At 44.9% G+C, this 57671-nt stretch carries 52 protein-coding genes, 2 tRNA genes, 2 pseudogenes and 1 riboswitch (2 of these 57 running past the window's edge); of the genes and pseudogenes, 13 read left to right on the forward strand and 43 right to left on the reverse strand.

All coding sequences use genetic code 11. From position 1 onward, the window contains the following. From ACSJJG_RS12430 to rhlE, 7 genes are all read right to left on the reverse strand, one after another. A protein-coding gene (locus tag ACSJJG_RS12430) for an RHS repeat-associated core domain-containing protein (RefSeq protein ID WP_481089555.1) crosses the window boundary here: on the reverse strand, window positions 1-655 show its 5' portion. It extends 482 nt beyond the left edge of the window; only the first 655 of its 1137 coding nucleotides appear in the window; its start codon is at window positions 653-655; its stop codon lies off the left edge, out of view. Next, complete coding sequence (locus ACSJJG_RS12435; RefSeq protein ID WP_481089556.1) at window positions 601-1674, reverse strand: hypothetical protein; 1074 nt, start codon at window positions 1672-1674, stop codon at window positions 601-603. The genes ACSJJG_RS12430 and ACSJJG_RS12435 overlap by 55 nt, the downstream gene beginning before the upstream one ends. Further along, window positions 1671-4616, reverse strand: a complete 2946-nt coding sequence (locus ACSJJG_RS12440; RefSeq protein WP_481089557.1) for an RHS repeat domain-containing protein — start codon at window positions 4614-4616, stop codon at window positions 1671-1673. Before ACSJJG_RS12440 ends, ACSJJG_RS12435 begins: the two co-directional genes overlap by 4 nt. A 305-nt stretch (window positions 4617-4921) precedes the next feature. Next, window positions 4922-5227, reverse strand: a complete 306-nt coding sequence (locus ACSJJG_RS12445; RefSeq protein ID WP_481089558.1) for a hypothetical protein — start codon at window positions 5225-5227, stop codon at window positions 4922-4924. 196 nt (window positions 5228-5423) lie between these two features. Beyond that, on the reverse strand, window positions 5424-5792 hold the full coding sequence (locus tag ACSJJG_RS12450; protein WP_481089559.1) for a hypothetical protein: 369 nt from the start codon (window positions 5790-5792) through the stop codon (window positions 5424-5426). 856 nt (window positions 5793-6648) lie between these two features. Then, window positions 6649-7632 carry a tRNA dihydrouridine(16) synthase DusC gene (dusC, locus tag ACSJJG_RS12455; RefSeq protein WP_481089560.1) on the reverse strand — a complete coding sequence of 328 codons (984 nt, stop codon included), beginning with the start codon at window positions 7630-7632 and terminating at the stop codon, window positions 6649-6651. Between the two features lie 76 nt (window positions 7633-7708). Then, entirely contained in the window at window positions 7709-8983 is a 1275-nt protein-coding gene (gene rhlE / locus ACSJJG_RS12460; protein WP_481089561.1) for an ATP-dependent RNA helicase RhlE, read from the reverse strand. A gap of 371 nt (window positions 8984-9354) precedes the next feature. On the opposite strand from rhlE, the gene ACSJJG_RS12465 reads away from it, so the two are divergent. The 5 genes from ACSJJG_RS12465 to ACSJJG_RS12485 all read left to right on the forward strand — a co-directional run bounded on the left by ACSJJG_RS12465 (window position 9355) and on the right by ACSJJG_RS12485 (window position 15159). Then, window positions 9355-10050 carry a transcriptional regulator gene (locus ACSJJG_RS12465; RefSeq protein ID WP_481089562.1) on the forward strand — a complete coding sequence of 232 codons (696 nt, stop codon included), beginning with the start codon at window positions 9355-9357 and terminating at the stop codon, window positions 10048-10050. A gap of 79 nt (window positions 10051-10129) precedes the next feature. Continuing rightward, a complete protein-coding gene (gene hlyD / locus ACSJJG_RS12470; protein ID WP_481089563.1) occupies window positions 10130-11137 on the forward strand; it encodes a secretion protein HlyD in 1008 nt (335 codons plus the stop codon). Between the two features lie 9 nt (window positions 11138-11146). Beyond that, a complete protein-coding gene (locus ACSJJG_RS12475; RefSeq protein WP_481089564.1) occupies window positions 11147-12883 on the forward strand; it encodes an ATP-binding cassette domain-containing protein in 1737 nt (578 codons plus the stop codon). Further along, on the forward strand, window positions 12880-14040 hold the full coding sequence (locus ACSJJG_RS12480; protein WP_481089565.1) for an ABC transporter permease: 1161 nt from the start codon (window positions 12880-12882) through the stop codon (window positions 14038-14040). Before ACSJJG_RS12475 ends, ACSJJG_RS12480 begins: the two co-directional genes overlap by 4 nt. A gap of 12 nt (window positions 14041-14052) precedes the next feature. Further along, the gene (locus tag ACSJJG_RS12485) at window positions 14053-15159 is read left to right on the forward strand and encodes an ABC transporter permease (protein ID WP_481089566.1); all 1107 of its coding nucleotides are present in this window, start codon (window positions 14053-14055) and stop codon (window positions 15157-15159) included. Window positions 15160-15290: 131 nt separating this feature from the next. On the opposite strand, the gene ACSJJG_RS12490 is transcribed toward ACSJJG_RS12485, so the two are convergent. From ACSJJG_RS12490 to moaA, 5 genes are all read right to left on the reverse strand, one after another. Then, window positions 15291-16001 carry a Bax inhibitor-1/YccA family protein gene (locus ACSJJG_RS12490; protein ID WP_481089567.1) on the reverse strand — a complete coding sequence of 237 codons (711 nt, stop codon included), beginning with the start codon at window positions 15999-16001 and terminating at the stop codon, window positions 15291-15293. Between the two features lie 172 nt (window positions 16002-16173). Next, window positions 16174-16641, reverse strand: coding sequence for a molybdopterin synthase catalytic subunit MoaE (gene moaE / locus ACSJJG_RS12495; protein WP_481089568.1), 468 nt, complete (start codon window positions 16639-16641; stop codon window positions 16174-16176). Between the two features lie 2 nt (window positions 16642-16643). Next, window positions 16644-16889, reverse strand: coding sequence for a molybdopterin synthase sulfur carrier subunit (moaD, locus tag ACSJJG_RS12500; protein WP_481089569.1), 246 nt, complete (start codon window positions 16887-16889; stop codon window positions 16644-16646). Next, entirely contained in the window at window positions 16886-17365 is a 480-nt protein-coding gene (gene moaC, locus ACSJJG_RS12505; RefSeq protein ID WP_481089570.1) for a cyclic pyranopterin monophosphate synthase MoaC, read from the reverse strand. The genes moaD and moaC overlap by 4 nt, the downstream gene beginning before the upstream one ends. A gap of 48 nt (window positions 17366-17413) precedes the next feature. Further along, window positions 17414-18394, reverse strand: a complete 981-nt coding sequence (moaA, locus tag ACSJJG_RS12510) for a GTP 3',8-cyclase MoaA (protein WP_481089571.1) — start codon at window positions 18392-18394, stop codon at window positions 17414-17416. Next, window positions 18384-18540: riboswitch (molybdenum cofactor riboswitch) on the reverse strand. Its footprint overlaps the gene before it by 11 nt. A 224-nt stretch (window positions 18541-18764) precedes the next feature. On the opposite strand from moaA, the gene yvcK reads away from it, so the two are divergent. Further along, entirely contained in the window at window positions 18765-19673 is a 909-nt protein-coding gene (gene yvcK, locus ACSJJG_RS12515) for a uridine diphosphate-N-acetylglucosamine-binding protein YvcK (protein ID WP_481089572.1), read from the forward strand. Window positions 19674-19813: 140 nt separating this feature from the next. Here yvcK and uvrB read toward each other — a convergent pair whose 3' ends face one another. The 5 genes from uvrB to bioB form a co-directional block, all read right to left on the reverse strand. After that, window positions 19814-21841, reverse strand: a complete 2028-nt coding sequence (gene uvrB, locus ACSJJG_RS12520) for an excinuclease ABC subunit UvrB (protein ID WP_481089573.1) — start codon at window positions 21839-21841, stop codon at window positions 19814-19816. A 600-nt stretch (window positions 21842-22441) separates the two neighbouring features. Continuing rightward, on the reverse strand, window positions 22442-23125 hold the full coding sequence (gene bioD / locus ACSJJG_RS12525) for a dethiobiotin synthase (protein ID WP_481089574.1): 684 nt from the start codon (window positions 23123-23125) through the stop codon (window positions 22442-22444). Continuing rightward, entirely contained in the window at window positions 23115-23888 is a 774-nt protein-coding gene (bioC, locus tag ACSJJG_RS12530; protein ID WP_481089575.1) for a malonyl-ACP O-methyltransferase BioC, read from the reverse strand. Before bioC ends, bioD begins: the two co-directional genes overlap by 11 nt. Beyond that, complete coding sequence (bioF, locus tag ACSJJG_RS12535) at window positions 23872-25023, reverse strand: 8-amino-7-oxononanoate synthase (protein WP_481090436.1); 1152 nt, start codon at window positions 25021-25023, stop codon at window positions 23872-23874. Before bioF ends, bioC begins: the two co-directional genes overlap by 17 nt. Further along, window positions 25023-26063 (reverse strand): biotin synthase BioB, encoded by a 1041-nt coding sequence (gene bioB, locus ACSJJG_RS12540; RefSeq protein ID WP_481089576.1) that lies wholly within the window; start codon window positions 26061-26063, stop codon window positions 25023-25025. Before bioB ends, bioF begins: the two co-directional genes overlap by 1 nt. Before the next feature lie 95 nt (window positions 26064-26158). On the opposite strand from bioB, the gene bioA reads away from it, so the two are divergent. Next, a complete protein-coding gene (bioA, locus tag ACSJJG_RS12545) occupies window positions 26159-27427 on the forward strand; it encodes an adenosylmethionine--8-amino-7-oxononanoate transaminase (RefSeq protein ID WP_481089577.1) in 1269 nt (422 codons plus the stop codon). Window positions 27428-27639: 212 nt separating this feature from the next. Further along, window positions 27640-28221 (forward strand): hypothetical protein, encoded by a 582-nt coding sequence (locus ACSJJG_RS12550; RefSeq protein ID WP_481089578.1) that lies wholly within the window; start codon window positions 27640-27642, stop codon window positions 28219-28221. A gap of 88 nt (window positions 28222-28309) precedes the next feature. Here ACSJJG_RS12550 and pgl read toward each other — a convergent pair whose 3' ends face one another. Beyond that, complete coding sequence (gene pgl, locus ACSJJG_RS12555; protein ID WP_481089579.1) at window positions 28310-29296, reverse strand: 6-phosphogluconolactonase; 987 nt, start codon at window positions 29294-29296, stop codon at window positions 28310-28312. A gap of 149 nt (window positions 29297-29445) precedes the next feature. Between pgl and ACSJJG_RS12560 the strand changes: the two genes are divergently transcribed. Further along, window positions 29446-30261: a pyridoxal phosphatase gene (locus ACSJJG_RS12560; protein WP_481089580.1), complete on the forward strand. Its 816-nt coding sequence runs from the start codon at window positions 29446-29448 to the stop codon at window positions 30259-30261. Between the two features lie 62 nt (window positions 30262-30323). Here the strand turns inward: ACSJJG_RS12560 and modC are convergent. The 4 genes and pseudogenes from modC to ACSJJG_RS12580 form a co-directional block, all read right to left on the reverse strand. Continuing rightward, window positions 30324-31389, reverse strand: a pseudogene (gene modC / locus ACSJJG_RS12565) (molybdenum ABC transporter ATP-binding protein ModC). After that, window positions 31383-32075, reverse strand: a complete 693-nt coding sequence (gene modB / locus ACSJJG_RS12570) for a molybdate ABC transporter permease subunit (RefSeq protein ID WP_481089581.1) — start codon at window positions 32073-32075, stop codon at window positions 31383-31385. Before modB ends, modC begins: the two are co-directional and overlap by 7 nt. A 17-nt stretch (window positions 32076-32092) precedes the next feature. After that, window positions 32093-32863 (reverse strand): molybdate ABC transporter substrate-binding protein, encoded by a 771-nt coding sequence (modA, locus tag ACSJJG_RS12575; RefSeq protein ID WP_481089582.1) that lies wholly within the window; start codon window positions 32861-32863, stop codon window positions 32093-32095. Window positions 32864-33083: 220 nt separating this feature from the next. Then, window positions 33084-33218, reverse strand: a complete 135-nt coding sequence (locus ACSJJG_RS12580; protein ID WP_481089583.1) for an AcrZ family multidrug efflux pump-associated protein — start codon at window positions 33216-33218, stop codon at window positions 33084-33086. A gap of 175 nt (window positions 33219-33393) precedes the next feature. On the opposite strand from ACSJJG_RS12580, the gene modE reads away from it, so the two are divergent. The 4 genes from modE (at window position 33394) to gpmA (ending at window position 37816) form a co-directional block, all read left to right on the forward strand. Further along, a complete protein-coding gene (gene modE, locus ACSJJG_RS12585) occupies window positions 33394-34185 on the forward strand; it encodes a molybdenum-dependent transcriptional regulator (protein WP_481089584.1) in 792 nt (263 codons plus the stop codon). A 118-nt stretch (window positions 34186-34303) separates the two neighbouring features. Continuing rightward, window positions 34304-35788 carry a molybdate ABC transporter ATP-binding protein ModF gene (gene modF, locus ACSJJG_RS12590; protein WP_481089585.1) on the forward strand — a complete coding sequence of 495 codons (1485 nt, stop codon included), beginning with the start codon at window positions 34304-34306 and terminating at the stop codon, window positions 35786-35788. Between the two features lie 206 nt (window positions 35789-35994). Continuing rightward, on the forward strand, window positions 35995-36834 hold the full coding sequence (locus ACSJJG_RS12595; protein ID WP_481089586.1) for a CPBP family intramembrane glutamic endopeptidase: 840 nt from the start codon (window positions 35995-35997) through the stop codon (window positions 36832-36834). Window positions 36835-37063: 229 nt separating this feature from the next. After that, on the forward strand, window positions 37064-37816 hold the full coding sequence (gpmA, locus tag ACSJJG_RS12600) for a 2,3-diphosphoglycerate-dependent phosphoglycerate mutase (RefSeq protein WP_481089587.1): 753 nt from the start codon (window positions 37064-37066) through the stop codon (window positions 37814-37816). Window positions 37817-37891: 75 nt separating this feature from the next. Here the strand turns inward: gpmA and aroG are convergent, their stop codons facing one another. The 21 genes and pseudogenes from aroG to sdhA all read right to left on the reverse strand — a co-directional run. Then, window positions 37892-38944, reverse strand: coding sequence for a 3-deoxy-7-phosphoheptulonate synthase AroG (aroG, locus tag ACSJJG_RS12605; protein ID WP_481089588.1), 1053 nt, complete (start codon window positions 38942-38944; stop codon window positions 37892-37894). 248 nt (window positions 38945-39192) lie between these two features. Further along, complete coding sequence (gene pnuC / locus ACSJJG_RS12610; protein WP_481089589.1) at window positions 39193-39912, reverse strand: nicotinamide riboside transporter PnuC; 720 nt, start codon at window positions 39910-39912, stop codon at window positions 39193-39195. 288 nt (window positions 39913-40200) lie between these two features. Beyond that, window positions 40201-40276: transfer RNA gene (locus ACSJJG_RS12615), tRNA-Lys, on the reverse strand. 31 nt (window positions 40277-40307) lie between these two features. Further along, a tRNA-Lys gene (locus tag ACSJJG_RS12620) sits at window positions 40308-40383 on the reverse strand. A 156-nt stretch (window positions 40384-40539) separates the two neighbouring features. After that, a pseudogene (gene cpoB, locus ACSJJG_RS12625) lies at window positions 40540-41315 on the reverse strand (cell division protein CpoB). 9 nt (window positions 41316-41324) lie between these two features. Continuing rightward, window positions 41325-41825, reverse strand: a complete 501-nt coding sequence (pal, locus tag ACSJJG_RS12630) for a peptidoglycan-associated lipoprotein Pal (RefSeq protein ID WP_481089590.1) — start codon at window positions 41823-41825, stop codon at window positions 41325-41327. 42 nt (window positions 41826-41867) lie between these two features. Then, window positions 41868-43154, reverse strand: coding sequence for a Tol-Pal system beta propeller repeat protein TolB (tolB, locus tag ACSJJG_RS12635; RefSeq protein ID WP_481090437.1), 1287 nt, complete (start codon window positions 43152-43154; stop codon window positions 41868-41870). A gap of 189 nt (window positions 43155-43343) precedes the next feature. Continuing rightward, entirely contained in the window at window positions 43344-44351 is a 1008-nt protein-coding gene (gene tolA / locus ACSJJG_RS12640; protein WP_481089591.1) for a cell envelope integrity protein TolA, read from the reverse strand. A gap of 35 nt (window positions 44352-44386) precedes the next feature. Next, window positions 44387-44818 (reverse strand): colicin uptake protein TolR, encoded by a 432-nt coding sequence (gene tolR / locus ACSJJG_RS12645; RefSeq protein ID WP_481089592.1) that lies wholly within the window; start codon window positions 44816-44818, stop codon window positions 44387-44389. Window positions 44819-44842: 24 nt separating this feature from the next. Beyond that, complete coding sequence (tolQ, locus tag ACSJJG_RS12650; RefSeq protein WP_099131152.1) at window positions 44843-45532, reverse strand: Tol-Pal system protein TolQ; 690 nt, start codon at window positions 45530-45532, stop codon at window positions 44843-44845. After that, window positions 45529-45933 (reverse strand): tol-pal system-associated acyl-CoA thioesterase, encoded by a 405-nt coding sequence (gene ybgC / locus ACSJJG_RS12655; RefSeq protein ID WP_481089593.1) that lies wholly within the window; start codon window positions 45931-45933, stop codon window positions 45529-45531. Before ybgC ends, tolQ begins: the two co-directional genes overlap by 4 nt. A 113-nt stretch (window positions 45934-46046) precedes the next feature. Beyond that, window positions 46047-46334 carry a cyd operon protein YbgE gene (gene ybgE, locus ACSJJG_RS12660; RefSeq protein ID WP_481089594.1) on the reverse strand — a complete coding sequence of 96 codons (288 nt, stop codon included), beginning with the start codon at window positions 46332-46334 and terminating at the stop codon, window positions 46047-46049. Then, complete coding sequence (cydX, locus tag ACSJJG_RS12665; protein ID WP_072059785.1) at window positions 46334-46450, reverse strand: cytochrome bd-I oxidase subunit CydX; 117 nt, start codon at window positions 46448-46450, stop codon at window positions 46334-46336. Before cydX ends, ybgE begins: the two co-directional genes overlap by 1 nt. Before the next feature lie 11 nt (window positions 46451-46461). Further along, a complete protein-coding gene (gene cydB, locus ACSJJG_RS12670) occupies window positions 46462-47601 on the reverse strand; it encodes a cytochrome d ubiquinol oxidase subunit II (RefSeq protein ID WP_481089595.1) in 1140 nt (379 codons plus the stop codon). Between the two features lie 14 nt (window positions 47602-47615). Beyond that, complete coding sequence (gene cydA / locus ACSJJG_RS12675) at window positions 47616-49187, reverse strand: cytochrome ubiquinol oxidase subunit I (protein ID WP_481089596.1); 1572 nt, start codon at window positions 49185-49187, stop codon at window positions 47616-47618. Window positions 49188-49830: 643 nt separating this feature from the next. After that, a complete protein-coding gene (gene sucD / locus ACSJJG_RS12680) occupies window positions 49831-50700 on the reverse strand; it encodes a succinate--CoA ligase subunit alpha (RefSeq protein WP_481089597.1) in 870 nt (289 codons plus the stop codon). Further along, window positions 50700-51866 (reverse strand): ADP-forming succinate--CoA ligase subunit beta, encoded by a 1167-nt coding sequence (gene sucC, locus ACSJJG_RS12685; RefSeq protein ID WP_481089598.1) that lies wholly within the window; start codon window positions 51864-51866, stop codon window positions 50700-50702. Before sucC ends, sucD begins: the two co-directional genes overlap by 1 nt. Before the next feature lie 158 nt (window positions 51867-52024). Then, window positions 52025-53236 carry a 2-oxoglutarate dehydrogenase complex dihydrolipoyllysine-residue succinyltransferase gene (gene odhB, locus ACSJJG_RS12690; protein ID WP_481089599.1) on the reverse strand — a complete coding sequence of 404 codons (1212 nt, stop codon included), beginning with the start codon at window positions 53234-53236 and terminating at the stop codon, window positions 52025-52027. 14 nt (window positions 53237-53250) lie between these two features. Beyond that, window positions 53251-56058, reverse strand: a complete 2808-nt coding sequence (gene sucA / locus ACSJJG_RS12695) for a 2-oxoglutarate dehydrogenase E1 component (RefSeq protein ID WP_481089600.1) — start codon at window positions 56056-56058, stop codon at window positions 53251-53253. 335 nt (window positions 56059-56393) lie between these two features. After that, complete coding sequence (locus tag ACSJJG_RS12700) at window positions 56394-57110, reverse strand: succinate dehydrogenase iron-sulfur subunit (protein WP_481089601.1); 717 nt, start codon at window positions 57108-57110, stop codon at window positions 56394-56396. Between the two features lie 37 nt (window positions 57111-57147). Beyond that, window positions 57148-57671, reverse strand: the 3' end of a protein-coding gene (gene sdhA, locus ACSJJG_RS12705) for a succinate dehydrogenase flavoprotein subunit (RefSeq protein WP_481089602.1). It continues 1243 nt past the right edge of the window; only the last 524 of its 1767 coding nucleotides appear in the window; its start codon lies beyond the right edge, outside the window; it ends in the stop codon at window positions 57148-57150.

The raw sequence follows: 57671 nt of genomic DNA on the forward strand, positions 1-57671 counted from the left end.
CTAGCCCAACAGTATAAAAACCACTCCCTGCCGGATTTTCAACTTGACTAATCCTACCTTCCTCTACAGCGCGCCTGAACACGGCTACATAATCATTGCTTGAGCTTACCCCTGCTCCACTTGATGCTACAGGAGGGGTGACCATATTCATTTGCCTTGGCTCTCCTCCACTGCTGAATCTGACACCAAACGCTTCACTAAACTCACCTGATTGTTGACCCAACCGCCCCAGACTGCGGGTAAGGTCGCCCATGACACCGGCCCCCAGACTGAGCGCCCCCAGTCCCAGAGAAACCCAGCCGAGCATGGCCGAGGCCCGGGGGTTGCTGTCTTGTGTGGCCGCACTGGCAATTCCGGTCACATCCGCGATAAGTCCCGCGAGAATAGCGGCATCGCCCGCCAGTGAGGCCCCCCCTGTGGGGATAGCCATCGCCAGACCAATCGCCAGCCCGATGATACCGCCAATAATCCCAAAAATACTGCCCAGGCTGAAATGCCCCGTCGGGTCAATATGATTGATGGGGTCACCGAGGCAGTAGGCATACGGGTTGAGTCCCCCTGCACCAAATGGACTCCAGCTATCAGGGGCATTAAAACGCATCAAAACAGGATGATAAGTCCGGTAACCGTTGCCCAGATGATAGACGCCGCCCACCGGATCACGGCGTTCGCCATTATAAGCCGGAATGTCCGGGTACCTTCCCCTTCGGCCTGCTGCCCGTAAGGGGAATAGCGATAGCGGGTTTCTGTGCCTTCTCCCTGCTGGCCTATCAGCACACTGCCATGACCGTCAGTGCCCAATAAATGCGTATCGGTATTCATGATGACCGCCACAGTTTCTCCTTGTGCCCGTAACAAGCGGGTCACCGCACCGCTTTCGCGCAGAATTTCCGTCACGCGGGTTGCCCCCTGATAATAAAGCTCATGGGTCTTGTCTGTACCGATTTGTTGTAGCACCAGTCGGTTGCCCGCATCATAGGTATAGGAACTGGTCAGGTCACCGGCACTTACATTAACCAGCCGTCCTAGTGCATCATAGGTTAAAGGACGGCCAGCCTCATCCTGTATCAGACGACCGGCCGCGTCATACGCTAAAGTGATCCTGGCCGGATAATCCGGGTGTGTATGGGTGACGGTAAGTAATTGACAGGGATCTGACGGGTTGTAGATAAACGTGGCTGTATCACTGCGACCATCGTCGAGGATGGTGAGACATGTCAGGATATTCCCCAAACGATCGTAGGTAAAACTCTGACGGGACAGGCTAAAACCATAGGCATCACGCGGAGGCTCTAACCCCGTACAGTCATATTCTGTCAGCCAGTTTCGGACGGGATCATAGGTGTAGGTTTCCTGACATAGCAAACCGGCACTTTGTGAACGGGTGGTGCGCGAAGCCACCTGACCCCTGACCGTATAAGTGTGTGCCAAAGTCAGCGTATCCGTTTCCGTCTGGATTTGGCGTGCTGTCTCACGCCCAAAATCATCCCAATCCAGCGTGGTGGTTAAGGTTCTATCACTGTGTTTGTCGTGAACACGCCAGCGCCTGACCCGGCTGGCCGCATCGTAGGTTAATGCCACATTCACATCAGGATCATAAGCCGCCACCGGGCGGCCAGACTTGTCAAAACTGACCTGACAGTTTTTCCCGGTAACATCCTGATAAGCGGTCAACCGGCCCAGGGGGAATAGGTATAGGTCGCGTCGGCCGCCCGTGCCCCCCTATCGTCAAAACGGAAGGTTTCCTGCTGCAAACGACCGGAAGCGGTATATTCCATCCCGTGAGTGGCCTGCTGTACAGCACTGGCGGCTGTCATCATCCCGGTCCGGGGATCGTAGGTAAAATGCTGCTGTATTGCCCCCGCTTCCACCTGCGTCAGGGCATTGCCCAGCAGCCGTTCATAGTGATACCTCACCGTGTGTCCCAACGGATCGGTCATCTCGCTGGGGCTTGGGTGATTCCCCTGATAGGACGAGGAGTAAGTCCGCCCCCGGCTGGTGACTTCAACCTGACGGTGCAGGCTGTCGAAGCGACGGCTCCCCAGCACCTCCCCATTCACTTCAATTTGCGTGACTAAATTGCCTGTCGTGAACGGCGCATAAGATTTTCGGATAACCGTGCCATCACCGTGACTTATCGTCAATAATCGCCCCAATAAATCGTAGGTGTATTCGGTCTTTTGCCCCAACGCGTCAACGGTGGCCCGTAATTGCCCCAGACCATCATAGGAGTAGTGTTGCTGGCTGTATTGTTGACCCTGACTGTCGTAGTGGGTGACCGTGACCGGCTGGTGACGGTTATCATACACCACGGTACTGTGACTAAAATGCAATCCTGCCGCCTGTTGGGTTATCTGCGCCGTGCGGGTCACCGGATCATAATCGTGCTGGATGCTCTCACCCGTATCCTGGATAATCCGGTGTAATTTTCCCCAGTCATCGTATTCAATATGCTGGCTGGAAGAAACCAGCGCTATCTGACCGGAGGCATTGTCAGTACCCTCACTATCGTCAGTACAATCTTCCACAGGCAACCAGTCATACCGGGTTTGAGCGACTACCCGCCCCCAACTGTCCCGTTCAGCGTCAAATTCTAACCGCCAGCCCTGTTCTTCCTGCCCCTTTTCCCATATTTCCTTCTGGCAGGCATGACCCAGCCCGTTAAAGCGGAGACTCACCTGATTGCCCCAGACATCGGTTTTTGTGGTCGTCGCTGCCCCGGCCTCTTCAATGGCATAGGCATAATGTACCGTTTGGGCATAGTCGGTATGCGCATTACTGGTATGCCTTGAGATACGTCCCAGCTCATCATAGTCATAGTGAGCCGTGCATTGCTGCGCATCCACGGTCTGCCATAACTTGCCGCTGACCTGCGACTGGCGACTCTCGGTCGTGAGACTAAGCCGGTCATGGCCGACCCATTGACCGGTTTTCACCAGCGCTTCACCTTGCAGGGTATAGCTGAAAATCTGGTAGCTTGTCCATGCCTTGCCAGCCGCAAGCGCCTCTCCTGACAGGGCATACACCGTCTCGTCGATGCGCTGGATGCGCCCGTGGTCTGGAGAGCGGGTATCATTTACATAGCGGGTCTGTGTTTCATGCAGCAACTGAGGTTTATGCTGCTGTTCGCTATACCAGCCCTGATAGGTGCAGACGACGGCATGAGCGCCAGGTGCGCCGGAAAGGGTCGGCAACACTGCATAGCGATAGACTATCTGATGTGTCGGAACATCTTCATAAATCTCTTCCGGCGAGGCCTTGCCCGGTGTCACGGTCCTGGATTTGACAAAACGCACGAAGCCCTGCGGGGACGCCGGACAGCCCCCTTCTTCTCCCTCAGCCGGATAATAAACCCAGTCCGTGCGGGTACCATCCGGCGCAATTTGTACGGTCGGGTTCCCCGCTTCATCAAACTCCGTCTGGATCACCTCCACGTCAGGGGTATCATTAAAACTGACGCGGGCTGTTTTCGGCAGCTGGAACTGCGGGGGTTGTTTTTCAAACGCACTGCCCACCTGCGCATAATAGTCAGTCTCATGCACCCGCTTGCACCCATTTTGCTCCGTCGTCTCACTGACCAGCAGGTGGTACTGGTTATAGCGGCGGGTGATATAGCGCTGCGTGGTGCCATTGTCCCACTGTTCGGTTGAGCCATACAGGTAATCACTCAGGACCCCGTAGAGATAGTCTTCATCCGCATGCCAGTGCCCCTTCGCGCCGTAACCCAGAAAGTTGGCCGTAGTATATTGATAGGTGCACACAATATCCGGGCCGTAGCCGGGCGACTGTGTATGGTGGGTGACATAGGGTAATGCGGGCAGGGGGGCGCCTTCGGGAAAGCGGTGACCGTCGAGGTGATAATTGACCCGTTCCGTCAACCCCGTCGGGGCGTCCACCTGATTCAAAAACCGGCACTCGATGTCATACCCCATTGCCCAGGTTAATGTTTGGCCGGCCGGCGTGATTTTTTTCACCTCGCTCACATAGTCGTTCTCGAACAGCAACTGGATATCATAGGCTTCCGTCGTGCCGGGCCAGACCGTGAAACGGGTATAACTGCCGTACTCATAGTGTACGGTTAACAAAATCTGTCCGGTGTTATCGGTGACTGTCGTCAGGTACAGGTCAGGGCCGGTATCACTTTCCCAGCCCAGGGTCAGGGAATGTCCCAGGGGGGTAAATATCTGGGTAGGAACTTTGCGGTTATAAGCGCTGTCCGGCCCGGTTAATACTTCAACCATGCCTGATTTATGGATCACCCGATAGACATTCTGGGTGGTGTCCTTTTCAAACCGTACCCCGTCCTGCTTATACTGTTTCAGGTAAACCTTGTCCGTGTATTCATCCACTTTATAATGCTCGCCGGTGGAGAGACTTAATAACCGTTGCTGGCTATCATACTGGGTCAGCCCCAGGGAAAAGCCAATACCCAGGCCAATATCTTCGGTATTAAGTGGGTTATACGACAGCGTTATCGTTTGAGTCGGCCCGAGGTGATTGTTGCCGGTTAACTGGGCCACCAGCATCGCATACGTAAACAGGCCGGTGCGGGGGTCGACACTGCCCATGGCCGCACTTTGAAAGTTGTGGGCATTTGAGAAAAAATCATTCTGCATTTTGGCGCCTCTCTTTCTCTATTTGATGAGAAAACCGCTTTTTGTTATTTATAATTGAATAAGGTGACTTAAAGAGAAATTTACTTCCGATTTGCAATAATTAGTATAAATAAAAAAAATATTCTCATTTTTCACGATGAGGCCAGTCAAATCATTTTCAATGTCGCCACCGCCATTAAAACAATATATTATGATAACAAATAGTGGAATAAAGAATTGTAATCTATCATTTAACTTATCAATAAAATGATTTACATTAATTCATTAATCTAAAGTAAACATCCTCGTTAATTCTGTCAGATTCATTATTCAGTGTCTTTAAGATGAATTTTAAGTTTTTCTTCCATGTCATCATTGCGTGGCTCTACAAAAAATTTGCCTTTATTGCCATATTGGTCATAAAGAGTAATATAGAATTTATTATAATAAGTATCCTGCACTGGAGTCTGATGGTAAATACCGATGTATATTATGGTAAAACAAACGGCATTATGTTTTTGTCTGATCTTTATATTTATATCAGACTTAATAACGAGATCAAACCACTGGGTTTCGCCTATGGAAACTGTCGTTTCTTCTCCCAGGGACCAAAGAAAATGTGCATAATACACAGTAAGAAGTTCATCGATTTCACCATCATGATGATAAAGCTGATGGACAGCATCAATTCATAGTCTAATTTTTTAATATACCTTTCTCCATAATGATCATTTGGTTCCAGTAATACATAGACATTATACTGACCCCAGGAACCCTCTCCAGCGGTCGTTGGATCATGTTCAGTGATAAATTTCTTCTCCGTTATTTTTATTTGGATCTGGAAAACTGATAAAAGATTTCACCTACTGAATTAAACTGGACACATTCATCAAACTCGGCAGTTACTCCAAAGGCTGTCGTGAATTTCTGACCAGTTGGCGTCATAACCGATACAGCGATTTGTTTGACCGTATTTATTGCCGCAGGTGAACAGTATACATAGTAAGTTATCTTACTTAGCGTTGTATCATCATCTTCATTATTTTTTTCATTATTGATCAAAGATGAAATTCTTCTTGGCGTTACAGTAAATTCATTAGGTTGATCTGTATAAGCCCATTGAAAATCGTCTCCTTCGTTTGCATTCCAGGTAAGCTTTTCTTGTGTGTCATAGTCAACCAGCCAGACATGCTGCACAAGCAGATCCCTGGGATTAATATCGTTTTATGGTTACAATTAATTGCTTGAAGATAAATATCGACAGCGACTCTATTTCTTCCGTTAGCAAAGATCTCAGTCTCTCTACTTATCTGAAGTAGTTTTATCTTTAACTCAGATACCTTATCCCAGATTTTATCATCATCACAGTCTTTACCGAATTGATCGTTATCTTTAATATTGTTCATCTGTCTTTCCCCCAAGTTAAGTAAATCATTTGTAAATCATTTTCACAGTCAACATCATGGCTTATGAAAACAAATATCAAATATCGAAATAAAGACCGGCAAGTTATCATTTAACTTATAAATAAACCGCATTGTATTAATTTTTCGAAAAATTAATACATTACTTAGGTATAGCTAATAGCCCCATATGAAAAAACAGGTAAATATACCAGCGCAATACCCTTTATAATATAAATATAGCCTAAACATTCCGACTTTCCAGTGGAAACAAAGAATATTTTTTTATATCTGACTTATCTATATGCATCACCTGATCGCTAAACTATCAATTCAATAAATATATTTTACCATTATAACTATCTATAAATAATAAACATATAAATACATTTAAATAAAAATAAAGATAAATCATAGATGAGTTTATTTTCCATGCATAAAATCAACCATAAAATTAAATCACCTTCATATAATCCTGATATCAATATAAGGATAACTCTCTAATGGAAATTTATTTTGATAAACATCATTCATTATTTATAAAAAAATGAGATGTATTTTATTTATACCCGATAGGTTTTAAATTATAAAAAACACGCATTCCCCCCAGAAATAGAGAAACATTATATCACTGGAGGGGATAAGTATGACTAACAGAAGATGGAGGATTCTTGGATGGCATATCGCAGTAGACATTTATCTACGGCAGAAGAAATAACTTTGGCGATTTCAGCAGATGTTTTTAATGCCCTGATTTGCATAAATAATTCATCCGCTTCATTATATTCTTTGCGCAAATACCCCAACCATTGCTTGATACGGGCAACGTGATACAGCCCTGTATCACCCTGCTTTTCCAGATAAGTATATTTTTGTAGTAGCTTGAGTACGCTACTCCACGGCATCTTTGGTTCGTTATATTTAATGACACGACTCAGGTTTGGCACATGCAGGGCGCCACGACCTGTCATCACGGCATCACATCCAGTCGTCTTGATACACGCCTGAGCACTCTGCCAATCCCAAATTTCACCGTTGGCAATCACAGGAATAGCAAGGCGACGCCGGATCTCGCCTATCGCCTGCCAGTTAATACATTCTGCTTTATAACCATCTTCTTTGGTTCGTCCATGTACAACCAGTTCGGTTGCACCAGCTTGTTGGACGGCATCCGCAATCTCAAACTGACGTGAAGCAGAATCCCAACCCAAACGTACTTTTACCGTTACCGGCAAATGCGCAGGCACGGCTTCGCGCAGGGCTTTCGCTCCCTGATAGATAAGTTCAGGATCTTTCAATAAGCTAGCACCGCCACCACAGCCATTTACCGCCTTCGACGGGCAGCCACAGTTTAAATCTATACCCCATGATCCTAACTCAACCGCCCTGAATGCGTTTTCTGCCAACCATTCTGGATATTGCCCAAGAAGCTGTATTCTGACAGGTGTGCCCGATGGAGTATGACTTCGATGATGCAGCTCAGGGCATAGCCGGTAAAAAGACTTTACCGGCTGTAGGCTGTCTACCACACGCAAGAATTCTGTAATGCAAAGGTCATAATCGTTAACTTCACTCAACAATTCCCTAACCAGAGAATCCAGAACACCTTCCATCGGAGCCAGCAAAACACGCATGGATTACTTCCCCGATGTTACGGCACGTGGTGCTTTGGTTGTGATTCGCTGACGACGTTGACTGCGAGGCTGTTCACTACGTGAATGGCCATGTTTGCCATTTCCATGAGGTATTACTACGAGAACCATTACCACGAGAACTGCTACTACGTGAACTGTTGTTACCACGTGAACTGTTACGTCCGTTTTGGATTGGCTCTGCCTTGATAGAAGGATCTGGCTCATAACCCGAAATAGCAATGCGTGGAATCTCTCGCTTCAATAAACGCTCAATATCCTTCAGGAGCTTATGTTCATCGACGCATACCAGCGATATCGCCTGCCCGGTAGCATCTGCACGCCCGGTACGGCCAATCCGATGGACATAATCTTCAGCAACATTTGGCAACTCATAGTTGACGACATGTGGCAATTGGTCAATATCCAGTCCACGGGCAGCAATATCCGTTGCGACCAACGCGCGGATTTGGCCTGTCTTGAAATCAGCCAACGCACGGGTTCTTGCTCCCTGACTCTTGTTACCGTGGATCGCCGCAGCCGTCACACCATCTTTATTCAATTGTTCCGCCAGCCGGTTTGCACCATGTTTGGTACGCGTAAATACCAACACCTGCTGCCAGTTCTGGCTGCCTATCATGTAAGAGAGCAATTCTCCCTTGCGTTTTTTGTCTACAAAATGGACTGACTGATCAATCTGTTCAGAGGCTGAATTACGCCGTGCGACTTCTACGCTGACTGGCTCTTTCAGCAATTTATTGGCAAGGCTCTTGATTTCATCAGAGAACGTTGCAGAGAAGAGGAGGTTTTGGCGTTTCGCTGGCAGTTTGTTCAACACACGACGAATATCGTGAATAAAGCCCATGTCCAACATGCGATCAGCTTCATCCAAAATCAGAATTTCAACGCGGGAAAGATCCACTGCATTCTGATGCTCCAAATCCAGCAAGCGCCCCGGTGTTGCGACCAGAATATCCACGCCACCACGCAACTTCATCATCTGCGGGTTAATGCTGACACCGCCGAACACAACAAACGAACGTAATCCGAGATATTTGCTGTAATTACGTACATTTTCGCCTACCTGAGCCGCCAACTCTCGAGTCGGAGTTAAAATCAACGCTCTGATCGGACGGCGACCTTTTGCTTGAGCAGGGGATTCGCTCAAAAGTTGCAGGATAGGCAAAGTAAACCCTGCCGTTTTTCCTGTACCTGTCTGGGCACTAGCCAGCAGATCTTTACCGGATAACACAACAGGAATAGCCTGCTGCTGAATAGGGGTAGGTTCCGCGTAGCCTTGTTCTTCAACGGCACGCAAAATATCAGCCTTCAGGCCGAGTGACTCAAAATTCATAAATAAGAAATACTCCAGACTTCACCATGCCTGATATCAATTCAGGGGCAGTTTTATGGGAAGAAAACAGACGCGATAAAACGCAAGGAAATTACACAAACTGCAATGCACCACAATAATTAGGGTGGGATTATAACAGATATGTCTTTCCACGCAGACCTAAAGAGACCAATAAATCAAACTAAAATTGACTGCCCCCCCTTTAACCAAGGAAAGTTAGCAAAAACTGAAAGATTATTTTTTATCGGTGTCTATTAAAAAGACAATTTGTATCAACTTTACATCGATTTACTTTAGCTTTAAAGTTAATCATACGATTGATATATTCTTCGGTACTCCCGAAAGCGCTTTGTAACAGGAAATATTTTAACATGGCAGCGAAGAAGGCTCAGACATTACGAGGCGAACAAGCCAAACAACAACTTCTGGAAGCAGCAATAGAAATTTTTGGCAAATCAGGTCTGGATGGTGCGACTACCCGCAACATTGCCCAACACGCACAGCAAAATATCGCAGCTATCGCATACTATTTCGGTTCCAAAGAAGGTTTATACCTCGCAGTCGTGCAACATATTGCCGATAAGCTAAAATCAGAGTTTACCCCTCTTATTGAAGCCATTGATCATTTTTTTGCTAAGACAACGAAACCCTATCAAAAAGACCAAATATTGGCATTTATTCATCAGGGAATGGTGAGCTATAACCGCCTGATTTTCGAGAAAAGTAGTATCAATATCAGCCGGATCATGTCCCATGAACAATTGACGCCAACAGAGGCTTACAGTGTCATGCATGAACAGGGATTGGCCCCAATTTATTCTCGCTTGAATAAACTCATCGCCAATTATATCGGTGCCAATGAACACCAAATTTCAACCCAGATCCATACCCATGCCTTATTGGGTGAGATCCTCTCTTTCCGTCTGGCTAGGGAAGCCTTATTGCGCCAAACCGGATGGGACAATATTGGCACCAAAGAATACGAATTAATCAATCAGGTTTTATCTCAGCACATCAATTTATTGCTTGATGGTTTAAGAAAAAAATCAAGAATACATACCCAATAGCTCTTAAGCAATGGCGTAACCAACGAAGCCACCACTTGAAAGATAGCGGGTATAAATTGAACAAGGCATAAGGGATGGTATGAACAGTAAAAAGTTTGCTCTTGCCCTATTGGCACTTATTGTTGTTATCAGTGCTATTGTCGGTATCTACTATTATCAGGAACAAAATAGCAGAGAGTTAACCCTATATGGCAATGTTGATGTCAGGACGGTTAACCTCAGTTTTCGGGTTGCAGGTAAACTGGCTGATCTACAGGCAGATGAAGGTGATGCCATAACCGTGGGCCAAATGATTGGTCGTCTTGATGATGCCCCTTTTATTAATGCCTTGAATCAAGCCAAAGCGGCTCGTGATGTCGCTTTGGCAAATCTTGCCAAAGCGGAAGCGGGTTATCGCAGCGAAGAAATCGCCCAGGTACGGGCAGAAGTCAAACAAAAAGAGTCAGCATTCCGTTTTGCCGATAGTTTCCTAAAACGCCAGCAAGGCCTGTGGCAAAGCAAAACCATCTCAGCCAATGATCTGGAAAATGCCAGAACCGGACGCAATCAGGCACTGGCGGCTTATCAGGCAGCAAAAGATAAATTGCGTCAATTCGAAACAGGTTATCGCACAGAAGAAATTGCGGCGGCAAAAGCCCAACTGACTCAGGCAGAAGCGGCCGTAGCACAAGCTGAACTCAATCTAAAAGATACTCAACTCACTTCTCCATCGGCAGGGATGATCCTGACCAGAGCCATTGAGCCAGGCACCATGCTGACGGCGGGCAACACTGTTTTTACCCTGTCACTGACTAATCCCGTTTGGATCAGGGCATATATTGATGAACCCAACCTCAATCAGGCTATTGCCGGACGCGAAGTCTTGATTTATACCGATGGCCGGAAAAACCAGCCCTATCATGGCAAAATCGGTTTTGTTTCCCCTACCGCCGAGTTTACCCCCAAAAATGTCGAAACACCTGATTTAAGAACGGACTTAGTTTATCGCCTGCGCATTATTGTCCTTGATCCCGATGAGGGGCTGAAACAAGGCATGCCTGTTACCTTACGTTTTGTCGACTCAAATTTAACTGAAGCAAATAAGTAAGGCGATAACATGACCAGTTCAGCCTATACGATAAAACTGAACGGTGTGGAGAAAACTTTTCCCGGATTAGACGTTCCTGCTGTCTCGCACCTACAAGCAGAAATTCAGGGCGGATCAGTGACGGGTCTTGTCGGTCCAGATGGGGCCGGAAAAACCACACTAATAAGAATGTTGGCCGGATTATTGCGGCCGGATAGCGGCAATATTGAAATCATGGGGCTTGATCCCATCAAAGATAGTGTTCAAGTCCGTTCTGAACTCGGTTACATGCCGCAGAAATTTGGTTTGTATGAAGATTTAACCGTCATGGAAAATCTGACTTTATATGCCGATCTCCGTGGTGTACTTGGCGAGGAACGCAAAACAACATTTCAGAAGCTACTGACTTTCACGGACTTAACCCGTTTTACCGGACGGTTAGCAGGGAAATTGTCCGGTGGCATGAAACAAAAACTGGGGCTTGCTTGTACGTTATTAGGTAACCCGAAGGTTTTGCTACTGGATGAACCCGGCGTAGGCGTTGATCCCATCGCTCGCCGTGAGTTATGGCAAATGGTTCATGAACTCGCTTCTGACGGCATGTTGATCTTATGGAGCACCTCTTATCTGGATGAAGCCGAGTTATGTCGTGATGTTTTGTTGATGAACCGCGGTGAGCTGCTCTATCGCGGCCAGCCACAAGACTTAACCCGCAAGATTGCGGGTCGATCTTTTTTGCTTGATGTCAAACAAGATGCACGGCGTAAAATGCTGCAACATGCCCTCACCTTGCCCCAAGTGACTGATGGTGTGATTCAAGGGAAATATATTCGCCTGATCTTAAAAAAAGACGCTGACAAAAACGAATTGATTCAACAAACAGGATTACCTGCGACCAATCTCTTTGATGCCGAACCCCGTTTCGAGGATGCATTTATCGATTTATTGGGTGGTGGCCCATCCCACCGTTCCGAATTGGCGGAGATAATGCCTCAAATCCCGCCCAATCCAACAGAAACCGTAATTGAAGCCTGTAGCCTGACTAAAAAATTTGGCGATTTTGCGGCTACTGACCATGTGAATTTTCAGGTGAAGCGCGGGGAAATATTTGGTTTATTGGGACCAAATGGTGCCGGAAAATCGACTACCTTCAAAATGATGTGTGGTTTGATGATCCCCTCTTCAGGCAAAGCATTAGTTCTGGATATGGATTTAAAAGTCAGTTCAGGCAAGGCTCGCCAGCGCCTTGGCTATATGGCGCAAAAATTCTCACTTTATGGCAACCTGACGGTTGAGCAAAATCTCAAGTTTTTCTCTGGTGTTTACGGCCTGAAAGGGCGCCATCAACAAGAAAAAATGTCCGGCATGATCCACGCTTTCAATCTTGAACCCATCCTGCATCAAAAGACTGACAGCCTTCCGCTCGGATTTAAGCAACGGCTTGCCCTTTCCTGCGCATTGATGCACGAACCTGATATTCTGTTTTTGGATGAACCGACTTCAGGTGTTGACCCACTGACCCGCCGCGAATTTTGGCTACATATTAATGGCATGGTGGACAAAGGGGTAACAGTGATGGTCACCACCCACTTTATGGAGGAAGCAGAATATTGTGATCGTATCGGGTTGGTATATCGAGGTAAATTGATTGCCGCCGGAACGCCTGATGAATTGAAACAATTGGTCGCCACGGGCGAACTCCCTAACCCTTCTATGGAAGATGCTTTTATCGATCTGGTGCTGAACTACGATAAGGAGCCGCAATGAGTCATCCTGAACAGGCAATTCCCCAGAAGGCGGTCAGTTTCTCATGGCGTCGACTAAAAGCCCTCTGTATCAAGGAAACTAAGCAGATTGTCCGTGATCCCAGCAGTGCGTTAATTGCCGTGGTTATTCCGTTGATGTTACTCTTTATTTTTGGTTACGGCATTAATCTGGACTCCAGCAAACTTCGCCTCGGTATTTTAATGGAGCAGCAGAGCGAAGACGCCAGAGAATTAGTGCATGTATTGACGGGATCACCCTATATTGATGCCACCATCAGCGACAACCGCCCACTCTTAATCAAAAAAATGCAGGAAAACCAAATCCGCGGCATTATCGTCATCCCGGTCAACTTTGATACCCAGCTTGCCCGCGCAGACAGCCATGCCCCGATTCAGGTGATTACTGATGGCAGTGAACCCAACACCGCCAATTTTGTGCAGGGCTATGCCAAAGGTATCTGGCAAACCTGGTTACAACAACGAGGGCAAGATCACGGGGTTTCAACGACTCCCTTGATAGATACACAAATCCGCTATTGGTTTAATCCCGCCGCTATCAGCCAGCACTTCCTTATTCCCGGTGCCGTCTCAATTATCATGACCGTAGTAGGCGCAATTCTTACCTCACTGGTGGTCGCCCGTGAATGGGAACGCGGAACCATGGAAGCCCTGCTTTCAACTCAGGTTACCCGCACCGAATTGCTGCTCGCCAAATTGTTGCCTTATCAAATGCTGGGGTCTTTTGTCATGGTACTCTGCATGCTATTTACGGTGTTTGTGCTGGGGGTTCCTTATCGTGGCTCACTCTGGATACTGGCGTTAGTCTCCAGCCTTTATCTCGCTACCGCTTTGGGTATGGGATTATTGATTTCCACCCTGACCCGTAATCAGTTCAATGCGGCGATGATTTCTCTCAATGCGGCGTTTTTGCCTGCCATTATGTTATCTGGTTTTGTCTTTGAGATAGAGAGTATGCCTGTGCTTATTCAGGCTTCAACTTATGTCATACCTGCCCGTTACTTTGTCAGTAGCCTACAGACACTCTTTCTGGCTGGGAATATCGGCACGGTATTGGTTACGAACCTGCTCCTGCTGATTGCCAGTTCCATCGTCTTTATTGGCCTGACCGCATGGAAAACGCGTCGACATCTGGATTAAAAAGGAAAGAGCATGTTTTATCGTCTGTATACACTCATCATGAAAGAGTTGCAGTCTCTTCTGAGAGAGCCACAAACACGAAACATTCTGATTTTGACGGTGATTATACAAATGATCCTGTTTCCGTGGGCAGCAACGCTGGAAGTCAAAAACGCCACGATTGCCATTTATAATGAGGACAAAGGACAGGCATCGATTGAATTAACCCAACGGCTGGCAAAATCGAAAGCATTTCCTGATGTTCTTTTGCTAACCAGCTCACAACAGATCCGTCCTACGCTGGATAACCGTAAGGCTCTATTGCTGGTACGCTTTCCACAAAATTTCAGCGCTGCTCTCGCCAGCCAAACACCAACTTCAATTCAAGTCTTACTAGATGGACGTAATTCAAACAGTGCTCAAATCGCTGCCAACTATATCCAACAAATTGTGATGGATTACCAGAAACAGCTATTGGGAAATGCCCCTAATTTCAATAACAGCGAACTCATTGTGCGTAACTGGTATAACGCCAATTTGGATTATAAATGGTTCGTCGTGCCGTCATTGGTTGCCATGATTACTACGATTGGGGTTCTCATTGTCACAGCGTTGTCAGTCGCCCGTGAGCGGGAACAAGGAACGCTGGATCAGTTGCTGGTTTCGCCACTGGCGACCTGGCAAATTTTCCTTGGCAAGGCTATTCCGGCATTGGTTGTAGCGACGATGCAAGCAAGCATTGTTTTGCTGATTGGCACGCTGTTCTATCAAATTCCTTTCGCGGGTTCATTGCTGCTATTTTATGCCTGTATGTTGATTTATGGATTGTCCCTGGTGGGTTTCGGTTTGCTGATTTCTGCTGTCTGTTCCACCCAGCAACAAGCGTTTATTGGTGTCTTTGTGTTTATGATGCCCGCTATTCTGCTTTCTGGTTATATCTCTCCGGTCGAGAATATGCCCGTTTGGTTACAAAACATCACCTGGATTAACCCAATCCGCCATTTTACCGACATCACCAAGCAGATTTATTTGAAAGGGGCTGATTTATCCGTTATTTGGCCAAATTTATGGCCTTTATTGGTGATCACGGCAACGACCGGAGGGATCGCTTATCGGCTGTTTCGGAGTAAGATTGCCTGATAAATTTAACTGGCTCAGATAGCAGGGTTAGTTTTGAAACATCAACTGTCTTTAAGAAAGGCCATGCTATATTGAAAAAACCCTGACAAAGCAGGGTTTTTGTATCAAAAAATAATTCAATATATCAGTGACTATCGGCGGTCACCCAAAATACGCAGCAGCATTAAGAACAGGTTAATGAAGTCCAGATACAGAGTCAGTGCGCCCGTGATCGAATATCTGCGCAGGTTTTCTTTATCGTTAACATCCAGTTGTTCACCTATTTCTTTCAGTTTTTGGGTATCGTATGCCGTCAAACCTGCAAAAATCACAACACCGATATAGGTGATTGCCCACATCAATGCCGAACTTTTCAGCCAGATGTTTAACAAAGAAGCCAGAACGATCCCGATTAGCCCCATGAACAGGAAACTACCCAAACCACTCAGGCTACGCTTGGTGGTATAACCATAAACGCTCAATGCACCAAACATACCCGCTGAAACGACAAATGTGCTGGCAATAGAGCTACTGGTATAAGCCATAAAGATACTGGAAAGTGTCAAACCTGTTAGCATGGAGTACAGCATAAACAGCCCTGTCGCCAATGCCCCACTCATTTTATGAACCAAACCAGACAGCACAAAGACTAATGCAAGCTGTGCGATGATTAAGCCATAGAAAACAATGGAACTACTGAAAATGGCGGATAAAATTTCATGGGTATTTGCCACATACCATGCAACAAATGCGGTTAACAGCAAGCCACAAGTCATCCAACCGTAGACTTGTGCCATGTATGTTTGTATACCAGAACCAGTTTTCTGGACAATCGAATCATTAGAACGTTGATATCGATCCATGATGATTACCTTTTCATGACAATGTTGAGAGGTTAAGAATGTTTAAAAATAAACAATCTATTCAAAAGTTATACATTAGCATAGAACATTAATAAAACCATCCGCCAATTAATGGCAATTTCAGTGACATATTATTTATTTGTCTAGTTTTCGAGATAGACCGTAGAACGATCTACCAAACGCTGTTTTTCCAGCGACTTGCCGCATCCTGGTCACTTTGTCTTGCCTCAACCCAGCGTTCGCCCTCTACAAGCGACTCCTTTTTCCAGAATGGGGCTTGAGTCTTTAGATAATCCATGATGAATTCAGCCGCCATAAAAGCCATATTGCGGTGAGAGCTGGTGACACCAACAAATACAATCGCATCCCCTGGATATAATTCACCAATGCGGTGAATAATGCTGACGCGTTGCAAAGGCCAACGTTGGCGGGCTTCGTCAACAATTTTTTGCAACATCTTTTCTGTCATGCCAGCATAATGCTCCAATGTCAGTGCCTTAACACTATATCCCAAGTTATGGTTGCGAACTTTTCCGGTAAAAGTCACAACAGCGCCATCTTCATCACATTGCGAAAGCCATTGATATTCTTCCCCAACACTGAATGTCTCCTGTTGGACACTGATCCGCGTATTTTCCATTTTTATCCTCCTGTAACCGGCGGGAAAAAAGCCACTTCATCACCCTCCTTCAAAGCATGTTCGGCATGGACAACCGATTGATTTACGGCAGACAACACCTTGCCTGCTTCCAGTGCCAGTGCCCATCGTTCTCCCTTTTCAGTCAGGGCATGACGAAGATGTGTTACAGTTGGATAATCATCAGGCAGTTCAAGTGAATCCGTTCCCACCAGCTCGCGAACTTGAGCAAAAAACAGTACCTTTATCATGCCTCCACCTTAAAATTTCCAGATTTACCACCACTTTTTTCTAGCAAACGCACAGGTCCGATGGCCATATCTTTTTGTACCGCTTTGCACATGTCATAAATGGTCAAAGCAGCCACGGATACCGCTGTCAAAGCTTCCATCTCTACACCTGTTTTCCCCGTCAAACGGCAGCAGGATTCAATTCTGACTCGGTTGTGCTCTGTTTGTGCTTCCAATTGAACTTCCACTTTACTCAGCAGCAGCGGATGGCAAAGCGGGATCAATTCCCACGTCCGTTTTGCCGCCTGAATACCGGCAATACGGGCGGTCGCAAACACATCCCCTTTGTGGTGATCACCCGCAATAATCATGGCCAAGGTTTCAGCCTGCATTTCAACAAAGGCTTCTGCCCGTGCTTCACACACTGTTTCTGATTTGGCCGAAATATCCACCATATGGGCTTCACCCGACGTATTGAGATGGGTTAATTGAGACATTTAATGCTCCTAAAAAACGGCTTTAGAAAAATAAATCTGGCAGCCAAACTAACCGCCAATAAAAGAAAGATTCGGGGTGATCCCGCTGTCCCCTTGATGTAAAAAGTGAGTTTCCCGCTTATGACGTAATCCACCTTGAATACGGAGTTTCAGAGCATCCAGTGATGCGTCATCAGACAATAAATCACGCAATGGGATGCCCTGTTCACCAAACAAGCACAAGTGAAGATTGCCAATTGCGGATACTCTCAGGCGATTGCAGCTTTGGCAAAAATCTTTTTCATACGGCATGATGAGGCCAATTTCTCCCTGATAATCGGGATGACGAAAAACTTGAGCCGGCCCATCACTGCGTGCACGTTGCTGTTGCTGCCACCCTTGTTGTAACAGTTGGCGGCGGATCACGTTTCCTGAAAGGTGATGACGATGAAAAATGTCGCTGCCTTCTCCCGTTTCCATCAGTTCAATAAAACGCAATTGGATAGGACGATGTTTAATCCAATCAAGAAAGGCAGGCAGGTTGGTATCATTCACATTCTTCATCAGCACGGCATTAACTTTAACCGTATTGAACCCTGCTTCAAAAGCCGCATCCATACCACGCATGATCTGGAAAAATTTATCTTGCCCGGTAATGGCGTAAAACTGGCGGGGATCCAAACTATCAATACTCACGTTAATCGCTGTCAGGCCAGCCGATTTCCATTGTGAGATATCTCTCTCCATACGGTAACCGTTAGTTGTGACTGCAATTTTTTTGATTTGTGGATTTTCATGAACCGCTGCAATGATGTCGCAGAAATCACGGCGCATGGTGGGTTCTCCTCCTGTCAGGCGGATTTTTTCTGTGCCAAGTTCAGCAAATGCCCGGCTAATACGACGAATTTCTGGCAGGGAAAGGAATGATTTATGGCCGTGAGGCCGATATCCATCGGGCAGACAATAGGTGCAACGGAAGTTACACACATCAGTAATAGACAATCTCAAGTAATAGAACTTGCGCGAGAATGCATCTACAAGTTGTTCCACAATAACACCTTCCAAGTACGGGAGATGCCGGCATTTCTACCTGGCATCCTGGTGACTCAGGGGCCACGGCCAGAGTATCATATCAATGTGATATCCATTTGATAAAACAGCGACTTAGACACAGAGGCTAGGAGTTAATATCAGTTAAATTTTATATGAATACCCAAAAAAAAGCTAATTCCTGATTCGATATATATCTTATTATACAACGAGTTAACTAATCGCGATAACATCAGCTCCCGACGGTATTTCCAGGCTGTCATTCGCAATCATTGCATAAAATCACATCAATTTCTGAAAGCATTATATTTTGTGATAAATTACATGCGATTTATTAGAGCCACTACGTTTAGCCAGTAACAGGAATCCTATGCGAAATCGCACATTAGCTGATTTGGATCGCGTTGTCGCCCTCGGCGGCGGTCATGGACTTGGACGCGTTATGTCTTCCCTTTCTTCCCTCGGAGCACGCCTGACAGGCATTGTCACGACAACGGACAATGGGGGGTCAACCGGCAGAATACGACGCTCGGAAGGCGGGATTGCGTGGGGAGATATGCGCAATTGCCTCAATCAGTTAATCACGGAACCGACTATTGCTTCTGCCATGTTTGAATATCGGTTCAGTGGCAATGGCGAATTATCTGGGCACAATTTAGGCAACCTGATGTTGAAAGCGCTGGATCATTTAAGTGTCCGTCCTCTTGAGGCGATTAACCTGCTCCGCAATCTACTGAAAGTCAATGCACAGTTGATTCCGATGTCAGAGCAGTCGGTTGATTTAATGGCTGTCGATGATCAAGGCAATACTGTGTATGGTGAAGTGAATATTGATCAGCTCAATTGTGTACCACGGGAGTTATTGCTTTACCCTCACGTTAATGCCACTAAAGAAGCACTGGATGCCATTGAGCAGGCCGATTTGATTTTGATTGGCCCGGGCAGTTTTTTCACCAGCCTGATGCCATTGTTGCTATTGGAAGATTTGACGCAATCCTTGCGGCGCAGTAATGCAAACATGATTTATATCGGTAACTTAGGAAAAGAACTCAGCCACGCCGCTGCCAGTCTATCGTTAAAAGATAAACTTACCATCATGGAAAATAAGATAGGCCGCAAAATGATCAATGCGCTTATTGTCGGCCCGCGTACCGATATCAGCCCTTTCAGTGATCACATTGTGACACAACAGGTTTTGGAAGCGCAGGATATCCCTTACCGCCACGACCGTGAACTATTGCGTCAGGCAATTGAACATACCCTGCAAAAATTGGGGTAGATTTATTGATCTGGTTAAAGTTTAACTATCTATAAAATGGAGTTAGTGCTATTCAAATTCATGGAGAACCTCTCCACTCTAAAATTGCAATTCCATATATGACCAATTGACCAGTACTATAGCTCCTTCAAAAACAATTTTCAGGAATTAGTAATAAATTGCGCCCGCAATGCCTGAACCTGGTCACGAATATTAGCAGCTTGTTCAAATTCAAGATCCCGTGCATGGTGGTACATTTTCTCTTCCAGTTCACGGATTTTTTTCTCCAACTCTTTCGCTGACAGGTTGCGGTAATCATCTGTACCCAAGGTAACTTTACTTTTTCCTTTGGCCTTCCCTTTGCCATTAACCGGTTGACCAATTTTCAGGATGTCTCCAATTTTTTTCTTTAAACCTTGCGGTACGATACCGTGTTCTTGGTTAAATGCCTGCTGTTTGGCTCGACGGCGTTCCGTTTCTTCAATAGCTCTTGCCATCGAATCTGTAATTTTGTCACCATATAAAATTGCCTTACCATGCAAGTTACGTGCTGCACGACCGATGGTCTGGATCAGGGAACGTTCTGAACGAAGGAAACCTTCTTTATCTGCGTCCAAAATTGCCACAAGGGAAACCTCCGGCATATCCAGGCCTTCACGCAATAAGTTAATCCCTACCAAAACATCAAATTCACCGAGACGAAGATCACGGATAATTTCCACCCGCTCTACGGTATCAATGTCGGAATGGAGATAACGCACTCGCTCGCCATGCTCTTCCAAATACTCAGTTAAGTCCTCTGCCATCCGTTTGGTTAAAGTTGTGACCAGCACACGCTCATTTTTTGCTGCACGGACACGGATTTCAGACAGCAGATCATCCACCTGGGTTGCCACAGGACGGACTTCAATTTCTGGGTCAATCAACCCCGTTGGACGCACAACTTGTTCAACAACTTCATGGCCTGATTTTTCCAATTCATATTTACCGGGAGTAGCTGAAACGTAAATAGTCTGCGGTGCCAAGGCCTCGAATTCCTCAAACTGCAATGGACGGTTATCCAGCGCTGACGGCAAACGGAAGCCATATTCCACCAAAGTTTCCTTGCGGGAGCGATCCCCTCGGTACATCCCGCCAATTTGTGGGATAGTCACGTGGGATTCATCCACCACCAGCAAACCCTCTGCCGGCAGGTAGTCAAACAGCGTTGGAGGTGGTTCACCGGCAGAACGTCCAGACAGATAACGGGAGTAGTTTTCAATACCAGAGCAGTAGCCCAATTCATTCATCATTTCGAGATCGAACTGGGTCCGCTGGGTGACACGCTGCTCTTCCAATAACTTGCCTGACGCCAACAGGATCTTACGCCGTTGTTCCAACTCAATCTTGATTTCCTCCATCGCCTGAAGGATACGTTCACGCGGTGTAACATAGTGGGTCTTGGGATAGATGGTATAGCGCGGCACATGGTATTCTACCTGTCCCGTCAGCGGATCAAACAGGGAAAGGCGTTCGACTTCATCATCAAACAATTCTACGCGCAAAGCGCGCTCATCCGACTCTGCGGGGAAAATATCAATGACTTCACCACGTACCCGAAATGTTCCGCGCTGAAATGCTTGATCATTGCGGGTATATTGCAGTTCCGCTAAACGACGCAAGATGGCACGCTGGTCAATTAACATGCCTTCAGTTAAATGAAGCATCATTTTCAAATAACTATCAGGATCACCTAAACCGTAAATCGCAGAAACAGAAGCCACCACAACGACATCACGGCGTTCCAGCAAGGCTTTCGTTGCGGACAGACGCATCTGTTCAATATGTTCATTCACTGAAGCATCTTTTTCGATAAAGGTATCGGAACTGGGCACATAGGCTTCTGGTTGGTAATAATCGTAATAAGAAACAAAATACTCCACTGCATTCTCAGGGAAAAACGCTTTCATTTCGCTATAAAGCTGTGCTGCCAATGTCTTATTGGGCGCAAGGATCATGGTGGGTCGATTTAAGTTTGCGATAACGTTGGCAATCGTGAAAGTTTTACCCGATCCCGTTACGCCCAGAAGTGTTTGATGGGCTAGCCCATCTTCCAGCCCTTCCTGTAACTGCCTGATGGCCGATGGCTGATCGCCTGCCGGCTTAAAATCAGAATGTAACTTAAATTCCTTATTTGTTTCTTTACTCATTTTCCCCACGCCACCCATACATCGACAAGATTCTTTTTATCATACTGGATAAAAAACCAGCTTCAAGTAAGTTGGCAAAATAATGTTATTGCCCGGATGTTATTAATCTTATGGTATTAACCTTTGTTTAACATCAAGGATGACTATTTTTATCCCCAGATAACGATCTGGCTTTTTTCTATTTTCGTATTAACGACTGAAATGATAAGGCACGGAATAGCAAAGAGATGCAAAAAGGAATTGATTTTATTTAACGTTTTGATTTTGATTATAAAAAAATCCAAGTAGAGAATAACAGCAAATCTGGCGCAAGCCGCGTGCTGCCTTGCACGAGGATACTTTTCTAAAACTAATACACAAGGTTATCCACAGGAATAGTGGATAACTCAGCAAAACCTATTGAGCATGGGCAGTTGCAGAGTTATCCCCACTGATAAATTTTTTCAATAGTGGAATATTTTTATGCTGCTTTGAGATTGATTCACGCTATTTGTTGATCAAAAATGGCTCAATCGTTGTTGAAGTAAAACATCTTCTACGCAAGAACAGCGATTAAAGAACCGCAGTAAGCAACAATTCTAGCTAACCCACAGTAAACAATTAGTTAACCAAATAATCAATAGTCATATATTTTCCTATGTGATTTTTATCACATGATTCACTCAGATGAGGAATAATTCCCAGTAAAGGTGCAGGGATCATGCGCTCCAGTGTCTCCAGATAGGCCGCCTGACGTTTGCCGGCTGGCTCAATTTCATTGGCAACCCAGCCTGCCAGTTTTAGCCCCGCATACTGAATAGCCTTTGCGGTTAATACCGCATGGTTGATACAACCCAATTTAACACCGACGGTTAAAATTACCGGCAAATTCTCCTGAATCACCCAATCAGCAAAAGTCGTATTTTCCGATAAGGGCGTGTACCATCCTCCTGCGCCCTCAATCAAAATCCAGTCAGATTTTTTTGCCAGTGCTGCCAAGCCCTTTGATAAAACGGAAAAATCGATTGGCTGATTAAGTTCCGTACTCACAATGTGTGGCGATGTCGGTTCCACAAATGCCAGCGGATTCACTTCCTGATAAGTGAGTGGCACCGTACTATTACGCTGCAAGGCCAATGCATCACCATTACGTATTCCTTCAGTCGTCACTTCACTGCCAGATGCCACGGGTTTATAACCCGCAGTTTGATACCCTTGCTGATTAGCCGCTTGCAGCAAAGCACAACTCACCACAGTTTTACCTACTTCGGTATCGGTTCCTGTCAGAAAATATTTATTTGTCACAATAAATAACTCCAAAAGCAATTTGATAGCTTAATGGGTACTCCCCATTGTTCCGTGGATATGCTTCTGCAAGGGTATTTAGACGTTTTCTTGTCATTAATCCCTGCTGGCGACCGTGATGAAGATGTGTTGCACCGATCCCTTTTAGCGAATTCAGCAAGGGCAACAGCTGTGGATAGCGTTGGTAATATTGCCGGTGAAGCATTTTATGTCGATAGGGCTGGCATGCCTGGGTAATTGTTTGCAGTGGCAGAAAGTGATTAATATGCCGATAATCATCCACCCGCGCCCACGCGGTTGCCAACTCATTCAGCGAACCCTGAACCAATGTGGAAAACACGACCAGTCCACCAGAACGGGTAACACGATAGAATTCGCGCAATGCACATGGCAAATCATTACACCATTGTACCGCCAGATTACTGAAACAAAGGTCAACACTGTTATCCGCTAACCCCAGATGTTCGATATCCCCTTGCAAATAATAATCAGCAACTTGCTGCCCTTTTGCATGTCCCAACATACCGGAAGCCAGATCCAGTGCGATAACTTGTTTACCCTGCTGTTTCCAACGAGTACTAAAAAAACCGGTTCCGCACCCCGCATCCAATACCCGTGTACCGATATCTTCCGCTTGTGCCAACTCCATCAAATACTCACCGGTTTGCTGTTGCAATTTAGCTACAGTGTCATACCTAGCAGCCGCACGTCCAAAAGCACCGGCAATCGCTTGCTTGTCAACGGATTTAACAACCAGATCCATGCAACGCCTCCAGTAATGCCTCAATATCGTGCCGTGTATGGTTTGCGGTCAATGTAATACGCAATCGTGCACTGTCAGGGGGAACCGTGGGTGGAAGTATCGCTTTAACCCACACTTTTTTTTGCTTAAGCCCATGAGACAGTGCGGTACAACACGCATTATCACCAACAATTAACGGCTGGATGACCGTTTCTGAATTCATCAAGGCAAAAGGCAGATGCTGTGCTTCGCGGCGAAAGTAACGAATGTTGTCTCGCAACCGCTGACGCAATTCATCCCCAGCCTTAACTTGCCGTACTGCTTCGGAAAGTGCCATTGCCTGTGCAGGGGGCATTGAGGTACTGTAAATCAGATGCCGGGCATATTGGAGCAGGTATTCTGCGGTTTGCTCATCACATAAAATTGCGGCGCCACTCAATCCAAATGCTTTACCAAAGGTGACAATCAGAATCTCCGGTTTAACTTTTTGCATCCAGCAACTGCCGCGCCCTTCATCACCATGAATACCGATGCCGTGAGCATCATCCACCATCAGCCAACTTGCCGTAGATTTCGCTTGCTGCGCAATAGCGTCAAGTGGGGCACAATCGCCATCCATGCTAAAAACACCTTCCGTTATCACCAGCGTTTTACCGAGACATGCTTTTGCCAAATGTTGCTGCAAAGATCCGATATCATTGTGCAGAAAACGTCGAAGTTGTGCGGGAGAGTGCATTGCTGCTTCGAGCAACGACGCATGGCTCAGGCGATCGGCAATAATGCGATCTTCCCTTGCCATCAACGCCGCAATCACGCCTTGATTAGCGGTATAGCCGGAAATGAAAAGCAAAGCACGAGAGTATCCCAGCCACTCAGCCAATTGTTGTTCCAGAGTATGATGGGCAGCAGTGTAGCCCGTAACATGCCCTGAACCACCACTGCCCACACCATATTGCTGGGCACCTTGTTGCCAGGCAGCAATAATCAAGGGATGTTGGCTCAACCCAAGGTAATCGTTACTGGAAAAATTAAGATATTGGCCATCCGAAGTGGATAATAAACATCCATCAGATCCGTGATGGACTTGCCTGTTACGCCATAGCGGAGTGTCCTGACGTTCGGCCAAACGTCGGGAGAAAAAGTCTGACCAGCTCATCATATTGCCGCATTATAGAATTGTTCGTTATCCGCATTATGAATAATGGCTTCCGTCAAATTCTGCTGTTGTTGATTGTCACCAAATATCGTTTTTGTCTGTTGAGGATTGATGCCCAAACGGCGGAACAGTTGCAGATCTTTATCTTCATCCGGGTTTGGTGTCGTCAACAATTTACAGCCGTAGAAAATGGAGTTAGCTCCTGCCATAAAGCACATGGCCTGGGTTTGTTCATTCATCTGTTCACGCCCTGCGGATAAACGGACATGAGATTTTGGCATCATGATCCGCGCCACCGCAATAGTACGAATAAAGTCAAAAGGATCGACATCCTCATTATCTGCCAGTGGCGTTCCTTTTACTTTTACCAGCATATTGATCGGTACGCTTTCCGGCGGCTTCGGTAAACTAGCCAATTGCACCAATAATGCTGCCCGATCACGAATTTGCTCGCCCAAACCAACGATACCGCCGGAACAAACTTTAATCCCCGCATTTCGGACATTACCCAAAGTCTCCAATCTGTCCTGATAACGGCGAGTGGTGATGATATTGCCGTAAAATTCTGGCGAGGTGTCCAAGTTATGGTTGTAATAATCCAGACCCGCCTCTGCCAGACGCTGTGCCTGAGAGGGGTTCAGCATGCCTAGCGTCATGCAGGTTTCCATCCCTAGCTCTTTGACTTCCCTGACCATTTTCTCCAAATACGGCATATCACGTTCATGAGGGTTTTTCCAGGCTGCCCCCATACAGAAACGGGTTGAACCGGCATTTTTCGCTTTGCGTGCTGATTCAATGACTTTTTCCACTTCCATCAACCGCTCTTTTTCCAGACCCGTTTTATAGCGGGAACTTTGTGGACAGTATTTACAGTCTTCTGGGCAAGCCCCCGTCTTTATCGAAAGCAGGGTACTGACCTGTACTTGTTGTGGATCAAAATGTTCACGGTGTATCTGTTGTGCCTGAAATAATAATTCAAAAAAAGGCTTATCAAACAGCTCTTGTGCTTGTTTGACTGTCCATTGTTGACGTTCGCTCACAATAACATCTCCGATGTAAAAAACGTTGTCAGTTTAAATAATGGCGTTATCATGTCAACCAAAACGAATCAAAAAAGGTTTACATGAAAGTGATTATGACCCCTTCAGATCTTGAATTTGATCAGCGCCATATTTGGCATCCATATACCTCAATGACACATCCACTTCCCACTTATCCTGTCGTCTCCGCCACAGGTGTGGAGCTGGTTTTATCAGACGGTCGCACATTGATTGATGGTATGTCTTCATGGTGGGCCGCTATCCACGGTTATCACCATCCAGTTCTCAATGAGGCGGCAAAATTACAGATCGATAAGATGTCACATGTTATGTTTGGCGGTATAACTCATCCTCCTGCGGTTGAACTGTGCAGACAATTGGTGGCGATAACACCGGATACTTTGGAGTGTGTTTTTCTGGCGGATTCAGGATCTGTCGCCGTAGAAGTCGCCCTGAAAATGGCATTGCAATACTGGCAAGCCAAAGGGAAAAAACGCCATCGTTTCCTCACCCTGCGTCAGGGTTATCATGGTGATACTTTTGGTGCTATGTCGGTTTGCGATCCAGACAACTCCATGCATAACCTGTACAAAGGCTATCTCCCCAATCATCTGTTTGCCGATGCTCCGCAATGCCAGTTTGGTGATGAATGGCAGTCGGAAGATATTGATTCTTTGAAACGATTATTACTGCAATATCATGATGAAATTGCGGCCGTGATTTTAGAACCCATTGTTCAGGGGGCTGGTGGGATGCGGATTTACCATCCTGAATACCTACGCCAGGTTCGTCAGCTTTGTGATGAATATCAGCTTTTATTAATTGCAGATGAAATTGCTACCGGATTTGGGCGAACTGGCAAGTTATTCGCCTGTGAACACGCACAGATCGAACCCGATATATTGTGCTTAGGCAAGGCATTGACGGGAGGATATATGACATTATCTGCAACTCTGACTACCCGCCATGTTGCTGAAACAATCAGCCAAAGTGAAGCGGGCTGTTTTATGCATGGCCCTACGTTTATGGGCAATCCTCTGGCTTGTGCCGTCGCCAGTGCCAGCCTGAAATTGCTTACTGATAGTCCGTGGCAACAACGTATTCAATCCATTGAAATTCAATTAAAAAAGGAATTATTCCCCCTCAAATCACACAGATTAGTCAAAGATGTCCGGGTTTTGGGTGCGATAGGTGTTGTTGAAATGAAACAGCCCGTAAATGTTGCTTCATTACAACGCCATTTTGTCCGGCATGGGGTGTGGATCAGGCCATTTGGCCGGTTAATTTACCTGATGCCACCTTATATTATTCAACCAGAACAACTGTCAAAACTGACAAATGCCATTACGGATGCAATAAATTAAAGAAGAATATATCCAGTCATATTATGTGACTGGAATAAATAGATTTAATTATTATATTTCTAATAAAAAACAAAGCATATTAAATGCATTTCTAAACGACAATCACTGACAAATATTAATTACCAAAACAGAGGCTATTGCGTCACTTAAAAAGAAATTATTTGGTATATTCATGACGTAACCACGCTCATTTAAACAAAGAGGAAAATATCATGAATAGAGAAAATTTGATCACATCTTCCAATGAAGAAATGCAAGATGTATTTGAACTATCCAGAAATAAATATGAACAAGAAATTTTACATTACGAAACTCTGGCAAAAGAAAAACCTGAATTAGCCCATTTGTTTGCAGAAAATGTCAAACCAGATTCATTAACCAGCCCTACCCTGCAACAAACAGAATTTGTCAGTGGGTATTTTAACATTAACACATATTATCAATATGGTAGCTATCCTTTTATCCAGCTATCATCTAACTCTGCCATCATTGGACATCAACCCAATACAGGGAAAAAAACCAATTTTAATGGCTATATTCAGGGAGGGTATAATACACCTCTATTGAATTTTAATAATATTCATCTTGGTGGTGTCGTAAAATATCCTTATTCCATTATCAACGCCCCATTAAATATTCAACTTTATATTTACCCAAGAAATATTATATTACGTCTGTTAAAAGGAAATATTTATTTGGGAGATTTATATTCTGTACAACAAAATCACATATTAATCACATATCCTATTGTTTTATCTGGTGTCGGATCTTTTAATTTGATCCAACATCAATAAGTTGTATTCAGTTATTATCTTAGCGTCAATTTTTTGGCACAAGGAATAGCGTCCAGTCACAGAACTCTGTGACTGGAAGTTGAATAACTTACAATGCTAATACGGTAACCCACATCGGGCCTTTGCCAACCGGATAACGCGCCAGTTGCGTTAATTCCCCCGAATATTTGTCAATGCGTGATATGGCAATGTGATCCGATTTCTGCCCTGATGCAATCAGGAAATGGCCACTGTGATCGATGGCAAAACCACGAGGCTGAGCCTCTGTCGGATAATGGCCGACTAAGGTCAGATGGTAGCCATTTTCTGACACGCGGAAATGGCTGATCAGGCTCTCTGAACGTTCACTGGTATAAAGGTGTCGGCCATCCGGTGTGATGTGAATATCTGCCGACCAACGAACGTTGGAAAAATCGCTCGGCAGCGAATCAACTGATTGCACGATACGGTATTTTTCCCATTTACGCAGAACATCAACCGTTGAGTCCAATTCATTAATGCAATAGATAGCCTGTTTGTTCGGATGGAATGCCATATGGCGTGGACCTGCACCTGCTGCTGTCGCAATTTCATCTGTCCGGCTTTCTGTCAGACAGCCCTGCGCATCCAGATTAAAAATACGGATATGATCTTCTTTCAGACAGGGAACTAACAATTGACGATTTTCTCGATTAATATTGGCTGAGTGCGGCGCTTGCAAACCTTCGACAATTTGGCTTGGTGCTTTAGCAATTCCATTTTCATCAATAGGATGGACGCTTAAGTTATTGAAGCTGTAAGAAGCAGAAAATAAAAAATGCCCTGCTCTGTCAGTGGATATATGGGTCGGGCTACCCGGCAATGGTGCAATGGCTTGCTGTTCAAGACGCCCATCTGCTCCAATTGCATAAGTGACAATACTAAATTGCGGACGAATTCCCACATACAAGTGTTTGCCATCAGGGTTGACAACCATTGGCTGTACTTCACCTGGCACAGTGACGGTTTGGATAAGCGCAAGTTCCCCTGCCTTATTAAGTGACCATACGTGAATTTGTCGGCTACTTGGGCTGGCTGTATAAACCACCTGTTTCATATTCTCTCCTTAATACTTCATTGCCATTTTATTGATCTGTAAAGACTCTTAAAAAATTTTAACTGCTAGACTGCCCATATGACGGTTTAACTCTATTCAACTGACGTATAATCTATTGTTTATATCATAGACAACCCAGAGGCCAACTCATGTCGTATCGCGTTATCGCGCTGGATCTTGATGGAACACTGCTCGATCCACAAAAACGTATTCTGCCAGAATCACTGGCAGCCCTAAATGAAGCCCGCCAGTCAGGTATCAAAGTTTTGATTGTCACTGGACGCCATCATGTCGCCATCCATCCTTTCTATCAAGCATTGCAACTCGATACGCCTGCTATCTGCTGCAATGGGACTTATTCATATGATTATCATGCTAAGAAAGTATTGGCCTCTGATCCGCTCTCCGTTCAAGAAGCCTCTCAAGCACTTTCCTATCTGCAAGACACGGAGATTCAGCATCTGATGTATGTTGATGATGCCATTTTATATCAATTTCCTCACACTGTAGTCCGAACCCTTGCATGGTCGGATTCTCTGCCTGAACACCAACGTCCTAATGTCCAGCAAACAGAGAATTTTCACGATGCAATCCACAATGTGAGTGCTATTTGGAAGTTCGCTACCAGCTCATCCAATTTAGTGAAACTGCGTGAGATTAGTGAACAAATTGAGGAAAATGTTGGCCTTGAGTGTGAATGGTCATGGTTTGATCAGGTAGATATCGCCAGGAAAGGCAATAGCAAAGGCATACGGTTACAGCAATGGGTGGAATCGCAAGGCATGAGCATGAAAGATGTGATTGCTTTTGGTGATAATTATAACGATCTCAGTATGCTGGAGAACGTTGGGTTAGGTGTCGCGATGGGTAATGGCGTTGATGCCGTTAAAGAACGGGCAGATATTGTTACACGGGATAATACTCAACCCGGCATTGCTGAAGTTCTGAGAAGATACGTACTGTAATTCAATTCAACGGGAGCAAATCAGTCCACCGCTCTGCTCCCTATATATAATGTCCTACCTATTTATAGGTGACGATTCAACGAAACACTTTTTATCTGCGCATATAGCCATTGCCCTGCCCGCAAATTAAGCTCTTCCCGCGCCCACGGCGTAATTCTTGCCCACAGGCTATGTTCACTCAATGCTAATTTGACATCAACCTGACCATTATCTTCGAAAAACTCAATGACTTTGACTTGCAAGGTGTTACGGATGCTGCTGGCTTTTGGTGGCTCCAAGACCAACGAAACATCAGATGCATCAATGCGGATACGCAGATCAGTTCCTGGAGAAACATTAACTTGTGGCAACCAAAGAAGTTTGTCAGCCACCGCGACTGCGGTCATTTGATAACGTTGATGATATTCCATCACAGAAACTTTTAGTATGCTACCCAAACTCTCTTTTTGCAGCCACGGACGCAGTGCACTGCTCGACCAGACTTCCTCCAGGGTGCCTGTCGCCCTGATTTTTCCGTTGTCCATGACAATAACGTTCTCTGCCAGACGTAAAATTTCATCCAAACTGTGACTGACATAGAGGATCGGGATTTTGACGTCTTCCAGACAACTTTTCAAGATAAGGTAATAACTCACGTTTACGTGGTAAATCTAATGATGCCAGTGGTTCATCCATAAGCAGGATTTCAGGGGCAGTCAATAATGCACGCCCAATTGCTACTCTCTGTCTTTCTCCACCAGATAATGTGATGGGGAAACGTGACAGCAAATGTGCAATGCCCAACAGGTCAATGATGCTGTCAAACTGGGGTTTCATCTCTGGCGCCATGCCATATTGTAAGTTTCCCTTCACGCGATAATGCGGGAAAAGGCGCGCATCCTGAAAAACATAACCAATTCGGCGCTTCTCTGGTGGTACAAAGATATTTTGTTCTGTATCCACTAAGGTCACCCCGTTTAAAACAATGCGGCCTTTTTGTGGACGGCTCAATCCCGCAATCACATTGATCAGTGAGGTTTTCCCTGCCCCGGAAAGACCAAATATGGCGGTAATGCTTTCTGTCGGCAAAGTGGTATCCACCTGCATGTGCAGCTCCCCCAAACGCTGCTCAAAATTCAACTCTAACATGCTGCCCCCAAACGTTTTCTGCCCCAACGTGTCAGCCATTCGGAAAGCATCAATGAAACCAAAGCCAATACAATAGCAATGACACATAAACGGGCGGCGGCGGTTTCAGCGCCTGGCGTTTCTATCAAGGTATACATGGCAAGGGGAATGGTTCGGGTTTCCCCCGGAATATTGGAAACAAAGGTAATGGTGGCACCAAACTCGCCTAGCGAACGGGCGAACGCCAATACTACGCCAACAATGATGCCGGGTAATGACAACGGCAGAGTAATGGTGAAAAAGACTTTAAGCGAACCGGCCCCCAAAGTACGGGCAGCCTGTTCCAAGCGCCGATCAATGCTCTCCAATGACAACCGAATGGCCCTGACCATCAGCGGAAAGGCTACCACAGCCGAAGCTAATGCCGCGCCTGTCCAATTAAACGCAAAACTGATCCCAAACCAGTCATAAAGAAATTCACCAATGACTCCGCGCCGCCCCATGCTGATAAGCAACAAATATCCCACCACCACTGGCGGTAATACCAGTGGCAGATGAATAATGCTGTCAAGCAGGGATTTGCCAACAAACTGGCAACGAGCCAGCATCCATGCCATTAAGATCCCAAATGGCAAACTGAATAGCACAGCAATCGCTGAGATTTTTAAGCTCAGTAAAATTGCCTGCCATTCATATTCACTTAACATCTCCAAAAGATCCGTTCCTACAGTGGACTAAAGCCGTAACGTTTAAAAATGACAGCGGCTTCAGGGGTTTTAAGATAATCATAAAAATCGCGAACTGCCTGTTTTTCATGACCTTTGACTATTGCCATCGGATATTCCACCGGTTTATGGCTTTCAGGTGGGAAAACACCCACAACTTTCACCTTATTGCTGGCAACGGCATCAGAGCCATAAACAATGCCCAGCGGGGCTTCGGCACGTTCTACCAGCGCCATCCCACTACGCACATTGTTAGTGCGTGCCATCAGTGGATTAACCGTATCCCATGCATGCAAATATTGCAGTGATTCTTTAGCATAAATACCAACTGGCACATGATCAGGATCGCCAACCGCTAATCGCCCTCCCGCCAGCAAAGACTTCCATTTTGTTTCTCGGTTGATCTCAACTTGGTTCAATTGACTCTCTTTCGGAGCAATCAGGACTAGCTGGTTACCCAACAAGGTATGACGAGTATTCTCGGCAATTAATTGTTTGTCAGTAGCGTAATTCATCCACTGCTGATCGGCAGAAATAAACATATCCGCCGGAGCTCCCTGAGCTATCTGGCGAGCCAGTGTTGATGATGAAGCATAAGAGGCAACAATATTGCCCCGTTGCGCTTTTTTATATTGTGCCGCAATATCATCCAATGCATTGGTTAATGAAGCCGCGGCAAAAACCGTTACTTTATCTGCTGCCCAGACGTTTCCAGCAAGCGCAAAAGAAACCACAGCCCCTGTCAGCAACTGATAAACTTTATTTTTCATTTTATCCTCACCTAAGATCACCAATATGGTGCGTTGTATATAACAAGATACAACGTTAAATGAAAACGCTATTCTGAGATTAATCGGCAAGTTGTGAGCCAGTTTTAGCTTTTATGTTGATCTCAATGCAAAAGTGACATATGAAAAGTTGCATATAAAGAAAAGGCAGGAATGGATGATTACCCGGGTAACCGGGTAATAGAAATTACAAAGCTCAAGACTAACGACTGGTATTTTCTGTTTTGGAGATACAATTGAACAATCCTCCAAGCCCGTAAATCAACGCCAAAATAGTCGCCATCACCACGGGGACCATGATCAGCGCAAATCCCATACTTTTAAGCAATTCAAACATGCTAACCTCATATCCTGAGTGACTAATAAATCAACTGTGTTATATCTGAATCTGACATAACACAACGTTAATTGGGTTATTCTAGACAATAAAACAGTAACAGTAACCGACGAAACGTGCGATTCTTAAGGTTCTGTTGTAAAAACTCTCAAATAGTTACCCTAAATAAATCACTATGCAAGCCCAAATATTGTTAACACTAAAATTGCAACAACGCCTGTTTGCTGATCCCCGACGAATTGCGTTACTTAAGCAAATTAAAATCACGGGTTCTATCAGCCAAGGCGCAAAACAGGCTGGGATCAGCTATAAAAGCGCCTGGGATGCCATCAATGAAATGAATCAGCTCGCCGATGAGATCCTGGTTGAACGTGCCACGGGCGGAAAAGGCGGCGGCGGGACCCAACTGACTCATTATGGTGAACGTCTGTTGCAGCTTTATGATTTTCTGGAGAAAATTCAACAAAAAGCGTTTGATGTTTTGAAAGAGGATTCCCTGCCTCTGGACAGCTTGCTTGCGGCTATATCTCGTTTTTCGTTACAAACCAGCGCCCGAAATCAATTTTTTGGTACGATCATTGGCCGTAGCCACGCAAATATTCAACAACATGTTCGTGTTCTGCTGGCAGATGGTAAAACATCAATCTATGCAGCGCTAACGGAGCAAAGTGCCAATCGATTGAATTTAGTCAACGGGAAAGAAGTTTTGGTGTTAATTAAAGCGCCGTGGATAACCTTAACTAAAGATCATCTCTCTTCTGCTTCATTCGATAATATCCTATCCAGCCAAATCAGCCATATTGAAACAGGAGCAGAATACAGTGAAATTATTCTGACACTCGATGGCGGTGAATCCCTTTGCGCTACGTTATCTAACCAGGAAGTGGCACGTTTGCAGCTCCAACCCTATGATTCTGTTATTGCACTTTTCGATGCTGATAAAGTGATTATTGCCACCTTATGCTAAATCAATTGCAAAAGTGATTAACCCTTGATGAATAACAAACAGCTACACATTGACATTGAACATTATTCCGCTTATTTCTGGTGATCCTTTAATTGATGTTGCTTAAAAAGGAAGAAGAATGTCTGAATTGCAAATAACGCAAGGTAGTTTCCGTTTAAGTGACACCCGTACCCTACGGCTACCGTCACTGAAAATGATTTCTGGGGAAAGTTGGGCTTTTGTTGGCGCAAATGGCAGTGGAAAATCTTCATTGGCGCGTGCACTGTCAGGTGAATTAATCCAACTGGCAGGTGACCGTCATTGTTCGTTTCGCACACCAATACGTCTGTCTTTCGAACAATTACAAAAACTGATTGATGAAGAGTGGCAACGCAACAATACAGATTTGTTCAGTGAAGGAGAAGAGGATACGGGACGTACTGCCGCAGACATCATTCAACTTCACCATAAAGATAATGAGTTGTGCCTTGAATTAAGTGAGTATTTTGGTATTAAAAATTTACTCTCGCGACGATTCAAATACCTTTCAACAGGAGAAGTTCGTAAAGTTTTGCTATGTCAGGCATTAATGGTAAACCCGGACCTGCTTATCCTTGATGAACCTTTTGATGGCTTAGACCGTTATGCCCGAGATCAACTCTCCCAATTATTAAGTTCTCTGGCTGCGAAAGGCATTACTTTAGTTTTAATCTTAACCCGATTCCATGAAATTCCTGATTTTATCGAACAAGTCGGTGTACTGGCGGATTGCCACCTGACGCTGGCCGGAAAGAAAGAACGCATTTTAGCAGAATCTCTCGTGGCACAGTTAGCACACAGTGAAGGGCTGAAAAATATTCGTCTTCCCGAAACCGATGAATACCGGGTTGATGAACAACTTCCAGCTGATCAACCGTTAGTGTCAATGCGTGATGTTATTGTCCAATACAATGATAAACCCATTTTGCACGACTTAAGCTGGCAAGTGAACCCTAATGAACACTGGCAAATCATCGGTGAAAATGGCGCCGGAAAATCGACACTTCTTAACCTGATTACGGGCGATCACCCGCAAGGTTACAGCAATGAGTTAATATTATTTGGCCGACAGCGGGGAAGTGGTGAAACAATTTGGGACATCAAACGCCACATTGGTTATGTCAGTAACAGTATTCATCTGGAGTATCGCGTCAGTACCAGCGTTCGCAATGTTATTCTATCGGGTTTCTTCGATTCAATAGGACTTTATCAGGCCGTTTCAGATCGACAGCAACAGTTAGCCGATGAATGGCTGGATTTATTGGGGTTATCGGGAGCAACAGCAACTAGCCCGTTTCATAGTCTGTCATGGGGGCAACAGAGGCTGGTTTTGATTGCTCGCGCTCTGGTGAAGCATCCCGCTTTATTGATCCTGGATGAACCTTTGCAAGGGCTTGATCCTCTAAACCGCCAGTTAGTCCTGCGCTTCATTGATATCATGATTGCTAATGGTGATACGCAGCTTCTGTTTGTCTCTCATCATCAAGAAGATGCGCCACAGTGCATTACCCATCGCCTGCGATTTATTCCTGACGGTGATATTTATCGGTATGAAACTGAAAATATTTTCTTAGAATCGCTGTAATCTTCATTCTTCGCTCAACATATTACGATGATCCCTCTCTTGATGGAGAGGGTTCCTGTACCGTTTTATTTAATCCTTTAATAAAATCAAGTCATATTTTTTTGGTATTTTTTATTATTATTTTTGAATTTTTTAACCATTACTATAAAATCACCGTCCATTTTTAGACTATTTCATTGGTTTTTTTAAAGATAATAGGGAATTATATGGCTTGGGCATTACTTGCCATCGCATTGGCTCTTTTAGAGAGTCGCCAGAAAATTGCTTTTTTCGTCGCACTCTTCGCTATCATTGCTGGGATCAGCACTAACGTGCTTACCTATCCTGCTATCATCACGCTGACAGCGATGTCTCTTTTAGGTATGGCATATATTTATTGCCAAAAAAACAGCAAAAAACATTTTGTCCCCAAAATCGTTATAGAGTTGTTGTTGCTCGTCGGTGGTATTTTACTGTTTGTGCATTACATTCCAGGATTCCATAATCTCAAGTATCTGGATAAAGTGCAGGCAGGCCCGCTCAGCGCACCTTTTTCAATGTATTTCAACTTTGACAAGGCGCTGCTGCCATTTATCTTAATATTCTGTATGCCTACTCTGTTCATCCGAAAACCTTTGGTTGATGCGCCTGCTCACGGATGGGCATTATTGATCGCAGCTATTCCAGCGTTATTATGGCTTGCAACCGTATTAGGCGGATTATCCGTTGAACTCCATTTACCGAATTGGTTCCCAGCTTTTGTTATCGCGAATCTGTTCTTTGTCTCTTTGGCTGAAGAGGCACTGTTTCGTGGCTATATTCAGCAGAAGCTCAGTCAATGGATGAATCCTTACTTAGCCCTTGCCATTACCTCCCTACTGTTTGGCGCTGCCCATTTTGCTGGTGGCGGTTTGCTGATGATTTTTGCTACGCTGGCAGGGTTAATTTATGGTCTGACCTGGCTGTGGAGTGGGCGTTTATGGGTGGCTGTTGCTTTCCATTTTTCACTCAATCTGATGCATCTGCTATTTTTCACCTACCCAATAAAATCAGTAGTCATGCATTAAACTGAATTCCATTTGATCTGAATTGTCTCTCTCTATTCGGGGACAGTTCAGATCATAAACTGCCTGCTATCTCCTTACTTCCAGATATATAATCGCCATAATTATCATCAAACATGATTTTAAACAGGAGATACGAGACTATTGTTTGCCGTTTTGGCCTGTAGCGCCCTATAATGCCCGCCGCGATCTTTTCATTTTGTATTAAAAAGTACTGATAGGAGTTTAAGCTATGGCTGTAACTAAACTGGTTCTTGTAAGGCACGGAGAAAGCGAGTGGAACAAAGAGAACCGTTTTACTGGCTGGACTGACGTTGAATTGTCCGACAAAGGCCGCTCGGAAGCACAACAAGCAGGTCTTCTACTGAAAGAAGAAGGTTTCACTTTTGATTTCGCCTACACTTCTGTTCTAAAACGTGCTATTCACACTTTGTGGAACATTCTGGATCAGGTTGATCAGCAATGGCTGCCAGTTGAAAAAAGCTGGAAACTAAATGAACGTCACTACGGCGCATTACAAGGTCTGGATAAAGCAGAAACCGCAGCCAAATACGGTGATGATCAAGTTAAATTGTGGCGTCGTGGCTTCGCTATTACACCTCCTGATTTGACCAAAGATGATGAACGTTACCCAGGCCATGATCCTCGTTACGCCAGCCTGAAACCAGAAGAGTTCCCAGTTACTGAAAGCCTTGCTACTACGATTGAACGTGTTATTCCTTATTGGGAAGAAGTTATCAAGCCACGCGTAGAAAAAGGCGAAAAAGTCATTATCGCCGCTCACGGTAACTCTCTGCGTGCATTGGTGAAGTATCTGGATAATATGAGTGAAGAAGAAATTCTTGAACTGAATATTCCAACTGCTGTACCACTGGTTTATGAGTTTGATGAGAACATGAAGCCTATCAAACACTACTATCTGGGTAACGCTGCTGAAATCGCCGCAAAAGCGGCGGCAGTTGCGAATCAGGGTAAGGCGAAGTAATCCTCAAAAGTTGCATAAAAAGAATGTTAAAAGCCGGACTGATGCCCGGCTTTTTATGGCTATTTTTGCGATAAATTAGCTTCTGCGACTTTGAACGGCCTGAGACAACTGACGCAGTAACATTTCGGTATCTTCCCAACCAATACAGCCGTCGGTCACACTTTGACCATAAACCAAAGGATTACCATTCTCTAAGCTTTGATTTCCTTCAACCAAGTGACTTTCAACCATAACACCCATGATCGCATTCTCACCACCCGCAATCTGACCGCAGACATCAACACCGACATCCATTTGTCTTTTGAACTGTTTCGCGCTATTTGCATGACTGAAATCAATCATCACTCGGGGAGGCAAACCCGCTTTTTTTAGCCCTTCTTTAACGGCACTGACATGTTCGGCGCTGTAATTAGGCTCTTTGCCACCACGCAGAATAATATGGCAATCTTGGTTGCCTATTGTATTAACAATCGCTGAGTGGCCCCATTTCGTGACAGACAAGAAACAGTGCGATGAACTCGCTGAATTAATCGCATCGATAGCGACTTTAATTGTTCCATCTGTGCCATTTTTGAAACCAACTGGACAGGACAACCCCGATGCCAATTCGCGATGAATTTGAGACTCCGTTGTACGTGCCCCTATCGCGCCCCAGCTCATGAGATCGGCTAAATACTGAGGAGTGATCATATCCAGGAATTCACCTGCCGCAGGTAGTCCCATATTATTAATATCAAGCAATAATTTACGGGCTGTACGTAATCCGCCATTGATATTAAAACTGCAATCCATGCCTGGATCGTTAATCAACCCTTTCCAGCCGATAGTTGTACGGGGCTTTTCAAAGTAAACCCGCATGATAATTTCCAAATCGGCTTTCAATTCCTCACGTAATTTACTCAAACGCTCTGCATATTCTAATGCCGCTTGTGGATCATGAATTGAACATGGACCAATCACTACCAATAGACGATCATCTTCACCAATTAAAATATTATGAATAGATTCACGTGCATTACGAACAGTAATAGCACTTTCTTCTGTCGCCGGAAATTTTTCGAGTAATGCAACTGGTGGCAATAATTCCGTTATTTTTCTTATTCTTATATCGTCATTCTGGTAATTCATTATCCTTTCACCTAATACGTTTACAGTTATTTAAAATAATTTTGTGATCTCAATCTAACTGTTAGGCGTTGTTCTGTAAATAATCTTTGTGAGTAAAAATAGAATACTTTTTTATGGAAAATGCTATTGAAAGTAAAAGTGATGTTAATTCAAATAAATAGACAAATAAGAAAAGAATGTTTTGTAGAAAAATATCAAATAACAGGCCATAGAACGTTAATTATCTATGGCCGATGATCGCGTTTAATTTACACTTTCTTTTGGATGTTATCCGCTTGTTTCGCTGCTTTGATCCACAGGCGAGCGCCATTCAATGCAATGCCTGTCAAAATAATATATTGCAGCGACATCGCCAAAACGCCTTGATAGTAATAAATCACGACACTGATAACATCGATGATGACCCAAATCAGCCAATTCTCTACATGCTTACGCGTCATCAGTATCATTGCCACAATGGATAATACAGTCATCACTGAATCCCAGAATGGGAAAGCATCAGGCTGTAAATCAGGCATGATGATATTAAAGCCCATACCCTGTAGGGCGAGTACTACCACTTTTGCCATATAACCAAATATTTGATCGATATTAAATGTCATGATTAATATGGCAAAGATGGAAACCGCAGCAAAAACAGCCATCTGTTTAGGGTTGAGCCACCGAATTTTAAGCTCTATTTGTTTTTGCTCATTGACTCGGCTCCATGCATACCAACCATAGATATTAGCCGCGAAGAAAAAGATTTGCAGAATAAGGCTAGCGTAGAGTTGAATTTGAAAGAAGATGACAGCGAATAGTGAAACATTAATTAATCCAAACAGGTAATTAATGATTTTTTCCTGACTAGCGAGCCAAATACATAACAGCCCTGCTATCGTACCAATCGCTTCAATATATGAAAGGTTATAGCCGCCCGTTCCTAGTGGTATATGTACTAATATGTTATCAATGTTGAAAAAATCCATACTTTCTTATCCTTACCATAAATAATGTTTAGTATATCAATACAACAAACATGAAATTACGAGATAAATAGGCTGGTTTGCGCTTTGTTGTTTTACATACTAAACAAGATAGCGAATTTAAGAAAAAAAGTCTTTAATTATTTTAACGATTTAAAAACGATAAGGAAAAAATGTGAAGTCAGTAATCAACTTATTAAGTTATCTGCTGCATAATTGATTAAAAGTCAATTGTTGTTCTACCGACTGAGCTAACGACCTATCTAAGGCGTGTTGAGATAAAAATTTAGATGGTGGGTCGTGCAGGATTCGAACCTGCGACCAATTGATTAAAAGTCAACTGCTCTACCGACTGAGCTAACGACCCATCTAAGGAGTACTTGAGGTGAGAGTTTAGATGGTGGGTCGTGCAGGATTCGAACCTGCGACCAATTGATTAAAAGTCAACTGCTCTACCGACTGAGCTAACGACCCATCTAAATCTGTTTGGCAGTTATCCTTGCCAACGGCGGCATATATTACTGATTTCTCAGCATGACGCAACATCTATTTTAGAAAACTTGTTTAAATGCTTATTTAGCAGTCAATTATCCCCCAAAAGACCAATATCTGACCTTTCGGGGATAATTATTACATCCCGGAAAGCTTTTTCTCGGCCATTTTGGCTGCATTAGTACCAGGATATTGCTTAACCACCTGCTGATAAACCGCTTTCGCTTTATCCTTTTGCCCTTTTTCCTGCATGATTAAACCAACTTTATACAGGGAATCACTGCTTTTTTGTGACTTGGGGTAGTCTTTTACGACAGTGGCAAAATAATAAGCCGCATCGTCTTTCTTGCCTTTGTTGTAATTCAACTGCCCTAACCAATAATTGGCATTCGGCAAATACTTAGACTTGGGATAGGATTTGGCAAAGTTTTGAAATGCTACAATCGCTTTATCATATTCTTTGGTGTTGATAGCCAAAGAAACGGCGGCATCGTAATCACTTTTTTCACTTCCTGTACTCGCCGACGCAGCAGATTGTTTATTCCCAGCCGGTGCCGAAGACGCAGCTTACGATTTTCTGGCTCTGAACTCTCTGCACTGGATGGATTAGTGATTTTATCCAATTGCAGATAAAGATCTTTTTGCCGCTCAACAATCTGATTTAATTGATACTGGTTTTCCTGAATTTGACCACGGAGTGTATCGATATCACGTTGAGAATCAGAAAGCTGTTGCTGGAGCTGGGTTAATAATTGACTATGAGCGTCAGAAATACGCTCTAATTGGGAGAGGCGCTCATCTGTGGAGCCTGAGCCGACATTACTGATTGGCGCTCGGGCGGTAGCGGCCCAAGGAGCCGCTACGCCAACCAATAACGACAGACCCAACATATAACGTCTGAAGTTACTGTTCATGCATTACTCTTAGTATACGATCACAGCGCGACGGTTTTTCGCATATGCTGCTTCGTCATGGCCAAGTACAGCTGGTTTTTCTTTACCGTAAGAAACGATAGCAAGCTGATCAGCGGAAACGCCTTTGCCTTGCAGATACATTTTCACTGCGTTCGCACGACGCTCACCCAGAGCAATGTTGTACTCTGGAGTACCACGCTCGTCCGCGTGACCTTCGATAGTCACTTTAACAGATGGGTTAGTACGCAGGAAGGCTGCGTGTGCATCCAACATCTGAGCAAATTCGCTGTTGACGTCGTACTTATCGAAACCGAAGTATACGATGTTGTTGTTTTGCAGCTCTTGCATCTGCTGACGTGCTAATTCTTCAGCAGACAAAGTCTTAGAAGAATTATCAACTGTGCTTACACCAGACTGATCATTATTGCCAGTTTTGTTAGAACTACACGCTGCTACGGCCATGATTGGTAAAGCTAACATCAGCCCTTTTAGCACTTTGTTCAGTTGCATCTCTTTGATCCTTTTATAGTTTGCCATACATATTATTATGCATCACAGATACGGCGACCAGGCAGGGGATTTTACCTGTCCATCGGTAGCCGGAAGACGCGCTTTGAAACGCCCATCAGTCGAAACTAGCTGCAATACAGTTCCCCACCCTTGAGTGGAGCTATAAATCACCATAGTGCCATTAGGTGCGATGCTCGGCGTTTCATCCAGAAACGTATCTGTCAAGACTTGGACAGATCCCGTTGCCAGATCCTGTTTGGCGATATGCTGACTGCCACTCGCTGAGCTAACCATCACAATAAAACTACCGTCAGGGCTAACATCTGCATCTTGGTTTTGTGGTCCTTCCCAAGTTAGGCGTTGTGGAGCACCGCCATTAATATCGATTTTATACAATTGTGGACGCCCACCCTGATCTGAGGTATAGACCAGTGTCTGGCTATCCGGCATCCAGCTTGGTTCAGTATTATTACTGCGGCCATCAGTGATCTGACGGATTTGACCAGACGCTAAATCCATCACATAAAGATTCAAACTACCGGTTTTAGATAGTGCAAAGGCAAGCTTAGTCCCATCTGGAGAAAATGCGGGTGCTCCGTTATGACGCGGAAATGAAGCTACCTGACGCACTGCACCTGTTGCCAGGGTTTGAATAATCAGCGAGGAGCGGCCACCTTCAAATGTAACATAGGCAAGTTTGGCAGCATCTGGCGACCAGGCTGGTGACATCAATGGGTCCGGTGAGCTATGTACGGTAAATTGATTATAACCATCATAATCAGAAACACGCAGCTCATTTCGATACTTACCTGCACTGTTATTTTTAACGACATAAGCTATACGGGTAGTAAATGCACCTCTAATGCCTGTCAGTTTTTCAAATACCTGATTACTGGCTGTATGTGCCGCGAAACGTAACCATTTCTTTTCAACTGTGAATTGTTCTTGTGCCAATACCGTTCCTGGTGCACCAGCAACGTCAACAAGCTGATAAGAAACCAGAAATTTACCATCTGCACTGGGTTGAATATGTCCAACAACAACTGAATCGATCCCCAACGCAGCCCATGCGGCAGGCGTTACCTCTGATGCAGTAGTCGGTTGTTGCGGCATACGAGCAGAATCAATCGGATTAAATTTTCCACTGTTTCTCAAATCCGCAGCAATAATTGAACCAATATTTTCAGGTGATTCACCTGCCCCAGTCCATTTAAATGGGACAACCCCAATAGGACGGGCAGAATCAACACCCTGTGTAATTTCAATGCGAACCTCTGCATGAGCAAGTGCTGCCCACATTACCAGAAAGCCCAATATGACTTTAAACATCTGTTTAAAAGTTTGCTTCATCATCTCTCCCTTATCGCGATCTTTTATCTGCCGCAATAATCCGCCGGATTCTAACAAACGCCAACAAACAAAACTAGATACCTAAATAAAATCTAATAATTTTGTTTGTACATATAAATTATTCGAAAGTTTGCTTAGAGCATAACGATTATCTACCAAACATTTAACTTACTGCGGTTTAAATTCTAGTGTGAAACTCTTAAAATATTCATAAACCTCTTTGCTTGGTGGAGGCGGCATTTTTTTTGCCAAATTAGCGGCAGTAATTGCGGCTCGACATAACGCCGGATCACCCGCTCCCGCTTTGATATCAATCAGTAATCCATCTGGCGCCAGCTTTATATTTAAATCACAAGTACGGCCGATATACAGGCTTGGATCACGAAAATTCTGCTGGATCGCAGCCTGAATCTGTCCCTTGTAATTGTTGATATCAGAATCCGAAGGGCCGCTTTTCTTACCGCCACCTTTTCCTGCCGCAGTCGCTCCCCCCTGCTTAGGTGTATTAGACGTTAATCCACCTAACAGATCATTAACCGTTTGAGCTTGCTTTGCTGCTTCTGCCTTGGCTTTTGCTTTAGCCTCTGCTTCTGCCGCTGCCTTGGCCTTAGCTTCTGTTTTAGCTTTTGCCTCAGCCGCTGCTTTACGTTTTGCCGCCTCTTCCGCTTCTTTCTTCGCCTGGGCTTCCGCTTTCTGTCGGGCTTCCGCTTGCTCTTTTAAAATTCGTTCTTTTTCTGCCAGTGCTTTTGCCGCCGCTTCTTCTGCCTGCTTTTGATCTTCACGCGCTTTAGCAGCAGCAGCCTCAGACTGTTTTTTCTGCGCTTCAGCTTCCTGCAATGCTTTAATTCGCTCTTCTTCAGCCGCTTTCAAACGTTCCTGTTCTTCCGCCTGCTTTGCCCGCAATTCAGCCGCCTGTTGTTCAGCTTTTTTCTTCCGCTGTTGTTCAGCTAACTTTGCATTGGCCTGTTGCTGTTGCTGCTGGTTATATTGCTGAACGACCGCATTCGGATCAACCATAACAGCATCAATGACAGTGCCGCTTTGTCCACCGCCTCCCATTTCTGTTTTTTGCACCAAAGAACCCCAAATCAGAAATCCGATCAGGATAATGTGCAATATTACCGAAATGATAATAGCGCGATTCAGCCTATTATTTTGCTCGCTTGTCTTTCCCACGTTCAACATCCAGAAACTTTAAGTGACAGCCGTTGTCAAGCGCCGACAGGTTGGGTCATTAAGCCCACCGATTTGACACCTGCCTGACGAAGCATATTCAACGCTTTGATAATTTCATCATAAGGAACTTCCTTAGAGCCACCAATCAAGAAAATCGTTTTCGGATTAGCTTTCATCACGGTTTGAGCTTCTGCAACGATTTGCTGTTCAGGTAACAATTCCAAACGCTCCTGATTAACAATCATGCTGTACTGCCCTACCCCAGAAACTTCCACAATGACCGGCGGATTATCAGTGCTGGAAACTGTCTTTGAATCCACCGAATCAGGTAAATCAACTTCCACACTTTGCGTGATAATCGGTGCTGTTGCCATGAAAATAAGCAGCAATACCAGCAACACGTCCAGCAAGGGGACGATATTGATCTCGGATTTTAGCTCACGTCTGCGACTACGAGTGTGCGCCATTCGCTGATTTCCCCTTACGATTTATTACGACTTATTAGTATTGGAAGCAAAAGCCTGACGATGCAGGATAGCCAGGAACTCTTCCATAAAGTTATCGTAAACTTGTTCTAGTTTGTTAACCCGCTGGTTCAGGCGGTTATAGGCCATCACCGCAGGAATGGCCGCAAACAGGCCGATAGCTGTTGCAATCAAAGCTTCAGCAATACCCGGCGCAACCATTTGCAAGGTTGCCTGTTTAACCGCTCCCAACGCAATAAAGGCATGCATGATCCCCCAAACCGTACCAAACAACCCAATATAAGGACTGATAGAACCTACCGTACCCAGAAATGGAATATGATTTTCCAATACTTCCAATTCACGATTTAGTGAAATACGCATGGCACGGGAGGCCCCCGTGATAACAGCTTCTGGAGCATGGTTATTTGCCTGATGTAAACGAGCAAATTCTTTAAACCCGGAATGGAATATCTGCTCAGTGCCACTTAACGAATCACGGCGTGACTGACTTTCTTTGTAAAGGCGAGATAATTCAATACCAGACCAAAATTTATCTTCAAATGCTTCTGCCTCACGGCTGGCGGCATTCAGGATTTTTGTTCGTTGAATAATGATTGCCCAAGAAACGATAGAAAAGCCAATCAAAATCAGCATGATCAGCTGCACTAAGAAACCTGCCTTAAGAAATAAATCAAGGATGTTCATGTCAGTCACTGCTTAAACTCCGCGACAATAGACTTTGGAAGCGCAATCGGCTTCATTTGAGATGAATTCACGTAGACAACAAGGCATTCTGCACTGCTGACAACTACGCCATTACAATCAACAATTCGTTGAATAAATGTCAGAGAAGCACCACGGATATTCGTAACTTCGCTTTCAACAACCAGTTGGTCATCCAGTTTTGCGGGTTTCCGGTAGTCAATCGTCATACGACTAACAACAAAACCAACTTGTTCATCTAGCATAGACTGTTGGTGGAAACCTTTTTCCCGCAACATCTCTGTACGCGCTCTTTCGTAAAAACCCAAATACCGAGCGTGATAAACCACACCACTAGCATCTGTGTCTTCGTAATAAACACGGATAGGCCAACGGAATAACATATTACTCATATAATCCTAATTAGGCGAATTGACGCTGTCACTATACTTAAGACAATAGCGCTTTGGAATGACCTGTCAGTAAAAAAATTTATAGGCCGCCAGCCTATAAAATCACAATTAGTTTACTTAAAGAAATGATATAAGCCAAAAAGAAGAATGAAAAATGCAGGTAACGGATGAAAAAATAATCGCCAAATAATACGGTTAGGATGAAAACCAACACCAAAAGTAACGCCAGAACAAACTGCCCAGATCAATAAAATACCTTGCCATATTTGTAGTGAACTGGTATTGGCGGCAAAACGTACAGGGTTCCAAAACACACATGCAGCAAGTGTTAAGGCGATAATGAGGATAAGAGCCCTCACCAGGCTCTTATCCATAAGTTGGTAGCATTTATCAGCCAACATTATTTTTTGTCACTCTCAGAAGCGTTCTGTGATTCGCTATGCTCAAGTGCCAAAGCAGCAATGATAGCAAAGCTACAAGCCAAGAGCGTTCCGAGAATCCAAGCAAAATACCACATGCCTATGCTCCTTAGTACAGTGAGTGTTTGTTGTTATCAATGTAGTTCTTATCCAAACGCCCGAAGGTTTTGTAATAACACCAAATGGTGTAAGACAGCACAATAGGAATGAAGATAAGTGCAACAACGAACATAATTTGCAACGTCCACTGACTGGATGTCGCATCCCACATAGTCAGACTGACATTCGGGTCAAAGCTTGATGGCATCACAAACGGGAACATAGCAATACCTGAAGTCAGGATAATACAAGCTACTGTCAGTGATGAGAACAAGAATGCCCAGGCACCTTTATCCATCCAGGTAGCCAGCATAGTCAGCAGAGGAAGCAATACGCCCAACACAGGTATCGCCCACAGAACCGGATAGTTATTGAAGTTGGTCAGCCATGCGCCTGCCTGCTGGATAACTTCTTTATGTAACGGATTGGACGCCGCATTAACATCCAGTCCTCCTGTTACAACATAGCCATCAATGCCATAAATCAGCCATATCCCTGCCAACAGGAATGCAATTGCCGTTATCGCTGCACAAACATGGGTCGAGGTACGGGAGCGCAGATGCAGTTCGCCTGTTGTACGCATTTGCAGATAAGTTGCGCCCTGCGTCACAATCATCATCAGGCTAATCACTCCGGCCAGCAATCCATAAGGGTTCAGCAATCCAAAGAATGAACCTTCATAGGAGACACGCAGATAGGAATCGACTGCCAGCGGTACGCCTTGCAGCAAGTTACCAAATGCCACCCCGATAACCAATGCAGGTACGAAGCTACCGATAACCAGCCCCCAGTCCCACATATTACGCCATTTTCTGTTTTCCAGTTTCGAACGGTAATCAAAGCCAACCGGACGGAAAAACAGGGCTGCCAAGACCAGAATCATTGCCACATAAAAGCCAGAGAAAGCAGCTGCATATACCATCGGCCATGCGGCAAACAGGGCGCCACCCGCGGTAATTAACCAAACCTGGTTACCATCCCAGTGCGGGGCAACTGAGTTAATCATGATGCGGCGTTCGGTATCATTTTTACCAATGATCCGCAGCAGGATACCCACTCCCATGTCGAAACCATCAGTTACTGTGAAACCGATCAGTAACACACCAATCAGCAGCCACCATATAAATCGTAATACATCATAATCAAGCATAAGTGGACTCCTGCTTACTCAATATTATTCGCTGAAGAAGCGGTTTTTTGTTCAAAATGGTAACGTCCTGTCTTGAGGCTACTTGGGCCAAGACGGGCAAATTTGAACATCAAGAACATCTCTGCGATCAAGAACAAAGTGTACAGACCACAAATCAGCACCATTGAGAAAATCAGATCGCCTACACTGCGTGTTGAAGACGCGACAGCAGTTGGCAACACTTCACCAATCGCCCATGGCTGACGACCATATTCTGCGACAAACCAACCTGCCTCAACGGCAATCCACGGCAATGGAATGCTGAACAATGCAGCACGTAGCAGCCACTTATATTGACCGATACGGTTACGGAGAACACTCAGGAACGATAGACCGATAACCACCAACATAATAAAGCCAGCAGCAACCATGATACGGAATGCAAAGTAGAGTGGTGCTACACGCGGAATAGAGTCTTTCGCTGCGGCTTTAATTTGCTCTTCTGTCGCATCCGTTACGTTTTGGGTATAACGCTTCACGAGCATACCATAGCCAAGATCTTTCTTACTTTCATTGAATGCACTGCGAACACTTGGATCAACATTACCTGCACGCAGTTCTTCCAGTAATTCATAGGCCTTAAGACCGTTACGGATACGCTGCTCATGCTGGCTCATCAAATCACGCAGACCAACGACCGGTGTATCTGTAGAGCGGGTAGCAATCAAACCTAAAACGTAAGGGATTTGGATGGAATATTTATTTTCCATTTTGTCCTGATCAGGAAGACCAATCAGCGTGAATGAAGCCGGAGGTGGCTGGGTTTCCCACTCTGCTTCAATAGCTGCCAATTTGGTTTTCTGCACGTCCCCCATTTCATATCCAGATTCATCACCCAGAACAATGACGGACAGTACCGCAGCCATGCCAAAACTGGCTGCAATAGCAAAAGAACGTTTGGCAAACCCTAAGTCGCGCCCTTTGAGCAGATAGTAAGAACTGATACCCAGTACAAAAACGGCACCTGTGACATAACCGGCTGCAACAGTGTGAACAAATTTCACCTGAGCAACCGGGTTAAGTACCAGTTCGCTGAAGCTCACCATTTCCATTCGCATGGTTTCGAAGTTAAAGTCAGACGCAATCGGGTTTTGCATCCAACCATTCGCAATCAGGATCCACAATGCAGAGAAGTTAGAGCCTAATGCAACCAGCCAGGTAACCGCCAAGTGTTGTTTCTTACTCAATCGATCCCACCCGAAGAAAAACAGACCAACGAATGTGGATTCGAGGAAGAATGCCATCAGACCTTCGATGGCCAGAGGCGCACCGAAAATATCACCAACATAATGTGAGAAATATGACCAGTTGGTTCCGAACTGGAACTCCATGGTCAAGCCCGTTGCGACACCCAAGGCAAAGTTAATACCAAATAACTTACCCCAGAATTTTGTCATATCTTTATAGATTTGTTTGCCAGAAAGGACATATACCGTTTCCATGATCGCAAGCAAAAACGCCATACCGAGCGTTAATGGTACGAACAGAAAATGGTACATAGCAGTTAAGGCAAACTGTAATCGTGACAGTTCGACAATATCAAACATCTTGACTCCTTGCTCCTAGCAGGAAGACACCGACTTGCGGCAACCCGACTTCGTAAAACGAAAGTCTCGTAACTACCAGCAATAAATGCCTCAAACACAACAATGAATTATTACAAAATCAAAAATTCAATAGATACCACAATAATATTACGCCTATATTCACATACAATAAATAGCTTTTACGTGACTCAGCTTAGAATTCTGAATATAGATCAACAATATCATACATTCTCAGATTAATACCTATATATACTAGATCAATTTAATCAAGTTTAGCGAATACAATCCAGAGTAATAAATTGATTTTAGTCAATTTTTTTCTTATTTTGTTAATCTTTACAGCTATTATTTCATTATGGTTTACTTGATGTTAATAAGTTGTTATTTGCAATGGATTGTAATTTATTTTTTGCTGTAAAATGCATTAGAAAATTAACTTTTCTTTTTCATTCTTTAAAGAATATATTTTTTCGATATTTCCAATTTAATTAATAAAATAAATAGATTTCACTAAAATCCAGTTCAATTAAATTGAAAAACAACGGATCTTATAAATGAACTAACCCATTGTTAATATTATAAATAAAATAAAAGGCCACCCTAAAGCAGCCTTTTTCTATCAAAAGAGTTTATTTTATGCTTCTTATGCCAATAACACTTTTACAGCATCGCCAATGTCTGCAAGGCTACGCACCGTCTTCACGCCCGCCGCTTCCAGAGCAGCAAATTTCTCGTCTGCTGTCCCTTTACCACCTGCGATAATCGCTCCGGCATGGCCCATGCGCTTACCTTTAGGTGCAGTTACACCCGCAATATAAGCAACAACCGGTTTAGTCACATGTTCTTTGATATAAGCCGCAGCTTCTTCTTCGGCTGTACCACCAATTTCACCAATCATGACAATCGCTTCTGTCTGTGGATCTTGCTGGAACATTTGCAGAATATCAATGAAGTTCGAACCCGGGATCGGGTCACCACCGATGCCAACACAGGTAGATTGCCCTAACCCAGCATCTGTGGTCTGTTTAACCGCTTCATAAGTCAGTGTGCCTGAACGGGAAACAATGCCCACTTTACCTGACTTATGAATATGCCCAGGCATAATGCCAATCTTACACTCATCAGGTGTAATGACACCCGGACAGTTAGGACCAATCATACGAACACCGGCTTGATCCAATTTTTCCTTAACGGTCAACATATCGAGTGTTGGGATGCCTTCTGTAATAGTGATGATCAGTTTAATGCCCGCATCAATCGCTTCCAAAATGGAATCTTTACAGAATGGTGCCGGAACGTAGATTACAGAAGCAGTTGCCCCCGTTGCTTCAACGGCTTCACGTACGGTGTTGAATACAGGTAATCCTAAATGCTCAGTGCCACCTTTACCCGGTGTTACGCCACCCACCATTTGAGTGCCGTAGGCTATCGCCTGTTCGGAGTGAAAAGTACCTTGGCTACCAGTAAAACCCTGACAAATCACTTTGGTGTTTTTATCGATTAAAATAGACATTATTTATTCTCCGCTGCTGCGACTGCCTGTTTAGCTGCGTCTGTCAAACTGGTAGCTGCAATGATGTTCAAACCGCTATCCGCCAGTTTTTTAGCACCCAGTTCAGCATTGTTTCCTTCCAGACGAACGACTACCGGTACGTTAACACCCACTTCTTCCACCGCACCAATAATGCCGTCAGCGATCAAGTCACAGCGGACGATACCACCAAAGATATTAACCAAAACCGCCTTAACATTTTCATCTGACAAGATGATCTTGAATGCTTCGGTAACACGCTCTTTTGTTGCACCACCACCTACATCAAGGAAGTTTGCCGGTGCACCACCGTGCAGTTTGACAATGTCCATCGTTCCCATTGCCAGACCTGCACCATTCACCATACAACCAATATTGCCATCCAGTGCAACATAGTTCAGTTCCCACTGTGCAGCCTGAGCTTCACGTAAATCTTCCTGTGAAGGATCGTGCATTTCACGCAGTTCAGCCTGACGGAACATAGCATTACCATCAGCGCTCAATTTTCCATCCAGACAAACCAGATCACCTTGCGTTGTGATCACCAGAGGGTTGATTTCAACTAATGCCAAATCACGCTCTAAGAACAGGTTAGCCAATCCCAAGAAAATCTTGGTGAATTGACCCACTTGTTTACCAGTCAAACCAAGTTTGAATGCCAATTCACGGCCTTGATACGGCATAGGACCAGAGAGTGGGTCGATAATGGCTTTATGAATGAGTTCGGGCGTTTCTTCCGCCACTTTTTCTATTTCGACGCCACCTTCAGTAGAAGCCATGAACACTACACGACGTGTACCGCGGTCAACAACAGCCCCGAGATACAGCTCCTTGGCAATATCAGTTGCCCCTTCCACCAAGATCTGATGAACAGGTTGCCCCTGCACATCTGTCTGGTAAGTTACCAGTCGTTTACCCAGCCATTGTTCAGCAAAAGTGCGGATATCTTCCTTACTGTTGACGACTTTCACGCCACCAGCCTTACCGCGGCCACCTGCATGAACCTGACATTTAACGACCCAAGGACCTGAACCAATCTTGGATGCTGCTTCTTCTGCTTCGCGCGGTGTGGTACAAGCATAGCCAGCAGGTGCTGGTAAACCATACCGTGCAAAAAGTTGTTTTGCCTGATACTCGTGTAAATTCATGATGTTCTATCCATAATTTAATTTAAGAAAGGTAAATTACCTTCTATTTTGTTGCTCTGGATATGACCAGCCCCAAGGGACTGGCCTGCATATATTTTTACATCAACGTCGTACTACTTCAGACTTGGCGGAGTTAACACTCTCCGCCGATAGTGATGCTATACATCCAGCAACAAACGTGTTGGATCTTCCAGCATTTCTTTGATGGTCACCAAGAAGCCGACTGACTCGCGACCGTCAATCAGACGGTGGTCATAGGACAGTGCCAAGTACATCATCGGAAGGATCTCAACCTGACCATTTACAGCCATTGGGCGATCTTTAATGGCATGCATGCCAAGGATCGCGCTTTGTGGTGGGTTAATGATCGGGGTGGACATCAGGGAGCCGAAAACACCACCATTGGTAATGGTGAAATTACCACCAGTAAGTTCCTCAACGGTCAATTTACCATCGCGGCCTTTGATAGCCAGCTCTTTGATGCTTTTCTCCATGTCAGCCATGCTCAATGCATCTGCATCACGCAATACTGGTGTAACCAGGCCACGTGGTGTAGATACAGCAATACTGATATCAAAATAGTTGTGGTAAACCACATCCGTGCCATCAATGGAAGCGTTCACTTCTGGATAGCGTTTCAACGCCTCAACAACCGCTTTCACATAGAAAGACATAAAGCCCAGACGTACACCATGACGTTTCTCAAACGCATCACCATACTGCTTGCGCAATTCCTGAATTGGCTTCATGTTGACTTCATTGAAAGTCGTCAGCATTGCCGTATTGTTCTTCGCTTCAAGCAAACGTTCTGCAACACGCTTACGCAAACGCGTCATTGGGACACGTTTTTCACTGCGGTGTGGCAATAAGGATGGCTGTTCAGCAGATGCAGCGGGCTTATCACTCTCTTTTTTATTCTCAGCGACATATTTTTCGATATCTTCACGGACAAGGCGACCACCAACACCACTGCCTTTAATGGCAGCAGGATCTAAATCATGCTCTGCAATCAGACGACGAACAGCAGGGCTTAGAGCATCGTTGCTTTCTTCTTCCAAAGATGCGGTCTGACGCTGCGCTGGCGTTGCCTCTGTTTTGGCTTTTACTTCGGCAGGTATCCCCGTGCTGTCACCTAAACGGATACGACCTAACAGTTGTTTTGACAGAACAGTGGCGCCCTCTTCTTCCAAAATAGATTCCAAAACACCTGCTTCACTTGCTGGTACTTCCAAAACAACTTTATCCGTTTCAATTTCAACCAGCACTTCATCACGCTCTATGGTGTCACCTGGTTTTTTATGCCACGTTGCAACAGAGGCATCTGCAACAGATTCAGGAAGGTCTGGAACCAGAATTTCTACGCTACTCATTTTCTATCCTTAATTTATTCAACGTTCAGTGCGTCATTAACCAGTGCTTGTTGCTGCTGCTGGTGAACAGACGGATATCCCACAGCCGGGGAAGCAGATGCCGGACGACCTGCATAACGTAAAGACGCCCCAAATGGGATCGCTTCACGGAAATTATGTTGACTGCAATACCAAGCCCCTTGGTTCAGCGGCTCTTCCTGACACCAGACGAAATCATGAACATGGGCATACTGCTCAAATTGAGCTTGCAGCTGCTGACGTGGGAATGGATACAGCTGTTCAATACGCACAATAGCAACATCGGTCTGTTCATTCTTACGACGCTGTTCCAGAAGATCGTAATAAATTTTGCCGGAACAAAGCACAACGCGCTTAACACCTTTTGGATCCAAAGCGTCAATTTCACCAATTACTGGCTCAAATTTGCCATTCGCCAATTCATCCAGAGTAGACACTGCCAATGGATGACGCAGTAACGATTTCGGTGACATAACGATGAGAGGACGGCGCATACCACGCAGAGCCTGACGACGCAGCATGTGATAAACCTGAGCTGGAGTCGATGGTACGCAAACCTGCATGTTTTGTTCAGCACACAGTTGCAGATAACGTTCCAGACGTGCCGATGAGTGCTCTGGTCCCTGCCCTTCATAACCATGTGGCAACAGCATAACCAAGCCACACATACGGCCCCATTTCTGTTCGCCAGAGCTGATAAATTGGTCAATCACAACCTGAGCCACGTTGGCAAAGTCACCAAATTGGGCTTCCCAAATCGTCAGGACACGCGGTTCAGTTGTTGCATAACCGTATTCAAATGCCAGTACAGCTTCTTCTGAAAGGACAGAATCCCATACGTTAAATACACCCTGTCCATTGTGGATATTCGCCAAAGGTACATAAACAGAAGCATTGTTTTGGTTATGAATAACGGCATGACGGTGGAAGAAAGTACCACGTCCCGCATCTTCACCAGAGATACGGACAGGAATACCTTCATCAACCAAGGTCGCGTAAGCCAGTGTTTCCGCAGCACCCCAGTCAAACAACTTATTGCCATTCGCCATTTCTGCACGGTCGCCATAGATTTTCGCAACACGTGAGTGCATTACCACTTCGGCAGGAACAGTACTGATGCTTTTGCCAAGATCTTGCAGACGTTTCATATCCATCTTATGTGGATACTCTTCATCCCATTCGTGGTTCAGGTAGGGTTCCCATGTGAATGAATGCAGCCCCATTGGACGCCATTCATCGACAACACATTCACCATGATCCAATGCATCGCGATACAGATTCACCATCTCAGTAACGTCATTGGCTTCCAGCAAACCTTCCGCGACCAGCTTATCTGCATAGATTTTACGTGCAGTTGGTTGTTTTTTGATTTGCTGGTACATTAGTGGCTGAGTTGCACTTGGCTCATCAGCTTCGTTATGACCGTGGCGACGGTAACACACCAGATCGATCATAACGTCACTTTTGAAGGTATTACGGAAGTCAAGCGCCAGACGTGTGACGAATGCAACAGCTTCCGGATCATCTGCATTAACGTGGAAAATCGGTGCCTGAACCATTTTCACAATATCAGTACAATATTGTGTTGAACGAGCATCTTTCGGGTTGGAAGTGGTGAAGCCAATCTGGTTGTTCACTACGATACGAACCGTACCGCCAACTTCATAACCACGAGCCTGAGACATGTTCAACGTTTCCTGAACAATCCCCTGCCCTGTGACTGCGGCATCACCGTGGATGGTGACAGGCAGAACCATGTTGCTACGGCCTTCATCAAGACGATCACGGCGGGCACGTACAGAACCGATAACAACAGGGCTGACAATCTCAAGGTGAGAGGGGTTAAAGGCCAGTGCCAAATGCACCAAACCCCCTTCGGTTTCAAAATCAGAAGAAAAACCTTGATGGTATTTTACGTCGCCTGTACCCAGATGCTCTTTGTGTTTACCCGCAAATTCGTCGAACAGATCTACCGGTTTTTTACCCAAGAGATTGACCAACACGTTAAGGCGACCACGATGAGCCATTCCCAAGACCACTTCACGGGTACTTTGTTTACCTGCGTGACGGATCAACTCTTTTAACATAGGGATAAGTGCATCGCCACCTTCCAGGGAGAAACGTTTCGCCCCTGGGAATTTAGCACCTAAATAGCGTTCCAAACCTTCCGCGGATGTTAATTCTTTCAGGAAACGACGCTTTTCTTCCGCACTAAATTGTGAACTGACTGTCACTGATTCCAGACGTTGCTGGATCCAACGTTTTTCTTCCGTATTGGTGATGTGCATATATTCCGCACCAATTGAACCGCAATAAATGCGTTTCAGCGCGTCATACAGATCAGCCAATTTCATGGTCTCTTTACCAATGGCAAAAGAACCAACATTAAACGTTTCTTCAAAATCCGCTTTTGTTAAATTATGGAAAGCAGGATCAATATCAGGTACAGGTTCCTGCTTCCATAATCCCAATGGATCAAGGTTTGCATGTTGGTGTCCGCGGAAGCGGAATGCATTGATGAGCTGCAAAACTTTGACTTGTTTTGCATCCATTGCTGGATCGCTGACTGAAGTGTGATAACGTGTGGCATCTTTTGCCAGACGACGGAAATAATCGCGTGTCTGTGAGTGAAGTTGTTCGCCGCTAAATCCTGCTTCCGGTAATTGTTGGAAAATTTCTCTCCAACTTGCATCAACAGAATTAGGATCGGTTATATAGTCTTCATAGATTTGCTCTATGTAAGACTGGTTTGCACCAGCCAGAAAGCTTGAGTCCAGCCAGTCCTTCATTGCGCCGTTCTGCATTGTGATCCCTTAAGCTTTAAAAGCTTTAGTTTTCGCCGTGGTTAACAAATACCGCTTAATTAGCGGTGTTGATAAAAGGTTCATTTGGACGTGCTTAATGCATGTTCTTCTATGGGTTTTCCTACCCTTCAAGGAACCTTTAAAAACCGAATATCAGTTTTTAAAGATCCCTTTATTTAGAAACATACTTCGTTTTTAGCAGCAGGCAATTTATCATTTTTCATTCTTTAATGCCCTCCACTGATTTGATATTTATTTCAAAATTGTGGAGGGCAACATTATATGCACTATTTACACACTATTTATGTGTTATTTATGCACAAATTTTTATTTTGCTATGCGCTATGTTTCAGCAACATAGATTTAATATGACCAATCGCTTTTGTCGGATTCAATCCCTTAGGACATACGTTGACGCAATTCATAATTCCGTGGCAACGGAAAACACTGAATGCATCATTCAGATTATCCAATCGTGAACTTGTTTCAGTATCACGGCTATCAATCAGGAAACGGTATGCCGCTAAAAGACCGGCTGGGCCGATAAATTTATCTGGATTCCACCAGAATGATGGGCAAGACGTTGAGCAACAGGCACATAAGATACATTCATACAAACCATCCAGTTTTTCACGCTGTACTGGTGATTGCAGGTGCTCACGCGCGGGTGGATTTTTACCATCATTAATCAGATAAGGGCGGATTTTCTCATACTGCGCGTAGAACTGCCCCATATCAACAACCAAATCACGAACTACAGGCAAACCAGGCAATGGGCGAATAACAATTTTTTTATTGCCACGACGCAACGCTGAAATAGGTGTAATACATGCCAAGCCGTTTTTACCGTTCATATTCACGCCATCAGAGCCACAAACCCCTTCACGGCAAGAGCGGCGGAATGACAAGGTTGGATCTTGCTCTTTTAGCTGGATGAGCGCATCCAGCAACATCATATCGCGCCCTTCCTCTGCTTCCAGTGTGTAGTCCTGCATACGAGGCACATCATCGACATCTGGATTATAACGATAAATGGAAAATTCAAGTTTCATAATCTATCTCTCCGCAACTGGAACATCAGCAATGCAATTAGTAAGAACGCACTTTCGGCGGAAATGCTTCACGCAGCGTTGGCTGCATATTCACTTCACGACGAGTCATGCTCTCAGTTTGCGGTAAGTACAGGCTATGGCACAGCCAGTTAGCATCATCACGCTCTGGATAGTCAAAGCGGCTATGAGCACCACGACTTTCTGTACGGAAGTTCGCAGCAACCGCAGTTGAATAAGCTGTTTCCATCAGGTTATCCAATTCCAAACATTCAATGCGTTGGGTATTGAATTCTGATGAAGTATCATCCAGACGCGCATTTTTCAGACGTTCGCGGATCACTTTCAGCTCTTCCAGTCCTCTTGCCATCGCATCACCTTCACGGAATACCGAGAAATTATGCTGCATACAAGCCTGCAATGCTTTGCGGATTTCCACTGGATCTTCACCTGAACGGGTATTATTCCAACGGTTCAGACGTTGAAGTGCTGCATCGACATCAGATTCGCTGGCATCACGGCTCGTACCCTGTTCCATCAGGCATTCTTTCAAATGCAAGCCTG

The sequence above is a fragment of the Xenorhabdus sp. SGI 60 genome (genome assembly GCF_056632175.1).

Coding starts and splice junctions, on each gene's coding strand:
- ACSJJG_RS12440 (WP_481089557.1), bottom strand. CDS start 4,616: ATGCAGAATGATTTTTTCTCAAATGCCCACAACTTTCAAAGTGCGGCC.
- dusC (WP_481089560.1), bottom strand. CDS start 7,632: ATGCGTGTTTTGCTGGCTCCGATGGAAGGTGTTCTGGATTCTCTGGTT.
- rhlE (WP_481089561.1), bottom strand. CDS start 8,983: ATGAATTTTGAGTCACTCGGCCTGAAGGCTGATATTTTGCGTGCCGTT.
- ACSJJG_RS12465 (WP_481089562.1), top strand. CDS start 9,355: ATGGCAGCGAAGAAGGCTCAGACATTACGAGGCGAACAAGCCAAACAA.
- hlyD (WP_481089563.1), top strand. CDS start 10,130: ATGAACAGTAAAAAGTTTGCTCTTGCCCTATTGGCACTTATTGTTGTT.
- ACSJJG_RS12475 (WP_481089564.1), top strand. CDS start 11,147: ATGACCAGTTCAGCCTATACGATAAAACTGAACGGTGTGGAGAAAACT.
- ACSJJG_RS12480 (WP_481089565.1), top strand. CDS start 12,880: ATGAGTCATCCTGAACAGGCAATTCCCCAGAAGGCGGTCAGTTTCTCA.
- ACSJJG_RS12485 (WP_481089566.1), top strand. CDS start 14,053: ATGTTTTATCGTCTGTATACACTCATCATGAAAGAGTTGCAGTCTCTT.
- ACSJJG_RS12490 (WP_481089567.1), bottom strand. CDS start 16,001: ATGGATCGATATCAACGTTCTAATGATTCGATTGTCCAGAAAACTGGT.
- moaE (WP_481089568.1), bottom strand. CDS start 16,641: ATGGAAAATACGCGGATCAGTGTCCAACAGGAGACATTCAGTGTTGGG.
- moaD (WP_481089569.1), bottom strand. CDS start 16,889: ATGATAAAGGTACTGTTTTTTGCTCAAGTTCGCGAGCTGGTGGGAACG.
- moaC (WP_481089570.1), bottom strand. CDS start 17,365: ATGTCTCAATTAACCCATCTCAATACGTCGGGTGAAGCCCATATGGTG.
- yvcK (WP_481089572.1), top strand. CDS start 18,765: ATGCGAAATCGCACATTAGCTGATTTGGATCGCGTTGTCGCCCTCGGC.
- uvrB (WP_481089573.1), bottom strand. CDS start 21,841: ATGAGTAAAGAAACAAATAAGGAATTTAAGTTACATTCTGATTTTAAG.
- bioC (WP_481089575.1), bottom strand. CDS start 23,888: ATGGATCTGGTTGTTAAATCCGTTGACAAGCAAGCGATTGCCGGTGCT.
- bioF (WP_481090436.1), bottom strand. CDS start 25,023: ATGAGCTGGTCAGACTTTTTCTCCCGACGTTTGGCCGAACGTCAGGAC.
- bioA (WP_481089577.1), top strand. CDS start 26,159: ATGACCCCTTCAGATCTTGAATTTGATCAGCGCCATATTTGGCATCCA.
- ACSJJG_RS12550 (WP_481089578.1), top strand. CDS start 27,640: ATGAATAGAGAAAATTTGATCACATCTTCCAATGAAGAAATGCAAGAT.
- pgl (WP_481089579.1), bottom strand. CDS start 29,296: ATGAAACAGGTGGTTTATACAGCCAGCCCAAGTAGCCGACAAATTCAC.
- ACSJJG_RS12560 (WP_481089580.1), top strand. CDS start 29,446: ATGTCGTATCGCGTTATCGCGCTGGATCTTGATGGAACACTGCTCGAT.
- modB (WP_481089581.1), bottom strand. CDS start 32,075: ATGTTAAGTGAATATGAATGGCAGGCAATTTTACTGAGCTTAAAAATC.
- modA (WP_481089582.1), bottom strand. CDS start 32,863: ATGAAAAATAAAGTTTATCAGTTGCTGACAGGGGCTGTGGTTTCTTTT.
- ACSJJG_RS12580 (WP_481089583.1), bottom strand. CDS start 33,218: ATGTTTGAATTGCTTAAAAGTATGGGATTTGCGCTGATCATGGTCCCC.
- modE (WP_481089584.1), top strand. CDS start 33,394: ATGCAAGCCCAAATATTGTTAACACTAAAATTGCAACAACGCCTGTTT.
- modF (WP_481089585.1), top strand. CDS start 34,304: ATGTCTGAATTGCAAATAACGCAAGGTAGTTTCCGTTTAAGTGACACC.
- ACSJJG_RS12595 (WP_481089586.1), top strand. CDS start 35,995: ATGGCTTGGGCATTACTTGCCATCGCATTGGCTCTTTTAGAGAGTCGC.
- gpmA (WP_481089587.1), top strand. CDS start 37,064: ATGGCTGTAACTAAACTGGTTCTTGTAAGGCACGGAGAAAGCGAGTGG.
- aroG (WP_481089588.1), bottom strand. CDS start 38,944: ATGAATTACCAGAATGACGATATAAGAATAAGAAAAATAACGGAATTA.
- pnuC (WP_481089589.1), bottom strand. CDS start 39,912: ATGGATTTTTTCAACATTGATAACATATTAGTACATATACCACTAGGA.
- pal (WP_481089590.1), bottom strand. CDS start 41,825: ATGCAACTGAACAAAGTGCTAAAAGGGCTGATGTTAGCTTTACCAATC.
- tolB (WP_481090437.1), bottom strand. CDS start 43,154: ATGTTTAAAGTCATATTGGGCTTTCTGGTAATGTGGGCAGCACTTGCT.
- tolR (WP_481089592.1), bottom strand. CDS start 44,818: ATGGCGCACACTCGTAGTCGCAGACGTGAGCTAAAATCCGAGATCAAT.
- ybgC (WP_481089593.1), bottom strand. CDS start 45,933: ATGAGTAATATGTTATTCCGTTGGCCTATCCGTGTTTATTACGAAGAC.
- ybgE (WP_481089594.1), bottom strand. CDS start 46,334: ATGTTGGCTGATAAATGCTACCAACTTATGGATAAGAGCCTGGTGAGG.
- cydX (WP_072059785.1), bottom strand. CDS start 46,450: ATGTGGTATTTTGCTTGGATTCTCGGAACGCTCTTGGCTTGTAGCTTT.
- cydB (WP_481089595.1), bottom strand. CDS start 47,601: ATGCTTGATTATGATGTATTACGATTTATATGGTGGCTGCTGATTGGT.
- cydA (WP_481089596.1), bottom strand. CDS start 49,187: ATGTTTGATATTGTCGAACTGTCACGATTACAGTTTGCCTTAACTGCT.
- sucD (WP_481089597.1), bottom strand. CDS start 50,700: ATGTCTATTTTAATCGATAAAAACACCAAAGTGATTTGTCAGGGTTTT.
- sucC (WP_481089598.1), bottom strand. CDS start 51,866: ATGAATTTACACGAGTATCAGGCAAAACAACTTTTTGCACGGTATGGT.
- odhB (WP_481089599.1), bottom strand. CDS start 53,236: ATGAGTAGCGTAGAAATTCTGGTTCCAGACCTTCCTGAATCTGTTGCA.
- sucA (WP_481089600.1), bottom strand. CDS start 56,058: ATGCAGAACGGCGCAATGAAGGACTGGCTGGACTCAAGCTTTCTGGCT.
- ACSJJG_RS12700 (WP_481089601.1), bottom strand. CDS start 57,110: ATGAAACTTGAATTTTCCATTTATCGTTATAATCCAGATGTCGATGAT.